The organism is Caballeronia sp. LZ035 (genome assembly GCF_031451175.1).
GTDB lineage: Bacteria > Pseudomonadota > Gammaproteobacteria > Burkholderiales > Burkholderiaceae > Caballeronia.
In genome coordinates this window covers 483,360-540,164 of record NZ_JARUXS010000004.1, presented here as the reverse complement: position 1 = coordinate 540,164, position 56,805 = coordinate 483,360, and the positions used below count along the sequence as shown (strand labels likewise).

At 65.0% G+C, this 56,805-nt stretch carries 56 protein-coding genes (2 of these 56 running past the window's edge); 16 read left to right on the top strand and 40 right to left on the bottom strand.

What is annotated here, in order from left to right:
- From QCE88_RS32845 to QCE88_RS32805, 9 genes are all read right to left on the bottom strand, one after another.
- Positions 1–133 carry the 5' end (the start) of an ABC transporter substrate-binding protein gene (locus QCE88_RS32845; RefSeq protein WP_309909504.1) on the bottom strand. The gene continues 890 nt to the left of window position 1, outside the view, so 133 of the gene's 1,023 nt are visible here — the first part of the coding sequence; the start codon lies at positions 131–133; the stop codon falls past the left edge of the window.
- 43 nt (positions 134–176) lie between these two features.
- Positions 177–1,082, bottom strand: coding sequence for a TauD/TfdA dioxygenase family protein (locus tag QCE88_RS32840; RefSeq protein ID WP_409018265.1), 906 nt, complete (start codon positions 1,080–1,082; stop codon positions 177–179).
- Between the two features lie 112 nt (positions 1,083–1,194).
- Positions 1,195–2,373 (bottom strand): DNA polymerase IV, encoded by a 1,179-nt coding sequence (gene dinB / locus QCE88_RS32835; protein WP_309909503.1) that lies wholly within the window; start codon positions 2,371–2,373, stop codon positions 1,195–1,197.
- A gap of 156 nt (positions 2,374–2,529) precedes the next feature.
- Positions 2,530–3,525, bottom strand: a complete 996-nt coding sequence (locus QCE88_RS32830; RefSeq protein WP_309909502.1) for a lysylphosphatidylglycerol synthase domain-containing protein — start codon at positions 3,523–3,525, stop codon at positions 2,530–2,532.
- The gene (gene hpnK / locus QCE88_RS32825) at positions 3,522–4,376 is read right to left on the bottom strand and encodes a hopanoid biosynthesis-associated protein HpnK (protein WP_309909500.1); all 855 of its coding nucleotides are present in this window, start codon (positions 4,374–4,376) and stop codon (positions 3,522–3,524) included. Before hpnK ends, QCE88_RS32830 begins: the two co-directional genes overlap by 4 nt.
- A 4-nt stretch (positions 4,377–4,380) precedes the next feature.
- The gene (gene hpnJ, locus QCE88_RS32820) at positions 4,381–5,802 is read right to left on the bottom strand and encodes a hopanoid biosynthesis associated radical SAM protein HpnJ (protein ID WP_309910988.1); all 1,422 of its coding nucleotides are present in this window, start codon (positions 5,800–5,802) and stop codon (positions 4,381–4,383) included.
- A gap of 37 nt (positions 5,803–5,839) precedes the next feature.
- Positions 5,840–7,105, bottom strand: coding sequence for a bacteriohopanetetrol glucosamine biosynthesis glycosyltransferase HpnI (gene hpnI, locus QCE88_RS32815; RefSeq protein WP_309909498.1), 1,266 nt, complete (start codon positions 7,103–7,105; stop codon positions 5,840–5,842).
- A 295-nt stretch (positions 7,106–7,400) separates the two neighbouring features.
- Positions 7,401–7,751 carry a hypothetical protein gene (locus QCE88_RS32810; protein WP_309909496.1) on the bottom strand — a complete coding sequence of 117 codons (351 nt, stop codon included), beginning with the start codon at positions 7,749–7,751 and terminating at the stop codon, positions 7,401–7,403.
- 89 nt (positions 7,752–7,840) lie between these two features.
- Positions 7,841–8,206, bottom strand: coding sequence for a hypothetical protein (locus QCE88_RS32805; protein WP_309909495.1), 366 nt, complete (start codon positions 8,204–8,206; stop codon positions 7,841–7,843).
- A gap of 281 nt (positions 8,207–8,487) precedes the next feature.
- Here QCE88_RS32805 and QCE88_RS32800 point away from each other — a divergent pair, with 281 nt between their 5' ends.
- Positions 8,488–8,667, top strand: a complete 180-nt coding sequence (locus QCE88_RS32800; protein ID WP_309909494.1) for a DUF3563 family protein — start codon at positions 8,488–8,490, stop codon at positions 8,665–8,667.
- Positions 8,668–8,698: 31 nt separating this feature from the next.
- Here the strand turns inward: QCE88_RS32800 and QCE88_RS32795 are convergent, their stop codons facing one another.
- Together QCE88_RS32795 and QCE88_RS32790 are read right to left on the bottom strand one after the other, a co-directional pair.
- Positions 8,699–9,382: a response regulator transcription factor gene (locus QCE88_RS32795; RefSeq protein WP_309909493.1), complete on the bottom strand. Its 684-nt coding sequence runs from the start codon at positions 9,380–9,382 to the stop codon at positions 8,699–8,701.
- A 155-nt stretch (positions 9,383–9,537) separates the two neighbouring features.
- Positions 9,538–10,893, bottom strand: coding sequence for an ATP-binding protein (locus QCE88_RS32790; protein WP_309909491.1), 1,356 nt, complete (start codon positions 10,891–10,893; stop codon positions 9,538–9,540).
- Between the two features lie 537 nt (positions 10,894–11,430).
- Here QCE88_RS32790 and QCE88_RS32785 point away from each other — a divergent pair.
- On the top strand, positions 11,431–12,948 hold the full coding sequence (locus QCE88_RS32785) for an MDR family MFS transporter (protein ID WP_309909489.1): 1,518 nt from the start codon (positions 11,431–11,433) through the stop codon (positions 12,946–12,948).
- Positions 12,949–12,958: 10 nt separating this feature from the next.
- Positions 12,959–13,732, top strand: coding sequence for an AAA family ATPase (locus QCE88_RS32780; protein WP_309909487.1), 774 nt, complete (start codon positions 12,959–12,961; stop codon positions 13,730–13,732).
- A 6-nt stretch (positions 13,733–13,738) separates the two neighbouring features.
- Here QCE88_RS32780 and QCE88_RS32775 read toward each other — a convergent pair whose 3' ends face one another.
- Together QCE88_RS32775 and QCE88_RS32770 are read right to left on the bottom strand one after the other, a co-directional pair.
- Positions 13,739–13,960, bottom strand: a complete 222-nt coding sequence (locus QCE88_RS32775) for a hypothetical protein (protein ID WP_309909485.1) — start codon at positions 13,958–13,960, stop codon at positions 13,739–13,741.
- A 152-nt stretch (positions 13,961–14,112) separates the two neighbouring features.
- Positions 14,113–15,909: an alkaline phosphatase D family protein gene (locus QCE88_RS32770; RefSeq protein WP_309909483.1), complete on the bottom strand. Its 1,797-nt coding sequence runs from the start codon at positions 15,907–15,909 to the stop codon at positions 14,113–14,115.
- 244 nt (positions 15,910–16,153) lie between these two features.
- Between QCE88_RS32770 and QCE88_RS32765 the strand changes: the two genes are divergently transcribed.
- Positions 16,154–16,765: a DarT ssDNA thymidine ADP-ribosyltransferase family protein gene (locus tag QCE88_RS32765; RefSeq protein WP_309909481.1), complete on the top strand. Its 612-nt coding sequence runs from the start codon at positions 16,154–16,156 to the stop codon at positions 16,763–16,765.
- Between the two features lie 143 nt (positions 16,766–16,908).
- On the top strand, positions 16,909–18,855 hold the full coding sequence (locus QCE88_RS32760; protein ID WP_309909480.1) for a PAS domain S-box protein: 1,947 nt from the start codon (positions 16,909–16,911) through the stop codon (positions 18,853–18,855).
- Positions 18,856–18,877: 22 nt separating this feature from the next.
- Here QCE88_RS32760 and QCE88_RS32755 read toward each other — a convergent pair whose 3' ends face one another.
- A complete protein-coding gene (locus QCE88_RS32755; protein WP_309909478.1) occupies positions 18,878–20,026 on the bottom strand; it encodes an FUSC family protein in 1,149 nt (382 codons plus the stop codon).
- Positions 20,027–20,075: 49 nt separating this feature from the next.
- The gene (locus QCE88_RS32750; RefSeq protein WP_309909476.1) at positions 20,076–21,005 is read right to left on the bottom strand and encodes a LysR family transcriptional regulator; all 930 of its coding nucleotides are present in this window, start codon (positions 21,003–21,005) and stop codon (positions 20,076–20,078) included.
- A gap of 120 nt (positions 21,006–21,125) precedes the next feature.
- Here QCE88_RS32750 and QCE88_RS32745 point away from each other — a divergent pair, with 120 nt between their 5' ends.
- Entirely contained in the window at positions 21,126–21,560 is a 435-nt protein-coding gene (locus tag QCE88_RS32745) for a VOC family protein (RefSeq protein WP_309909474.1), read from the top strand.
- 130 nt (positions 21,561–21,690) lie between these two features.
- Complete coding sequence (locus QCE88_RS32740) at positions 21,691–23,253, top strand: serine hydrolase (protein ID WP_309909472.1); 1,563 nt, start codon at positions 21,691–21,693, stop codon at positions 23,251–23,253.
- A 63-nt stretch (positions 23,254–23,316) separates the two neighbouring features.
- On the opposite strand, the gene QCE88_RS32735 is transcribed toward QCE88_RS32740, so the two are convergent.
- From QCE88_RS32735 to phnG, 9 genes are all read right to left on the bottom strand, one after another.
- Positions 23,317–23,604 (bottom strand): hypothetical protein, encoded by a 288-nt coding sequence (locus QCE88_RS32735; protein ID WP_309909471.1) that lies wholly within the window; start codon positions 23,602–23,604, stop codon positions 23,317–23,319.
- Between the two features lie 246 nt (positions 23,605–23,850).
- Positions 23,851–25,215: an MFS transporter gene (locus QCE88_RS32730; protein WP_309909469.1), complete on the bottom strand. Its 1,365-nt coding sequence runs from the start codon at positions 25,213–25,215 to the stop codon at positions 23,851–23,853.
- A 221-nt stretch (positions 25,216–25,436) separates the two neighbouring features.
- On the bottom strand, positions 25,437–26,570 hold the full coding sequence (locus QCE88_RS32725; protein ID WP_309909468.1) for an alpha-D-ribose 1-methylphosphonate 5-triphosphate diphosphatase: 1,134 nt from the start codon (positions 26,568–26,570) through the stop codon (positions 25,437–25,439).
- Positions 26,564–27,331 (bottom strand): phosphonate C-P lyase system protein PhnL, encoded by a 768-nt coding sequence (gene phnL / locus QCE88_RS32720; RefSeq protein ID WP_309909466.1) that lies wholly within the window; start codon positions 27,329–27,331, stop codon positions 26,564–26,566. Before phnL ends, QCE88_RS32725 begins: the two co-directional genes overlap by 7 nt.
- Before the next feature lie 10 nt (positions 27,332–27,341).
- Positions 27,342–28,112, bottom strand: a complete 771-nt coding sequence (gene phnK, locus QCE88_RS32715) for a phosphonate C-P lyase system protein PhnK (RefSeq protein WP_309909464.1) — start codon at positions 28,110–28,112, stop codon at positions 27,342–27,344.
- Entirely contained in the window at positions 28,109–28,984 is an 876-nt protein-coding gene (locus tag QCE88_RS32710) for an alpha-D-ribose 1-methylphosphonate 5-phosphate C-P-lyase PhnJ (protein ID WP_309909463.1), read from the bottom strand. Before QCE88_RS32710 ends, phnK begins: the two co-directional genes overlap by 4 nt.
- The gene (locus tag QCE88_RS32705) at positions 28,981–30,081 is read right to left on the bottom strand and encodes a carbon-phosphorus lyase complex subunit PhnI (RefSeq protein ID WP_309909462.1); all 1,101 of its coding nucleotides are present in this window, start codon (positions 30,079–30,081) and stop codon (positions 28,981–28,983) included. Before QCE88_RS32705 ends, QCE88_RS32710 begins: the two co-directional genes overlap by 4 nt.
- Entirely contained in the window at positions 30,081–30,704 is a 624-nt protein-coding gene (phnH, locus tag QCE88_RS32700; protein WP_309909461.1) for a phosphonate C-P lyase system protein PhnH, read from the bottom strand. The genes QCE88_RS32705 and phnH overlap by 1 nt, the downstream gene beginning before the upstream one ends.
- Positions 30,701–31,183 carry a phosphonate C-P lyase system protein PhnG gene (gene phnG / locus QCE88_RS32695; protein WP_409018263.1) on the bottom strand — a complete coding sequence of 161 codons (483 nt, stop codon included), beginning with the start codon at positions 31,181–31,183 and terminating at the stop codon, positions 30,701–30,703. The genes phnH and phnG overlap by 4 nt, the downstream gene beginning before the upstream one ends.
- A gap of 161 nt (positions 31,184–31,344) precedes the next feature.
- Here phnG and phnF point away from each other — a divergent pair, with 161 nt between their 5' ends.
- Genes phnF through phnN form a run of 3 tightly spaced genes read left to right on the top strand, consistent with a single transcriptional unit; the run spans position 31,345 to position 33,370 of the window.
- Entirely contained in the window at positions 31,345–32,112 is a 768-nt protein-coding gene (phnF, locus tag QCE88_RS32690; protein WP_309909458.1) for a phosphonate metabolism transcriptional regulator PhnF, read from the top strand.
- Positions 32,109–32,813 (top strand): DUF1045 domain-containing protein, encoded by a 705-nt coding sequence (locus tag QCE88_RS32685; protein ID WP_309909456.1) that lies wholly within the window; start codon positions 32,109–32,111, stop codon positions 32,811–32,813. Before phnF ends, QCE88_RS32685 begins: the two co-directional genes overlap by 4 nt.
- Entirely contained in the window at positions 32,810–33,370 is a 561-nt protein-coding gene (gene phnN / locus QCE88_RS32680; protein ID WP_309909454.1) for a phosphonate metabolism protein/1,5-bisphosphokinase (PRPP-forming) PhnN, read from the top strand. The genes QCE88_RS32685 and phnN overlap by 4 nt, the downstream gene beginning before the upstream one ends.
- Before the next feature lie 12 nt (positions 33,371–33,382).
- On the opposite strand, the gene QCE88_RS32675 is transcribed toward phnN, so the two are convergent.
- The 4 genes from QCE88_RS32675 to phnC form a co-directional block, all read right to left on the bottom strand.
- Positions 33,383–34,534: a Fic family protein gene (locus QCE88_RS32675; RefSeq protein ID WP_309909453.1), complete on the bottom strand. Its 1,152-nt coding sequence runs from the start codon at positions 34,532–34,534 to the stop codon at positions 33,383–33,385.
- Between the two features lie 135 nt (positions 34,535–34,669).
- Positions 34,670–35,410, bottom strand: a complete 741-nt coding sequence (gene phnE, locus QCE88_RS32670) for a phosphonate ABC transporter, permease protein PhnE (RefSeq protein ID WP_309910986.1) — start codon at positions 35,408–35,410, stop codon at positions 34,670–34,672.
- Between the two features lie 78 nt (positions 35,411–35,488).
- A complete protein-coding gene (phnD, locus tag QCE88_RS32665) occupies positions 35,489–36,457 on the bottom strand; it encodes a phosphonate ABC transporter substrate-binding protein (protein WP_309909452.1) in 969 nt (322 codons plus the stop codon).
- A 31-nt stretch (positions 36,458–36,488) separates the two neighbouring features.
- Positions 36,489–37,343 carry a phosphonate ABC transporter ATP-binding protein gene (gene phnC / locus QCE88_RS32660; RefSeq protein WP_309909451.1) on the bottom strand — a complete coding sequence of 285 codons (855 nt, stop codon included), beginning with the start codon at positions 37,341–37,343 and terminating at the stop codon, positions 36,489–36,491.
- Between the two features lie 234 nt (positions 37,344–37,577).
- Here phnC and QCE88_RS32655 point away from each other — a divergent pair, with 234 nt between their 5' ends.
- Both QCE88_RS32655 and QCE88_RS32650 read left to right on the top strand, forming a co-directional pair.
- Positions 37,578–38,975 carry a dihydrolipoyl dehydrogenase gene (locus QCE88_RS32655; RefSeq protein WP_309909449.1) on the top strand — a complete coding sequence of 466 codons (1,398 nt, stop codon included), beginning with the start codon at positions 37,578–37,580 and terminating at the stop codon, positions 38,973–38,975.
- 50 nt (positions 38,976–39,025) lie between these two features.
- Positions 39,026–39,763, top strand: a complete 738-nt coding sequence (locus tag QCE88_RS32650) for a Pr6Pr family membrane protein (protein WP_409018295.1) — start codon at positions 39,026–39,028, stop codon at positions 39,761–39,763.
- 1 nt (position 39,764) lies between these two features.
- On the opposite strand, the gene QCE88_RS32645 is transcribed toward QCE88_RS32650, so the two are convergent.
- From QCE88_RS32645 to QCE88_RS32590, 12 genes are all read right to left on the bottom strand, one after another.
- Positions 39,765–40,073, bottom strand: a complete 309-nt coding sequence (locus QCE88_RS32645) for an EthD family reductase (RefSeq protein WP_309909446.1) — start codon at positions 40,071–40,073, stop codon at positions 39,765–39,767.
- A gap of 47 nt (positions 40,074–40,120) precedes the next feature.
- The gene (locus QCE88_RS32640) at positions 40,121–41,068 is read right to left on the bottom strand and encodes an MBL fold metallo-hydrolase (protein WP_309909445.1); all 948 of its coding nucleotides are present in this window, start codon (positions 41,066–41,068) and stop codon (positions 40,121–40,123) included.
- Positions 41,065–41,943: a quinoprotein dehydrogenase-associated SoxYZ-like carrier gene (locus tag QCE88_RS32635; RefSeq protein WP_309909444.1), complete on the bottom strand. Its 879-nt coding sequence runs from the start codon at positions 41,941–41,943 to the stop codon at positions 41,065–41,067. Before QCE88_RS32635 ends, QCE88_RS32640 begins: the two co-directional genes overlap by 4 nt.
- 25 nt (positions 41,944–41,968) lie before the next feature.
- Positions 41,969–42,892, bottom strand: a complete 924-nt coding sequence (locus QCE88_RS32630; protein ID WP_309909441.1) for a quinoprotein relay system zinc metallohydrolase 2 — start codon at positions 42,890–42,892, stop codon at positions 41,969–41,971.
- A complete protein-coding gene (locus QCE88_RS32625) occupies positions 42,892–43,863 on the bottom strand; it encodes a LysR substrate-binding domain-containing protein (RefSeq protein ID WP_309819274.1) in 972 nt (323 codons plus the stop codon). The genes QCE88_RS32630 and QCE88_RS32625 overlap by 1 nt, the downstream gene beginning before the upstream one ends.
- Before the next feature lie 214 nt (positions 43,864–44,077).
- On the bottom strand, positions 44,078–46,750 hold the full coding sequence (locus QCE88_RS32620; RefSeq protein WP_309909440.1) for a GH92 family glycosyl hydrolase: 2,673 nt from the start codon (positions 46,748–46,750) through the stop codon (positions 44,078–44,080).
- A 120-nt stretch (positions 46,751–46,870) separates the two neighbouring features.
- Entirely contained in the window at positions 46,871–49,624 is a 2,754-nt protein-coding gene (locus QCE88_RS32615; RefSeq protein WP_309909438.1) for a GH92 family glycosyl hydrolase, read from the bottom strand.
- 484 nt (positions 49,625–50,108) lie between these two features.
- Positions 50,109–50,864, bottom strand: a complete 756-nt coding sequence (locus QCE88_RS32610) for a hypothetical protein (RefSeq protein ID WP_409018262.1) — start codon at positions 50,862–50,864, stop codon at positions 50,109–50,111.
- Positions 50,861–51,772, bottom strand: a complete 912-nt coding sequence (locus QCE88_RS32605) for a substrate-binding domain-containing protein (RefSeq protein WP_309909436.1) — start codon at positions 51,770–51,772, stop codon at positions 50,861–50,863. Before QCE88_RS32605 ends, QCE88_RS32610 begins: the two co-directional genes overlap by 4 nt.
- A 63-nt stretch (positions 51,773–51,835) precedes the next feature.
- Positions 51,836–52,258, bottom strand: a complete 423-nt coding sequence (locus tag QCE88_RS32600) for a c-type cytochrome (protein ID WP_309837462.1) — start codon at positions 52,256–52,258, stop codon at positions 51,836–51,838.
- A gap of 97 nt (positions 52,259–52,355) precedes the next feature.
- Positions 52,356–54,164, bottom strand: coding sequence for a methanol/ethanol family PQQ-dependent dehydrogenase (locus QCE88_RS32595; RefSeq protein WP_309909435.1), 1,809 nt, complete (start codon positions 54,162–54,164; stop codon positions 52,356–52,358).
- Between the two features lie 68 nt (positions 54,165–54,232).
- Positions 54,233–54,394 carry a hypothetical protein gene (locus QCE88_RS32590; RefSeq protein ID WP_309909433.1) on the bottom strand — a complete coding sequence of 54 codons (162 nt, stop codon included), beginning with the start codon at positions 54,392–54,394 and terminating at the stop codon, positions 54,233–54,235.
- Positions 54,395–54,575: 181 nt separating this feature from the next.
- Between QCE88_RS32590 and QCE88_RS32585 the strand changes: the two genes are divergently transcribed.
- The 4 genes from QCE88_RS32585 to QCE88_RS32570 all read left to right on the top strand — a co-directional run.
- Complete coding sequence (locus tag QCE88_RS32585) at positions 54,576–54,950, top strand: 4a-hydroxytetrahydrobiopterin dehydratase (protein ID WP_309909431.1); 375 nt, start codon at positions 54,576–54,578, stop codon at positions 54,948–54,950.
- Between the two features lie 133 nt (positions 54,951–55,083).
- Complete coding sequence (locus QCE88_RS32580) at positions 55,084–56,397, top strand: hypothetical protein (protein ID WP_309909430.1); 1,314 nt, start codon at positions 55,084–55,086, stop codon at positions 56,395–56,397.
- 29 nt (positions 56,398–56,426) lie between these two features.
- Positions 56,427–56,804 (top strand): hypothetical protein, encoded by a 378-nt coding sequence (locus QCE88_RS32575; protein WP_309909429.1) that lies wholly within the window; start codon positions 56,427–56,429, stop codon positions 56,802–56,804.
- On the top strand, positions 56,801–56,805 hold the 5' end (the start) of the coding sequence (locus QCE88_RS32570) for a hypothetical protein (protein WP_309909427.1). It continues 1,117 nt past the right edge of the window; the window shows 5 of its 1,122 coding nt (coding positions 1–5); its start codon is at positions 56,801–56,803; its stop codon lies off the right edge, out of view. Before QCE88_RS32575 ends, QCE88_RS32570 begins: the two co-directional genes overlap by 4 nt.

The following is a 56,805-nucleotide window of genomic DNA, read 5'->3' as shown; positions in this document are numbered from 1 at the left end:
GATAGACGACGCCGAACTGCTCGGCGACCCGCAGCGTGCCCTCGGCCCGTGCGCCCGCCGATGTCACGCCCAACGCGACCGCAAGCGCGGCACCGAGTGCGCGCGCCGCGCCCTTCCCTTTGCGAGACTGCATCGATGAAACCCCGTGATTGAATCGTTAGTGTGCGGCTGACGGATCAGAAAGGCGCATCGCCTTCGATGGTCGTGCGATACAGCTTGCGGCGCTGATCGTCGGGCGTGCCGGCCGCGAGGTGCATCACCGAGCGGTTGTCCCAGAAGACCATGTCGCGCGGCTGCCATTGATGGCGATAGATGAACTCCGGCTGCGTGCTGTGCGCGAAGAGCTCGGCGAGCAGGGACTGACTTTCGTCTTCCGGCAAGCCAATCACGCGCGTGGTGAAGTGCTCGCTCACGAACAGCGCGCGGCGCTTGGTTTCCGGATGCGTCCTCACGATGGGATGCGCCACCGGCTTGACCTGGGCAATCTGCTCCGCCGAGAGATTCGGCCGCCATGGGCTGCGCTTCTGCAATTCGGCGTACTTGGCCAGATAGGTATGCTCCGCGACGCGCCCTTCCACTGCTTTTTGCAGATGCGCGGGCAAGGTGTCCCATGCGAGATGCTGGTTGGCGAACAACGTGTCGCCGCCGACCGCCGGCAGTTCCTGCGCATGCAGCAGCGAGCCGAGGCTCGGCGTGTCCTTGTACGACAGGTCCGAATGCCAGAAATGACCGGCGTCGCCCAGGCCGATCGGCTTGCCGTTCTCGGTGATGTTCGAGACGATCAGCACTTCCGGATGGCCCGCGAGCCCGAACTGATGCAGCACGTGGATCTGCAGCGGCCCGAAGCGCTTGCTGAATGCCACCTGCTCGTCCGGCGTGATGCGCTGGTCGCGGAACACGAGTACATGATGATCCAGGTGCGCGCGATGGATCCGTGCGAAATCGGCTGCGGACAACGGCCGCGACAGATCGAGGCCAAGCACTTCGGCGCCGAGCGGAGCATCGAACGGACGAATCTCGATGGGTTGATCGGCAGCGGGTGCTTGAATGTCGGCGTCTTGGGAAGCGGTCAGGGTCGTCACAGTCGAATCGGTCACTTCAGGGAAGCGAATAATCTAGCGTGCCGAACGACGCCCTACAACGAAGCATCTGCGATGTGCTTATCTGCTCGCGTCATAAGCCTGAAGTGTTGACTCATTCGCCCGGGGCGTCGAACGGCAATTCCACCTGCGTGGGTTCAACGGGCGCGGTCTCGTCGTGGCCCGCCAGCGCGCTGACGCGCACGCCGAGCAGACGAATACGCCGCTCCAGCACGATGCGCTTCAGGCATTCGGTCGCGGCGCGGCGAATCTCGACGGGATCGGCCGTGGCGACCGGCACGGTCAGGTCGCGCGTGACGGTGCGAAAGTCGTCGAAACGCAGCTTGATGCCCACAGTACGGCCGACATAACCCTTGCGCTGGAGATCGTCGGCGACGCGCGTGCAAAGGGCGGTGAACTCGGCGGACAGCGTCGCGCGGTCCTGCTTCGGATGGAAATCGCGTTCGAAGGTGGTTTCGCGACTCATCGACTTCGGCGTGGAGCTGGTGACCACGGGCCGGTCGTCCTCGCCCTGCGCAATGCGGGCGAGCCACGCCGCGTAGGTGCCGCCGAAATGCGTTTGCAGCAAGCCCGGATCCGCGGCAGCGATGTCGCCCACCGTATGGATGCCGAGCGCCGCCAGACGCTCGTTCGCCTTCGGCCCGATGCCGTTCACCTTGCGCGCGGCGAGCGGCCAGATGCGGGTGGGCAGGTCGTCCATCGTCAGGATGGTGAGGCCGTCGGGCTTGTCGAGTTCGGAGCCGATCTTCGCGAGCAGCTTGTTCGGCGCGATGCAGATGGAGCACGTCAGCCCGGTGGCTTCGTGCACGGCATCCTTCATGCGACGGCCGATCTCGGCGGGCTCGCCGGGCAGGTCGCCAACATCGATATAGATTTCGTCGATGCCGCGATTCTCGATCTGCGACGTGAAAGTGGCGACGGCCGCCTTGAAGAGCCGCGAGTAATGGCGATACGACTCGAAATCGGTGGGCAGCAGGATGGCGTCGGGCGCGAGTTGCGCGGCCTTCATCATGCCCATCGCGGAAAACACGCCGAACTTGCGCGCTTCATACGTGGACGTGGTGACGACACCCCGCCCCGCGTAGTCGCGCAGCCGGCGAAAGCGGCGCGTGCCGTCGGGAAGCGTTTCCGGCGTGGCGCTGCGGCCGCCGCCCACCACGACCGCCATGCCGCGCAGTTCGGGATAGCGCAGCAACTCCACCGATGCAAAGAACGCATCCATGTCGAGATGCGCGATGCGGCGTGGCGCCGGATGCGGAGCTTGCGGGTTCATCGGCGCGGCCGGTGCGCCGCGTCCGATGCGCCAACGACAGGTTTCAACGCATGGAACATGGGAGTGCGCGTTGCGCGGCGCTGCGAGAACGAGGGATGGCGTTACTGTACATTCATACAGTGATTTGCGCTAGAGCGCTCGCCGTCGGAACTCCGCTCAGCGGCTCCGGGCGGCTGTCCGCGGCGCCGTCCGCGCGCCGGCGACCCGCAACAGCAACAACGCCAACCCGCCCCACGCGAACTCGCGCGCACGCCGCACCAGCGCGAGCGACAAGGCCGTCTCGCGATCGATGCCAAACAACGCGGACACAGCGACGATCGCCGCTTCCTGCACACCGAGCCCGGCGGGAAGAATGAACACCGCATTACGGACGCACTGCGTCAGCGCTTCGATGGCGATCGCGCCGGCTATCGGCACAGGATGTCCGAGCATGCCGAAGCCCGCATAAATCTCGGCGGCGCCCAGCACATAACCCGCAAGCTGCCATGCGAACGCTCTTGCGCACAGCGCGGGTTGGCCGAGCAGCGCACGCAGCTCGCCATCCAGACGCCGGCCGTCCAGCCTTGCAACGAGTTCATGCGAAGCGCCGATCCAGCGGCGCGCCATGCCTTCGAGCCGATGAAACGGCGCGCCGCGTTGCGCGACCGCGAAGGCGCACAGCACGATGGGCAGGCTCATCGCGAGTCCCCACGCCATCACGCGCGGCAGACTGCCTGCGCCGTCCAGATGCAGACACAGGATCACGAGGCCAAGCAAGGCAAGCATGACCTGCACGGCCATGGTGACCAGCGTTTCGACGATTACCGACGCGCTCACCACGCTGAGATCGTTCGTATGACGCATCGCGAGCCTGATGCCGATCAGTTCGCCGCCGATTCCCAGCACCGGCAGCAGACGTCCGACGGCTTCGCGCACCGTAGCGATCCGCCAGAGCGTGCCCAGGGACACGCGCTCGCGCAGCAGCAACTGCCACGCACGCGCATCGAGCAACAGCGGCAGCGCATGCAGCGGCAGGAGCCACAGCAGGATGGGCCCGGTGCGCTCGATCAGCGACAACGCCGCGAACACGCCTTCGTGCAGGGCAAGCGCGATCAGCAGCGCGATCGCGAGCGGCCAGCGCAGCCACGCCACGCGCCGGAGCAGGGCCATCATGCGCACTGACCGGATCGCCGGACACGTGCCTCGTGCCCGGTGTTTGCAAAAACGTCGGAGAAGCCGCCGCGCCTCGCGCCTGTCGCCGCCATTGCCCGGGCGACGCGTGGAGAACACAGCGCCGCCAGTTCGTCCGCGTGCCGATAGCCGTGCATCGTCGCCGTGACCGGTGCATCGTCGCCAGCGGCGGGGTGGCTGTAGATCTCCAGCACACCTTCCGGCGCGTGGTCGAGCAAGGCGAGGAGCGTCGCTTCGTCCATGCGCCCGGTTGCGCTGATCCCCGCTACCCAGTCGTTGTGCGCCACGCCTGCGCGCCGCAGACGCGCTTTCATCCACGCGGCCCACGGCGCCAGCAGGCGCGAGCCGTTCAGTTCGCGCGGCAGGCGCATCGCCCGCAGGCCAAATGCGCGGCCGATGTCGAGGATCAGCGACAACACCGTCGGATGCAGATGGAAGTGTTTGTGCGTGTTCACGTGATCGAGCGCGAGTCCCGTGGCGGCAAAGGCTTCGAATTGCGCGCGGATTTCGCGGGCCAGTTGCACACGCACATGCGGCAGCAGAAAAAAGCGGCAGCCATCGCGCACCATGCGATCGCCGAAGCGGCCATCGGCATCGACGAGTGCGGGGATCTCATGCGCAGGCAAGGTCGGCACGCCATCCGCCAGCACGATATGCAGGCCCACGCGCAAGCCCGGTAGCGCACGGGCGCGCTCGACGGCATCGCGCGCTGCGGGAGCGCCCGTCATCAGGCTGGCGCAATCGAGCACGCCATGCCGGTGCGCGCGCTCGACCGCTTCGTTCACCCGCTCGTGCAGGCCGAAATCATCGGCGGTGACGATGAGCGCCCGCACGGTGTCACGCCTCGTGCGCGCGCAGGAAACGGAAGAATTCGACGCCTTCGCGCAAGCGGCGTTTCATCATGTCCCAGCTCGTCAGCATCTCGCGCACGATTTCCCAGATCTTCGAGGGACGGAAATAGAAGCGCTTGTAGAAGCGCTCCAGCTCATGATAAATCTCGTCGCGCGACAGATGCGGGTAGCCGATCGCGGCAAGCTGCACGCCTTCCTTGCTGACGAGATGGATGACCTTGTTCTCTTCCAGCCAGCCGCGCTCCACGGCCTGCTTGTAGAGCGCGGTGCCCGGATAAGGCGCCGCGAGCGACACCTGGATCGTGTGCGGATTGATCTCCTTCGCGTACTCGATGGTCTTTTCGATCGTCTCGCGGGTCTCTCCCGGCAAACCGAGGATAAAGGTGCCATGCACCTTGATGCCGAGCGTCCTGCAATCCTCGGCGAAGCGCCGCGCCATGTCGGTGCGCAAGCCTTTCTTGATGTTCAGGAGGATCTGGTCGTCGCCCGACTCATAACCGACGAGCAGCAGGCGCAGGCCGTTCTCCTTCATGACCTTGAGCGTCGCATGGGGCACGTTTGCCTTGGCATTGCAGGACCACGTAACGCCGAGCTTGCCCAGCCCGCGCGCAATCTCTTCGACACGCGGCCTGAAGTCGGTGAAGGTATCGTCGTCGAACATGATCTCCTTCACCTCCGGCATGTTGTCGCGAATCCACTTCACTTCTTCGAGCACGTTCTCCACCGAACGCACCCGGTAACGATGCCCGCCCACCGTCTGCGGCCAGAGGCAGAACGTACAGCGGGACCGGCAGCCACGGCCCGTGTAGATCGACACATAGGGATAGTTCAGATAGCCGATGAAGTAGTTGCCGATCGTGAGATCGCGCTGGTACACCGGCGCGACGAACGGCAATTCATCCATGTTCTCCAGGATGGGCCGCGCTGCGTTGTGCTCCACCGATCCATCCGGCAGACACCAGCTCAAGCCCGCAATCTGCGCGAACGGCTTGCGCTCCGCGATCTCCTTGCAGGTGAAATCGAATTCCTCGCGGCACACGAAGTCGATCGCATCGCTGGCCACGAGCGAATTGTGCGGATCGACGGCCACTTTCGCGCCCACCATGCCGATGCAGACCGACGGCGCCCGCGCCTTCAGATGTTCGGCGAACAGCGCATCGCCCGGAAAGGACGGCGTGCTCGTGTGAATCACGACGAGTTCATAAGTCGCCGCAATCTCGAGCGCCTCGTCCACGGACAAGCCGTCGGCGGGCGCATCGACCACCCTGCTTCCGGGTATCAGCGCGGCAGGCTGCGCGAGCCAGGTCGGATACCAGAACGAGCGGATCTCGCGCCGGGCCTGATAGCGCGAACCCGCGCCGCCGTCGAAACCATCGAAGGACGGTGCTTGCAAGAACAGTGTTTTCATCATGGCGCGATGTCTCGTCAGTGAGCGGAGATCAGGATCAGTATTGGCCTTCGTCGGCGGGCTCGCTCGCGTCGCCTGCCGCGGCGGCATTCAGTTCGCCCGCGCGGCGCGTCGTGCGCGCGTCGTCCACGGGGATGCGCGCGTCGCGCCACATCACGCTCGCGCCGAAGCATGCGGCGCACCATTGCAGGCACATCAGCGCGTCGCGCAACGGAATGAGCAGCAGGTCGCGCCAGAATGCACGCATCGAACGCGCGGTGCGCCAGTGCAGCAGCAGACGCGCGCTGAGCCCGAAGGACGTGCTCAGATCGATGATGGTGTCCGCCGTGGACTGCGCGAGGTTCGCGCCGCTGGAATCGAACCCGTAGCTCAGCAGCGCGCCCGTAAGCAGCCACGGCGTCGTGAAGGTCAGCCACAGGAACGCGAAGCTCACGGGATTGAGCGAGCGGATCGTGCGCAGCCAGCGCGTCTCGCGCTGCCACAGTGCGGAGAGGTTGCGCTCGGTGACATCGGTGGCCACGAGCACGTCGGACAGCACCGTGCGCAGACCGAGCGCACGCACGCGTTCGGCCAGCCAGTAGTCGTCGGCGAGACAGTCGCGCAGTGCATCGAAACCGCCGCTGCGCATCAGTGCATCGCGGGTGACGGCGAGCGTCGCGCCAAAACCGAAACGCCGCACGCCGAGCCAGTTCGACAAGTAGACCGAAGGCGCGAACCACGTATCGATAAACAGGGTGCCCATGCGCGCCCAGAAGCCGCCCGCGCGTCTCGCGCGATACAGGCAGGTGACGACGCCGACATCGGGATCGGCAAGCGGTGCGGTGACGCGCATCAGGTAGTCGGCCTCGACCGCGATGTCGCTGTCCGCGATCACGAACACGTCGTCCGGCGCATGCTGCGCGAGGTTGATCAGATTGCCGACCTTGCGGTTGCATCCATGCGATGTCGGGTCGATCACGAGGCGGATATCGACGTGTGGATACGCGCGCTGCAGATTGCGCACGACGTTCACGGCCGGGTCCGCCGCAGTCGCCACGCCGAACAGCAGCCGATAGGACGGATGCGTTTGCGTGCAGAAGGTCTCGAGATTCTCATGAAGGCGCGGCTCCGCGCCGCACAGGGGCTTGAGGACGCTGATGCTGGCGCCCTCGGCCTCGGTGGCGGGGTCTTTCGTGTCACGCGCCGGCTTCCTCGACGGAGACCAGCCCGGATGCACGAGCGCGGCCAGCGTCGCATACGCTGCTGCCGCCACGCAAAGTCCGATCAGCAGCCACAGCGCAACGGAGACTGAATGAAAAATCATGCGGTTGCCTCCTGCCCGATCGCGCCTGCGGCACGGCGCACCCTTTCCCCCACCATTCGCATGCGGTCGTGCATGGAGAGTCCCGTTCAGGTTCTGAGGTTGAACTGCCCAAGGAAACATCAACGGCACCGGCAGACTGAGGCAGGCACACTTAAGAAATGCTTAAGCAGGAAGAAGGATCAGGCGTCGCGCGAGGTTGAAAGCGGGGCGAAATCGATCGGCAAGCAGGCGCTAAGAAAATCGAATGGGAATCGCCGGGTGACGGCTGGAAAGAGAGAGTAAAAAGCGGGCGTCTTCACATGCCGCCTGGCCACGGCTTCATGTTCAGTTCACGAAAGCGCTGGTCCACGGCCGCGCGTTGCTTCTCGGCGATGCTCGGGCTGCCGGCCGTGTGATTCAGCCGCACGAGTCCACGCAGACAATGCGCGTGCAACGGACGCATGCCGAGCCGCCCGGCGATGGCCAGCGCCGCGCGATAGTGATGACGCGCTTCCGCATGACCGGTTGCCGTGGTGCCGCCTGTCAAAGCGAGATCGCCCAACAGGCACCGTGCCCAGCCTTCATTGCCGCGTTCGCCGAAGCGTTGCGCCATGTCGATGGCGTGACGCGCATGATGCAAATCGAGCCGCGCAAGCCATGTCGACATGAACCCGTTGCGGGACGGGCAAGGCTTCCGTTGCACGCTTGTGCGCGGTCAGAACCATCCCCGATGAGCGCTCGGGTCGGGAGCGCGACTCACTCCGGCGTCCGCTTCTCCGCGAGCGCCCGGCGGCAATCGTCAAAAACCTGCCGCACGACATCCGACTGATAGTTGAGGTCTTCGCTGTCGAGAATTTCCTCGACGGCATCCCGCGCCCAGTCAGCTTCGAGCAGCGCGCAATGGTGGGTGGCAATGTCCCGCGCGATGGCCGCGAGTTTGGCGATGGTCAGCCAGTCGGCCAGCCGCTGATGCCGGTCCAGCCACTTGTGCGCCGCCTGCACGTGGAAGGAGGCGGCCGGCCAGGCGCCGTTCAGGTAGAACGCGCCGAGACTGCCGCACGTGAGCCAGCAGAGCAACTCGATGCGGTCGCGGGCACTGAGGGTACGGGGCACATCGGTCATGGCGGCCTTCACGAAGACGATCGACTGACGTGCAAAACGCGCGGCATGCCGATTCAAAAACCCGCTTTGAAACTCGCTTGAAACCGTATGAAAGACGATATCACGGGATGGTGCGGCGCGGCAGTGCGTTCACGCAGCACGTCCGCGCCGACAGTGCGCTGGCGAACGCTTCGGCATGCATGGGGAGCGCATCGCGCGTGCTCATTCTTCGCTAATGCACGCGGCCTAATCTGCTCTTGTCGGCCCGCGGTACAGGCCGTTAATCACGACGGGAGTCCATCATGTTCGAACGTTTCTCGAAGTCACTCGGCAGCTTTTTTTCCAGCCACGACGCGCAGGAAGACTATCTGTCCTCATCCACCGATCTCGCCGACCTCGAACGCCGCATGCGGCAGGTTGAAGAACAGGATCACTCATACAGCATGCACTTTTGCGGCGAGGTCGGGCATCACGGCCACTGACGCCGCAGCGCGCGGCGCGTGCCTCAATGCGCTATTTCGCGTCCTCGCGGCCGGCCTGTCCGAGCATCACGGTCCAGCCGAGCCCGCGCACGTTGCGAATCACGCTCGCGCCGAACTTTTTGCGCACGGAATGGATGAGCACGTCCACGGCGTTGCTCTCCACTTCCTTTCCCCAGCCATAGAGCCGGTCTTCCAGTTGATCACGCGAAAAGATGGTGCCGGGACGTTCGAGCAGCGCATGCATCAGCGCGAATTCCCGCGCCGACAGCACGCCCGACGTCTCGCCGCAGGTGAGCGTGCGCTGGTCGAGATTGAGGTTGATGGACTCGTCGCCGAGACGGGATACGGCATAACCCGCCTTGCGGCGCAGCACCGCGCGAATGCGCGCGAGCAGTTCCGGCATGTCGAAGGGCTTGAGCAGGTAGTCGTCGGCGCCGAGATCGAGGCCCTGCACGCGCGTATCGAGATCGTCGCGGGCGGTGAGGATCAGCACCGGCGTCGCGTTGCCGGCCGAGCGCGCCTGCCGCAGCAGTTCAATGCCGCTCATGCCCGGCAAGCCGAGATCGAGCAGCACCACGGTGTAGTCGGCGGCGCCCAGCGCCTCGCGGCCCGCCTGCCCGTCACGCACCCAGTCGACGGCATAGTCCGCGTCCTTCAAGGCCCGCATCAGGCTCGTGCCGATCTGGATATCGTCTTCGATGAGAAGAATGCGCATGCTCTAACCCCGCCCCCGTGAAACCCAACGGACCGCACGGCGCCGCCATGCGGACAGGAATGACGCGCCTCGCGCGCCGATAATGCAACGGGACGATCAACCCCGCGTGTCCCGCAGCGAATGCATTGTAATCGGCACGAATTGCGCCGTCTCGTTCAGACACAGACAGAATCGGGCGCGGCCACGCTTTCCGTGACGGACTCGGTCACGAAGCCGATCGACGCGACAATGCCCGATTGCCCGTCATCGCGGTTGCGCAGCGTGACGTCGCCGCCATAGCGCGCGGCAATCGCCTTGACGATGGACAACCCGAGCCCGCTGCCCTCGATATCCGGACAGGCCCGAAAGAAGCGGTCGAAGACGCGCGGCAGCAAGGCCTCGTCGATGCCCGGACCGGTATCGATCACGTCGATCCACACCCGTTCGCCGTCGCGCCGCATGCGCAGGTCGATGGTGCCGCCGTCCGGCGTATAACGCACCGCGTTCGATACGAGATTCTTCACCGCCATGCCGAGGTCCGTCTCGAGGGCCCGGACGTGCGCGCTCACCATCTCCTCGGCGCCGATATCGAGGCCGCGCGCGATGGCAATCGGCAAAACGTCGGCGACCGCACCCGTCACCACTTCCGACAGATCCACGCGCGCGAGCGGCGCGGCGCCGTTCACGGGCGCATCGGCGCGCGCGAGACGCAGCAGTTGCGCGATCAGCTTGCCGCTGCGCGCGATGCCCTTGCGCAACTCCTGGAAGCGCTCCTGATTGCCCGGCGCAATATGCGGCGCCAGATTGTCCGCCTGCAACTGCAACGCGGTGAGCGGCGTGCGCAGTTCGTGCGCGGCATCGGCGATGAACTTGCGCTCCTTGTCGATGGCGCTCGCGAGGCGCTCGATCATCGTGTTGATCGACTCGATGAAGGGCTTGATCTCGGTCGGCACGCCGACCAGCGAGAGCGGCTGGAGATGGCTCGTGTCGATGTCCTGCACTTCGCGGCCCAGCTCGTTCAGTTGCCGCAGCGAACGGCGCACGACCAGCGCGACCAGAATCCACACGAGCGGCAGCAGCACGACCGTGGGCCACAGCGCGAGGGTGGCGGTTTCTTCGGTCAGATCGTGGCGCACGGAGGAGCGCTGGGCGACCTGGATGGTCATGGTCGGCTCGCGGCGCGTGTAGATGCGCCATTGCTCGTCGTTGGCCGTCACGTTGGAGAAGCCGGGGGTGGCGTCGCGCGGAAAGCGCAGCGAAGGCTCGGTAGAGCGGAACGGCACCGTCTCGCCCGGCTTCCACACGACCACCACGACGTCACGGTCGTCCTGGCTGCCGCGCGACGGATTGGCCGGGATGCCCTCGGCGAAACCGTCGCGCATGCGGGTCGCCACCTGCACGAGGCGCGTGTCGAGCAGCGCGTTGGTGCCGGCCTGGCTCAGCTTGTAGGAACTCACGCCCTGGATCACGCCGATCACGGTCACGAGAATGCCGAGCGCGACGACCAGTTGGTTTTTCAGCGATTTGATCATGCGAGTCTGCCGCCTCCGGAAGGAACGGGGCGCGCCTGCGGGCGCAGCTTCTGCCGGTTCGATTTTAGGCGACATTCGCGGGGATTCCGGTAGGAAAGGCAACATGTGGAACATCGAGGCGCCAGGCGCCGCGGTAAAAAGTGCGCCAGCCCGTCGGGGCCGGCGCCAAGGCTGAGGAGTTACGAGAACGTGAACGGACTGGGGAAGTACTTGGGGGAAGCACCGTCCATCCACGTAATTCAGCGTAGCCGCGAAGAATTAGCGATTAATGAGGAGCGCGTTTGCGGTCTCATGCGGGCATCGCGCGGCACGGTCGATCCTCGCGGCCGGCGCAAGCAGCATCGGCGCGCTCGGGATAACATTGCACAGGTCGCCAGTTCACCGGCGACGCCGCTCCGAACGAAAGCAAATTGCAAGAATAATCACAGGCCGGAGCATCGCCGCTGTCTCTTCCATTCACGTTCCATTCACGTGCAGGGCCCGCACATGCGCAGCGGCATCGGTTGCGCGGCGGGCGGCGCGTCTTTCGACCACCGCATGCCACAGTCCCGTCAAACCGTTCGTCCTCTCGTCATTGCCGCCGTCATGGCCTCGATGGCCATGGTCGCGATCGAGGCCACCATCGTCTCGACCGCGATGCCGCAGATCGCCACACAACTCGGCGGCCTGAATCTCTACAGCTGGGTGTTCTCGTCGTTCCTGCTCACGCAGACCGCGCTCACCGTGGTATTCGGCAAACTCTCTGACATCTTCGGACGCAAGCCGGCCGTGCTCACGGGCATCGTGATCTTTCTGATCGGCTCGGTGCTGGCGGGCTTCGCGTGGTCGATGCCCGCGATGATCGTGTTCCGGCTGATCCAGGGCGTCGGCGCGGGCGCGATCCTGCCGGTTGCGCTGACGGTCGTCGGCGATCTCTATCCGGCGCGCGAACGCGGCAAGGTGCAGGGCTATCTGGCGAGCGTGTGGGCGGTGTCGGCGGTGCTCGGGCCGATGGTCGGCGGCCTCCTGATCCGCCAGTTCTCGTGGGCGTGGATCTTCTGGATCAATGTGCCGATCGGCATTCTGGCCGCCGCGTTGTTCGCGTTCTTCCTGCACGAGGAAAAGCGCCATGACCGTCCGGCGATCGACCTGGGCGGCGCGTTCCTGTTCACTGCCGCCGTCGCCTCGCTGATGATGGCGCTCACCGACGCGGGCCACGCCAGCAATATGCGCGTCGGCGTGGAGCTGGCCGTGCTGCTGCTGAGTTGCGTGCTGTTTGTCTGGCAGGAACGCCGTGCCGCCGATCCGATGATCTCCTTCAGCCTGTGGTCGCACCGTCCGATCGCGGCCAGCAACGCGGCGACCGTGCTCGCCGGCATGGCGATGATGGGCCTCACCACCTTCCTGCCCATGTACGTGCAGGGCGTGATGCACCGCACGCCGGTGGAAGCGGGGCTGGCGCTCACGATGATGATGATCGGCTGGCCGAGTGGCGCGACCTTCACGTCGCGCACCTTCACGCGCATCGGGCTGCGCCGTCTGCTGATGATCGGACCGGTGTTCATTCCGATCGGCGCGCTGCCGTTCGTGCTGCTGGGACCGTCATCGAGCCCGGTGTGGGCGGGCGTCGGCTCGGCGATCGTCGGGTTTGGCATGGGCATTACGAGCGTGTCGTGCCTGATCCTGATCCAGGAGATCGTGCAGCCGCTCGAACGCGGCAGCGCGACCGCGTCGAACCTGTTCTCGCGCAATCTCGGCAACACGCTCGGCGCGGCCGTCTTCGGCGCGGTGCAGAACTTCGGGCTCATGCACACGGACGGCCTGCCCCCCGTCCATGCCGATCAGCTCAAGCAGCTGCTGACCGCCGTATCGGGCGACTTTGCGGCCAACGAGGACATCCGCCTCGTGCTGCATCATTCGCTGCACCTGACCTTCACGGCGATGTTCGTGATCGCGCTGGGCGCCGTGGTGTCGATGCTGTTCATGCCGAAGATCGACCTCAGCCGGAAGCGCGAGACGGTCGGGACCGTTGGCGCGGCGGATGCAAAGAACGCGGCCAGCCAGGCGTTCCACTGACGCGACGCCGATGGTCATCTCGACCCGCTTCATCAGCCGCATCACGCTGCTGCGCGACAAGGCGCCGTCCTTCGATGCCTATCCGTTCTCGCTGCCCGCCGTGCGTGGGCTGGACACGCTGGAGCCGCATCCCAAGGTGACGTTCCTGGTCGGCGAGAACGGCTCGGGCAAGTCGACCTTGCTGGAAGCGATTGCCGTCGCGATGGGCTTCAATCCCGAAGGCGGCTCGAAGAACTTCCGCTTCGGCACGCGGGTTTCGCATTCGCCGCTGCACGAATACCTGCGCATCGCGAAAGGCGTGAAGCGGCCGCGCGACGGCTTCTTCCTGCGCGCGGAAAGCTTCTTCAACGTGGCCACGCAGATCGAGCAACTCGACGCCGAACCGGGTCTCGGCGCGCCCGTCATCTCGTCGTACGGCGGCCGGTCGCTGCACGAACAGTCGCACGGCGAGTCGTTTCTGACGCTGCTGATGGAGCGCTTCGGCGGGCAAGGACTCTATCTGCTCGACGAACCCGAAGCGGCGCTGTCTCCGCAGCGCCAGCTTGCCGCGCTGGCGCGCATCCACGACCTGACGGGCGATGCCTCGCAGTTCATCATCGCCACGCATTCGCCGATCCTGATGGCCTACCCCGACGCGTGGATCTACCAGTTCACGGCGGACGGCATCGAACGGGTCGCCTACGAAGACACCGAGCACTTCAAGGTGACGCGCGCGTTTCTCGCCAACCCGGAACGCATGCTGCGCACGCTGTTCGACAACCCGGGCGCGGACGGCGAAGACTGAACGCCTTCAGTCCTGCGACTCCAGCAGCGGACTGGCGTGCTTCACGGTGGCCACGCTCGTGCTGGCGGGTTCGCTGTCGGCGGCCAGCGCGCGCGAGTCGGAGAGATAGCGCGACAGCAGCGCGTTGTCGTCCATGTACAGGTTCTGCGGATCGTGGCCGCGGATGAGGGCATAGCAGCCGGCGACCAGCGCCACGGCCAGCATGGCGCCGATGAGTTTTCCGATCATGATCGTGCTCCTGAGGGTGTCCAAGGTTCACTTCATGGGCCTCGTCGCACTGCCTGCCACAGGCACGATCTCCCGAAATGTGCACGCAGTGTACGTGCGCTCCCTCACGATGAAATCCCCCCGGAAGCATGACTCCGAAACGGTGGCATCCGTCACACGTCGTCCTGAACCGTCACGGCCACCGCGCCCGCGTTGATCGTCAGTTGCGTGCGCTTTTGCAGCGGCGCAGCGGGGGCGCTGCCGTCGGCGTTCAGGAACTTCATCTTGTTGAAGATCGCGATGAACTGCGTCGGCGTGACGGTTGCGGTCGCGTAGCCGATGCCGTCGTGATCGGAATACAGCATGTCCGGATTGTTCTGACGGATGAACCCATCGAACAGCGCGGGGGCGCTGATCAGCGACGCCAGCGGCATGCCCGCCGAATAGGTCTTCACGTCCTCGAAGAACGGCTGGCTGCTGATGCCCGCCGACATCAGGTCGATCATCACCGGCGTGCCGTTCGCGGGGTCCGGCACGTCGCGCACGATGCCCGCCTGGAACGCATGCAGGTCGCCGGTGATGGCGACGAGGTTGCTGATGCCCTGCGCCTTTACGAACGCCAGCAGATCCGCCTTGTGCGACGGATAACCGTCCCACGCGTCGCAGTCGAGCACGAACACGACGTTGTCGGGCGCCGGGGCGAGCGCGCTCAGGTCGAGCCAGAGGCGGTTCATCATCACTTCGTTGCCCCAGACTTTCCAGATCGCCGTCGATGCCTTCAGCGTGTCCTTCCACCATTGCGTCTGCGTCGGACCGAGAATGGACGGCACGCGGCCGAGGCGCTGGGTGTCGGCTGACTCGAACTGCGCGAGCACTGGCTGCGGCACGAAATAGCGCGAGCCGACGAGGTCGTTGCCGTTCACCGGATCGTGCCCGAGCGCCTGCGCGATCGCCGCTTCCGGGACCACGTGATCGTCGCGATAGAGCCGCTCGTCCGTCATGACGAGATGAATCAGCGAGCCGAAGTGGAAGTCGCGGTAGATGCGGATGTTGTCGTAGGCGGCATTGTTCAGATCGAAAGACACGTCGCCCCAGTCGACCGGAAGGTATTCGGCCCATGCCTGATTCGCGTTGCGACGCCGCGCGGTCTGTTGCAGGTTGGCGTTGGTATAGGTCTGATGGTCTTGCCAGCAGTCGTCGGAGAACTCGTGATCGTCCCAGATCGCGATCACCGGAAAACGCGCATGCACGTTCTGCAACCGGGCGTCGCCACGGTAAGTGCGGTACAGCGTGCGGTAGTCGTCGAGCGTGTTGGCATACACGCCGCCGCTTGGCAGTGTGATTGTGGGATGCGCCGGTTCTACCGTGCCGGACGGCGCGACGAAATTGGCTTCGTAGATGTAGTCGCCCAGATGCACGACGAAATCGAGATCGGTTTCGGCGGCCAGCAGATTGAGCGCTTGCCAGTGGTTTGCGCTCCAGTTCTGGCACACGAACCACGCAAAGCGCACTTGCGGAACGGCATCGGTGGCCGTGGCGGCGGTGCGGGTCGTGCCGATTGCGCTGGCGTCGCTGCCCGCGATGAAGCGGTAGTAATACGTGGTCCGCGCAGCCAGCCCCGTCACTTTCGCACGCACGGTGAAATCGTAGTCGGGCACCGCGCTCAAGGGCACGCTGGCGACGAGCTGCGCGAAGTTTTGTTGGGCTGAGACCTGCAAGGTCAGCGCGACCGGCGTCTGTGAAGCGCTCCCGTTCGCGATGCAGCGCGTCCAGAACACCGTCGAAACGTCGCGCGGGTCGCCGCTGGCGACGCCCTGCGGGAAGGCAAAGGCACCGGCTGCGGGCGGCGGGGCGGTGCCTCCGCCGGGATTGCTGTCGTCGTCGTGACTGGAGTGACAGGCAGCGAGCGTGCCGGACGCGGCCGCCACCGTGTAGAACGTGGACAGGGAAAGAAAACGTCGACGGTCCATGAGAGCCTCCGTGAGCGGACTTCAGGGCGATGCGCAAGAAGCGGGAGGTCGCTGGATGCGTCGGGCCTGCCGACGGATAAGCGCGGCTCGGTTCCATACCGAACCCTTACACGCTATGAAGGGCGGCGGGGAGTGTCAAGGGGCGTTTGCGTGACACGGGGGAGCGCGGGTGCCGGACCATGCTTCGGATACAGTACCGCGTTGCGATACGTTCAAAGACGAAGACCGAAGCAGAGAATGGCTAATGGAAAACTATCAAAGGAAAATTCAACACGAAGCCATTGCCCGCGGCGTGAAGCACCTCTACCACTTCACCCCGCTCGATAACCTGCCGGGGATTGTCGCTCATGGCCTGCTCTGTCGCCGCACATTGCATGAACCTGCTTACCAGGCCTACGCCATCGACGAAAATCGATGGGATGGACGAGACGATGTCGTTTCAGTGTCCATCGGTGGGTTTGATGAGCGATTGCTGAAGAAGAGGCTATACAAAAGTCACCACAACGAATGGGTGCTGCTTGTCCTGTCGCCCCGCATCCTGTGGGAGCTTCCCTGCGAATTCTGCTGGATCAACGCCTCGAAAAAGGACATAAAGGACTATCGGGGTTTTCGAGGCGGCCCTTGGGCCTTCAATGAGATGTTCGCCGGAAGTGACGAACAGAGAGAGGGGCTTGCGCCATGCCAGCCTACCGATCCGGAAGCAGAGGTTCATGTGCGCGCAGTTATCCCGGCCGACTATATCGACAGGCTCATCCTGCATGGCCCGACGCTTGCTGCCCGTTTGCAAAGCATGTTCCCCGGGCTGGATATGAGCCAGGTGACAATCAATGAAAACTGGTGTTCGCTGGGGCGTTGAGATTCCCAAAGCTTCCCCGGCCGCGCCGTCGGCGACCGATTAAACTGTGTTATCAATAGGCCTTGTCGATCGAACGTCCGCTTCTTTTCAACCGGTCGTTCGAAAATGCAAGGCAGGCTCTCGCCGTACTGAAACACAGAAACATGACCCGATCGAAAGCAGCCGCCACGCCCCACCCAGCCCCGGAACTCGCCCTTCCCGGCCACGCGATGAGCGACGCGCACTATCACGCGCTCGTCAACGCCATCGAGGACTGCGCGATCTTCATGCTCGACCTGCACGGCCGCATCACGAGCTGGAACACCGGCGCGCGCAAGATCAAGGGCTATGAGGCGCACGAGATCATCGGCGAGCATCTGTCGCGCTTCTACACCGCCGAATCCGTGGCGCGCGGCTGGCCCGAATACGAGTTGAAGCAGGCCTATGCCACCGGCCGTTTCGAGGACGAGGGCTGGCGCGTGCGCAAGGACGGCTCGCTGTTCTGGGCCAACGTCGTGATCACGGCGGCGCGCGATACGCACGGCACGATCATCGGCTACGCCAAGTACACGCGCGACCTCACCGCCAAGCGCGCCGAGGAAGAAAAGCTGCGCCTGTCGGAAGAACGCTTTCGACTGCTCGTGGAAAGCGTCAGCGACTACGCCATCTTCATGCTCGATCCCGACGGCTGTATCGCGAGCTGGAACACCGGCGCGATGCGCATCAAGGGTTATCGGCCGCAGGAGATCCTCGGCAAACATTTCTCGACCTTCTATTGCCCCGAGGACCTCGTCGCGAACGTCCCCGAAACCCAGTTGCAGACGGCCATCCGCACCGGACGCGTCGAAACCGAAGGCTGGCGCGTGCGCAAGGACGGCTCGTTGTTCTGGGCGAACGTGGTGATCACCGCGGTGTATGACGAACATCGCGTGCTGCGCGGCTTTGCCAAGGTCACGCGCGACATGAGCGAACGCAAGCGCCTGGAGCAGCTCGAGGCCTCATCGCGGCGCATCAGCGAATTTCTCGCGACCCTCGCGCACGAACTGCGCAATCCGCTCGCGCCGGTACGCAACGCCGTCGGCGTGATGCAGATGGAAGCCGACATCACCCCGCGCGTGGCCGCGTGCCGCGACATCATCGACCGGCAGACCTCGCATCTCGGGCGGCTCGTCGACGACCTGCTCGACATGGGCCGCATCACCACTGGCAAGATCGACCTGCGCCTCGCGCGTGCGGACATCAGCGATATCGTCGCGCGCGGCATCGAACTGGTGCGGCCGTTCACCGACGAACGCACGCAGCAGATCGCCACCCGGCTGCCCGACCAGCCGGTGCTCCTGATGGGCGACAGCACCCGGCTCGTGCAGGTCGTGCAGAACCTGCTCAACAACGCCTCGAAATTCTCGCCGCACGGCAGCACCATCACGGTGACGGTCGAGTGCGAGTCCAGCGCCATGCTGATCCGCGTGAGCGACACCGGGCGCGGCATCTCGCAGAAAGGCCTCACGTCCATTTTCGACCTGTTCGTGCAGGAAGATCATTACCTCGACCCGGGCGAAGCGGGGCTCGGCATCGGCCTCACGCTGTGCCGCTCGATCGTCGAACTGCACGGCGGCTCCATCAGCGCAGCGAGCCCCGGCGCGCACCAGGGCAGCACGTTCACGGTGCGCCTGCCCTACGCCTCCGTCGACGACGCCCCGCGTCCGCATCGCGTGCTCGCGCAGGACGCGACGACCGGCACCGGCCTGCGCGTGGTGGTCATCGACGACAACCGCGATTCCGCCGATAGCCTCGCGATGCTGCTGCAACTGAAAGGCCATGACGTGCGCATCGCATATCACGGCAAGGAAGGCATCGACGTGGTGCGGCACTTTCCGCCCGACCTGATCCTGCTCGATCTCGCGCTGCCGGATATCGACGGCTTCGCGGTCCTGCGTTCGCTGCGCTCGTTGCGGCTGCTGGGCGGCGCGATGATCGTCGCAATGACGGGCTTCGGACAGGAGAGCGACAAGGACCGCTCCGCGCAGGCCGGCTTCGAGGGGCATCTCGTGAAACCGGTGAATTTCGCGGAGCTCGATGCGCTGCTCGACGCGCTGGCGCAGCGCCAGTGAGGCGCGCCGTATTCGTCGATCGTCAGTTGCGCAGCAGCCGCAACGGAAAGATGACCCGCGACGCCGCCCATCCGAGCGCGCCGCCGAGCAGCGTCTCCCAGGCGCGCGCGGCGAGCAGCGGGATCGAATGAATGCCGCTGGCCGCGAGCGTGACGATCAGCGCAAAGCCGAAGGCGCCGCAGGCAATGTCATAGCGTTCCGGCAGGGCCATCGCATACGCGATCATCGCGAACGCGGCCAGCGCCCAGATCACCACCGGCCAGTGCTCGGCAAGCGGCAGGCACACGAGGCCGAGCGGCACGCCGACGAGCGTTCCATAGATGCGCCGGCGAACGCGCTCCGTCGTGCCCACCGCGGAGGTCGCGACCACGTAGACGCAGGCCGTGATCGCCCAGGCCGATTCCCGCAGCGAGAACGCGCGATTGAGCAGCACCACGACCAGCGACGCGCACGCGGCCTGCAAGCCCATCGCCAGCGCGGGTGACACGGTGCCGCGTCCGTAGGCCGGCTCGGAGCGCAGCGCCGGCAGCACCACCGGATGTTCGGCCGGCCCGGAAAGCACGCGCGGCACGAGCGCCGCCAGCATGCCGATCATGAGCGCGAGCAGGATCGCGCGGGTGTCGCCGGGCGTGAGGTTCAGGCCATAGGCGAGCACCTGGCCGATGTAGAACTGCGAACCCATGCCCGCACCAGTCGTCCCGAAACGCTTCAGATAGCCCGCGAAGAACGCGCCGCTCACGAGAATCAGCTCCGCGCCGCCCCGGCCGAGATGGCGAAACAGCGGCTCGAACCAGGCGAACAGCAGCGCGCCGAACGCAGCGGAAAGACACAGGATGACAAGATCGCGGCTCGATTCCCAACGCGTCGAGCGCGCTTCGGAGACGCTCGCCCACAACGCGAAGCCGCCCGCGAGCGCACCCACCGACGTGCCCGCCGGCAAGCCTTGCGTGACGTCCTGCAACGCGCCGAGCGCCGCCGCGAGACCGTAGGCGGTCACGAGCCGCAACCCCTTGATGCGGCGATGCGTTCCGGGATCGACCCGGTCCAGCCAGTCCAGCGCTGCCTGGGCGCGCAGTGTTGCTTGGCGCGTGATGGAGCGCGCGGTATCGGAAGGACGCGCGTTCGACGTATTCGACGTGTCCGGACCGGCGGCAGGCTGTTCGTCGTCCATTGGCAACCCCGCGAGATGACGCGGCCGGCAGCCGCGCCTGCCACGCATTCTAGGTGACGCCGCCGCGCTTGCGCATGGAAACGCTCGCCTTGGCGCGCTTCGGTGCGTGCGCCGCCGTCACGATGCAGTCCGCCAGCCGCGCGGCTGCGTCGGGTTCGGCGGTACGCGAGCGCCGCGTCCGTTCGACAAGACCAATCTCGCGATAAAACGTGTCCTCGCCCAGTGAAAGCGCGGTGACGCCGCGCGGCCATGGCCGCAGCGCACGCGAGTCCGGCAGCAGCGCGACGCCCAGCCCGCGCGCGACGAGTTCGACGATACCCGGCAGTTCGTCCGCCTCGATCGATTCGCGCACCGCGATGCGATGCTCGCGCAGGAACAGATCCACCTGACGCCCGCCGAACGAGCGCCGGTCGTACCGGATGAACGGCTCCGTTTCGAGCAACTCGCGCCAGTGTGCCTGCCGCCGCGCGCCCGGCGTCAGCAACACGTACGGCTCCGCGCTCAGCGTGCGCCATTGCAGTTCCGCCGGCAGCGAGAACGGCGGACGGATCATGACGGCCAGGTCCATTTCCCCGGCATCGACCTGGGCGAGCAGATTCAGCGACACTCCCGGCACCAGACGGATGCGCCACGCCGGCAGCGTTCGCCCGAACGCGGCGATGGCATCCGGCAGCAGCGCCGCATGCGCCGAGGCAATCGCGCCCACCGACAGCGAACCGCCTCGCCCGCCCTCGCCTTCCGGTTCCGCGAGACGCGCATAGAGCGCGATGAGTTCGTCGGCGAGTTCCAGCGTCCGCTTGCCGGCCTTGTTGAGCGTCGCCGAGCGGCCGGTGCGGTCGAACAGCGCGAAGCCCAGATGCGCTTCCAGACGCTGCATCTGCGCGCTGACGGCCGATTGCGTCAGCCCGATGCGCGCGCCCGCGCCCGCGAAAGTGCCGTGACGCGCCACGGCGATGAAGGTCTGGAGTTCGCGCAACATGATCGATTCATCGAAATAAGTGGGGCTCAGACCAGCAATATATCGTTTTCAAACAGAAATATTCATGAATACACTGTCGGCTCGTTCCCCGCCGTACCCGTACAGAAAAGGATCCTCATCATGAGCACCACCCAGCACGCCATGCCGCCGTTCCATCTGGCCTTCCCCGTTCATAGCCTTGCCGCCGCCCGCGCGTTCTACGGCGACTTGCTCGGCTGCCCCGAGGGACGCAGTTCCGAAGCCTGGGTCGATTTCGATTTCTACGGTCATCAGATCGTCGCGCATCTCGCGCCGGAGGAAATCGGTCATCGCTCGACCAGCGCCGTCGACGGCGATGCCGTGCCGGTCCGTCACTTCGGTGTCGTGCTTTCCATTCCCCAATGGGAAGCACTCGCGGACAAGCTGCGCGCCGCGCAGACGCGCTTCATCATCGAGCCGCATGTGCGCTTCAAGGGCGAAGTCGGCGAGCAGGCGACGATGTTCTTCCTCGATCCGTCGGGCAACGCAGTCGAGATCAAGGCCTTCGCCGACATGTCCTCGCTGTTCGCGAAGTAAGGCATCCCGAGCGAGCGCCGCGTCTCCCCGCTTTCAAGCTTGCTGCATGTGCCTGACGGATTGTTTCCAATATAGAATCCGCCGAGCGCACTATGCGCGATAGCGGTAACGATAACGAGGAGACGCGTGTATGAGACCTTCGCAAGGACGCCGCCGCTTTCTCGGCGCGGCACTGTGCAGCACGATCGCCGCATGCGGCGGTTCGGATTCCGACGATTCCGGCGCAGCCACTTCTTCCGGCAGTAACTCAACCGGCCCCGTGCCGGATGCGCAGGTCAACGCCGCGCTCGCGCAACTCGATACCCTCGCCAACAACCTGATGACCGCCACCGGCATTCCCGGCATGGCGGTCGCGGTCGTGCGCGGCACGCAGACGGTCTACGCCAAGGGCTTCGGCACGCGGCTCGTGGGCTCGGGCCAGGCAGTCGATGCGGACACCGTGTTCCAGCTCGCGTCGGTATCCAAGTCCGTGGGCGCCGCCGTCGTGGCGCGTCAGGTCGGGACCGGCTCGATTGCATGGAATACGCCGGTGCGCGCGCAATTGCCGTGGTTCACGTTGTCGGACGCGGAGGTCAGCGCGGCTGTGACCATCGGCGATCTTTACTCGCACCAGTCCGGCTTGCCCGATCACGCAGGCGATACGCTGGAAGACATGGGCTATGGGCGCATTGACGTGCTGCAACGGCTGCGCTATTTGCCGCTGCATCCGTTCCGTCATTCGTACTTCTATACCAACTTCGGGCTGACGGCGGCGGCGCAGGCCGTTGCGACAGCGGCGGGCATCGACTGGGAAACGCTCTCCGACAACGTGCTGTATCAACCGCTCGGCATGAGCAGCACCAGTTCCCGTTACGCCGATTTCATCGCGCGTCCGAACCGCGCGCTCGGGCACGTCAAGGTGGGCAACGCGTGGGTGCAGGGCACGGGCACGATGCCCGATCCGCAATCGCCGGCGGGCGGCGTGAGTTCGTCGGTCAACGACATGGCGAAGTGGCTCGCGATGATGCTCGGCGTGGGCGTCTTCAACGGCAAACGCATCGTCGATGCCGCAGCGCTCGCTGCCGCCACCACCGCGCAGGTGCAAAGTTCTCCGCCGGGCGGCGGCGATCCGGCTGGGTACTACGGCTATGGCTTCAATGTAGGAACGACAAGCGCGGGTCGGCCGTCGTACAGTCACTCGGGCGCATTCGCGCTGGGGGCGGCGACCAACTTCATGGTCGTGCCATCGACGAATCTGGCCATTGTCACGTTGACGAATGCGTTTCCGATCGGCGTGGCAGAAGCGCTCAACCAGCAGTTCTTCGACATCGTGCAGACCGGCTCGATCCAGCGCGACTGGTTCAAGCTCTACAACGATGCGCTGGCGTCCCTCGCCAAGCCGAGCGGCTCGCTCGTGGGCGCGACGCCGCCCGCTGCGCCGCTGCCGGCGCGGGCACTGTCGACCTACACCGGCACTTACCAGAACGACTACTTCGGGCCGATCCAGGTCAGCGAGCAGAATGGCGCGCTCGTCATCGTCATCGGGCCGCGTCCGTTGACGCTCACGCTCTCGCACTGGGACGGCGACGTCTTCACGTTCACGCTCGTCAATGAAAACGCCAATCCGGGTTCGATCTCGAAGGCTTCGTTTGCGAGCGACCGCGTGACGCTCGAGTACTACGATGCGGACGGACTGGGCACGTTCATCCGCTGAGTGTCGCGCGCCATGAAACGCAACGGGACGCCACGCGGCGTCCCGTTGTGCATTCAGCGCGGATTACTTGCCGGAGCCGCTGGCAGTCACCGGCGCACCCGGACCGCTCGGCGTGGCGGTGCCGCCCGGCTCGGTGGACGGGCCTGCGGCCATCGGGCTCTTTTGCATCTTCTTCGAGTGCGTGGACGACTTGTGCGAATGCGACATCGCATGAGCCGGCTGCGTGGTCGTCTGCGCGTTGTCGCCGGCTTGCAGGCCCGTGCTCGAGCTCGGCGGATTGTCCTGCGCGAAAGCGGATGCGCACACGAGAGCGAAAGCACCGGCAGCGGTAGAAAGGGCAAAACGTTTCATATCGAAAGCTCCTGTTGACGATGGTCGGAATGCGATTCTTGCGGCGTGTCATGCCTGCTGGCCGTCGGAACGCTGCACGCGACGGCCGGTCGCATCTCAGGAGTCAGCACACGGTATGCCACGGTCTGACGATTCGCACACGGCGACGGCGCGTAGAAGGCGGATTGCAACGCGCGTTGCCCAAACAAAACGCCCCGCATGACTCGCATCACGCGGGGCGTTATCTCATGCACAACCCGCATCCGGTCAATGCCCGGCGGGCTCCGTCGAGTCCAGCTCATTCGCCATGGCCGTCTGCGGATGCGCGGCCTGCTTGATGAACAGCGCGACGGCAGCGATCAGCCCGGCCACGGCGATGGTCGCGAAAATGCCGCCGAAGCTGAAATGCTGGCGCGTCAGTTCGGCGACGAGAAATGACCCTGCGATGCCGCCAAAACGCCCGATGCCCAGCATCCAGGCCACGCCGGTGCCGCGACCCTGAGTCGGATAGAAAGCGGCGGCGAGCGCGGGCATAGACGATTGCGCGGTGTTCATCAGCACGCCCGCAACGAACACGACGAGCACGAGCAGTCCCACATTGCCCACCGCCTGGCCGATCAGATACACGCTCACGGCGGTCAGCACATAGCACACGGCGATGATGCGGTTCGCGTTGAACTTGTCCATCAGCACGCCGCACAGCACCGCGCCGACGCCGCCGAGCGGGAACAGCGCGGAGATGAGCGTCGCGGTTTGCGGCGCAAGGCCGGACTCCTTGAGCAGGATCGGCATCCAGTTGATGGACGCATAGAAGATCACAAGGCCCATGAAATACGTGACCCACAGCATCACCGAGCCGACGATGTACGCGCGCGACAGCACCACGCTCATGCCGCTCTGCCCGGCGACGGCGGGCGCCTTCTCGGTCATGAAGAACGAACCGGCCTGCATCGCGTCCGCCGAGATGCGCGCGAGCGTCGCGCGAATCTTCTCGACGGGCCGCGCCTTCGCCACCATGTAACGCACCGACTCAGGCAGCGTCGCGATCAACAACACCGAGAGCACCAGCGGCGCGATGCCGCCGAGCAGCAGCACGCTGCGCCAGCCGAAGTGCGGGATCATCCACGCCGCGAGAAACCCGCCGAATGCCGCGCCGAGCGGAAAGCCGCAGAACATCAGGTTGATCAGTGTGGCGCGGCGGTTGTCGGGGCAGAACTCGCTCATCATCGTGACGGCGTTCGGCATGGCCGCGCCGAGGCCCAGGCCAGTGACGAAACGCAAGGCCGTGAGTTGCGTCAGGTCCGCCGCGAACGACGAAGCCAGACACGCGACACCGAAGATCAGCACGGACGAGAGCAACAGCGCGCGGCGGCCCAGCTTGTCGGAGAGCGGCCCCGACAGGAGCGCGCCCGCCGCGAGGCCGAACAGCGCCGCGCTCAGGACCGGCGCCAATGCCGGACGGCTGATATGCCATTCGGCCACCAGCGAGGGCGCGATGAAACCGATCGCCGCAGTATCGAAACCGTCCAGCAGCACGATCACGAAGCACATCCCGAAGATGAGCCACTGAAACGGCGAGAACGGATGGTCGTTGATGAACGTCTGGACGTTCACGGCAGGACTTCTGCTCACTTCATTCCCTTTGTCAGATTGGGCCCGGGCGACCCACGACATAGCCCGGCGCCGATTACGCTTCTGCTATCAGATAACGCCCAAATGTTCGTCAGGCGAACACTGATTCTTATAGCGAACTCGCCAGCGAGGGTACTGAAGAAGCGCGCACGCCGTCAACGCGGGCTTACCCGCGTATGACGGCGTGCTGACGTGAGGCTGTCAGGAACGAAGCGCCGAGCTCAGGCCACGCGCCGACCGGCACGCCAGGTTTCACGCGGCACCTGCACGCTGTCAACCGAGGCCACACGCACGAAATCCGCGCGCGCACCAAGAGCGATCGCGCCGCGGTCCGTGAGACCCGCTGCATGCGCAGGCGTCCACGAGACCGTCGCGACCGCGCGCGGCAGCGACCAGCCCGCCTTCGCGACCAGATCGAACACGGCGATCAGCAAGCTCGACGGCACATAGTCCGACGACAGGATATCCAGCAGCCCCTCGCGCGCCAGATCGAGCGCGGAGACGTTGCCCGAGTGCGAACCGCCACGCACCACGTTCGGCGCACCCATGATCGTCGCGATGCCGTGCTCGCGGGCCGCACGCGCGGCGTCGAGCGTGGTCGGGAATTCAGCGAGCGCGATGCCGTCGCGGGCGGCTTCCTCGACGTGTTCCACGAGCGTGTCATCGTGGCTCGCGAGCGAGATGCCGAGCGTCTTGCAGCGCTCGACAATTTCCCCGCGATGCTTCGCCGCATAGCGCGCCTGATGCTCGGCCAGCTCGGCCAGGATCTTGTTCGTGTGCTCGTCGCTCCACTTGCCGTGGCGCTCCTGATACTTGCGCCACTTCTCGTGATCCTGCCATTGCCGCTGCCCGGGCGTGTGATCCATGACCGAAGCGAGCCGGAAAAGCGGATGCGCGCTCAGCGAATCGAATACCTCGACCACATCCGTCGTGCCCACTTCGCAGCGCAGATGCAGGAAGTGATCGGCCCGCAGCACGCCGCGCTCGACGAACTTGCCGATCGACTGTGCGCACTGCACCTGCAATTCGCGACCGCGCACGCCGTCTTCCGGCCGCGAGCCGACGCCCAGCGCATCGAACACGGTCGTGATGCCCGCCGAGGCCACTTGCGCGTCATGCACGATGATCGCGGCTTCGGGATTCCACAGCACGCCCGGACGCGGCGCGAGATGCTTCTCGATGTTGTCCGTATGCAGTTCGACAAAACCCGGCAGCAGATAGTCGCCGTCCCAGTCCTCGGCTTCACGCGCGGCTGTATTGCCCGGCGCGATCTCCGCGATCAGCCCGTCCGCGATCCGCACGGTGCCGGTGAAGTCCTCGTCGCGCGTCACGATGCGCGCATTCTTGATCAGCATGTCTGCAACACTCCGGAATCGGTTTGAACGGATGCGGCGGCGGCGCTCTCGAGCCGCACGATGCGGGTCGCGACGCGCGCACGCGTGTCCTCGTCGTGAAAGATGCCGACGATCGCGGCGCCCTGCTCGCGCGCCTCGACGATCAGGTCCGCGACCACGTCGCGGTTTTCGGCATCGAGCGACGCGGTGGGTTCATCGAGCAACAGCAGCGGATGCGCCGCGATCAGCCCGCGCGCGATGTTCACGCGCTGCTGCTCGCCGCCCGAAAACGTCGGGGGCGCGAGCGTCCACAGACGGCGCGGCACGTTGAGGCGTTCGAGCAGGCCGCGCGCCCGCACACGCGCCGCTTCTTCCTCGATGCCGCGCGACACCAGCGGCTCCGCGACGAGATCGAGCGCGCTCACACGCGGGATCGCGCGCAGGAACTGGCTCACGTAGCCCATGGTCGTCTTGCGCAGACGGAGGATCTCGTGCGGCTCGGCGTCGGTAAGCATCACGTGGCGCGCAGGATGGCTGTCGTCGCGAATGGCGATGGTGCCGCGCGTCGCGAGATAGTTGCCGTACATGCAGCGCAGGAAGGTGCTCTTGCCCGCGCCGGACGCGCCCGCAAGCACGACGCACTCGCCGCGCGCGACATCCAGCGACACGCCCGCCAGCGCGGCGATGCGCGCCCCGCCTTGTTGATGCAGCGTAAAGGTCTTCTCGATGCCGCGTGCCTGGAGCATCAGCCGGTCGTGAGTGACGAAGTCATTCGTGGTCATCTGTCGTACCTCAAACGGGCAGCACGGACGCAACGAGCGTCTGCGTATAGGGATGTTGCGGATCGTCGAGCACCTGGTCCGTCAGGCCGCTCTCCACCACGCGTCCGTCCTTCATCACCATCAGGCGATGCGCGAGCAAGCGTGCCACGCCGATATCGTGCGTGACGATCACCGCCGCCAGATGCAGCTTGCTGGTGAGCGTGCGCAGCAGGTCGAGCAGACGGGCCTGCACGGAGACATCGAGGCCGGCGGTGGGTTCGTCCATGAACACGAGACGCGGGCCTGTCACCAGATTACGCGCGATCTGCAGGCGTTGCTGCATGCCGCCGGAGAACGCAGAAGGCAGTTCGTCGATGCGCGCGGCATCCAGTTCGACACGCTGCATCCAGTCCGCCGAGGTCTCGCGCAGGCGCCCGTAATGACGTGCGCCGATGGCCATCAGCGGTTCGCCGATATTGGCCCCCGCCGACACGTTGCGACGCAGTCCGTCGCGCGCGTTCTGGTGCACGAAGCCCCATTCGGTGCGCGACAAGAGACGGCGGCGCGGTTCGGCGAGCGTCAGCAAGTCGAGCGTTTCGCCTTCGCGCGTGACGTATTCCAGCGTGCCGTCATCGAGTCCGCTGCGCAACGCGAGTGCGTTCAGCAAGGTGGACTTGCCCGAGCCCGACTCGCCGACGATACACAGCACTTCGCCCGCACGGACTTCGAGATCGACATCGACGCAGCCGCCGCGTCCGTCATAGCGCTTCGTGAGGCGCGTGGCTTTCAGCAATGCGTTCACTGGCTCGCCTCCTCGCTGTCCGATGCGTTGTCGGATTCGTCGCGCCGGCTGTGGCAGAAGTCACTGTCGGAACAGACGAACATGCGCGCGCCCTGATCGTCGACGATCATCTCGTCGAGGAAGCTCTCGCGCGAACCGCACAGCGCGCAGGCATGTTCCCACTTCTGCACGCTGAACGGATGGTCTTCGAAGTCGAGGCTCTTCACCTTCGTGTACGGCGGAATGGCGTAGATGCGCCGCTCGCGGCCCGCGCCGAACAATTGCAGCGCGGGGTTCATGTGCATCTTCGGGTTGTCGAACTTCGGAATCGGCGAGGGCGACGTGAGATAGCGGTCGTTCACCATCACCGGATAGTCGTAGGTCGTCGCGATGCTGCCATGCTGCACGATGTCCTCGTAGTATTTCACGTTGATGAGGCCGTAGTCCGCGAGCGCGTGCAGCTTCCTGCACTCGGTCACGCGCGGTTCCAAACGGTACAGCGGTTCGGGCATCGGCACCTGATACACCAGGATCTGCTGCTCCGTCAGCGGCGTCTCGGGAATGCGGTGACGCGTCTGTACGATGCTGGCGTCGGCGGTGCGCGTCGTGGTCGCCACGCCCGCCGTGCGCGCGAAGAAGCGGCGGATGTTCACCGCGTTGGTGGTTTCGTCCGAGCCCTGGTCGATCACCTTGAGCGTATCGCGCGCGCCGATAATCGCCGAAGTCACCTGCAGGCCGCCCGTGCCCCAGCCGTACGGCAACGGCATTTCGCGCGACGCGAACGGCACCTGATAGCCCGGCACGGCCACGGCCTTGAGTATCGCGCGGCGGATCATGCGCTTGGTCTGCTCGTCGAGATAGGCGAAGTTATAGCCTTCGGTCAGCGCGTTCATGCCGCATGCTCCTGATGGTCGTCCTTGCCGTGCGCCGCGCGCAAGCGGCGCAGCAGTTCGAGCTCGGACTGGAAGTCGACGTAATGCGGCAGCTTCAAGTGCTGCACGAAGCCGGACGCTTCCACGTTGTCGCTGTGATACAGCACGAACTCGGGATCCTGGGTCGGCGAGCCGACGGTTTCGCCGAGTTCCTGCGCGCGCAGTGCGCGGTCGACCAGCGCCATGGCCATTGCCTTGCGCTCCGAGTGGCCGAACGCGAGTCCATAGCCTTGCGTGAAGGCCGGCGGCACCTCGCCGCTGCCCGCGAACTGGTTGATCATCTGGCACTCGGTGATATCGATGTCGCCGATCTCCACCGCGAAGCCCAGTTCGTCGATGTGCATCTCCACCGCGACTTCGCCATGGCGGATTTCGCCCGCGAACGGATGGCTGTGCGCATAGCCGCGCTGCGTCGCATAGCCGACCGCCAGCAGGAAGCCTTCGTCGCCGCGTGCGAGATTCTGCAGGCGCGTCGGGCGATCGGCGGGAAACGACAGCGGCTCGCGCGACAGGTCGCCCGGTTCCGGCGCGTTCTCCCGCATGCGTTCTTGCTCGATCAGCCCTTCCTTGTCGAGTATCGACAGCACGCGCGGCATCGCGTCCGTGGACGGCGCCTTCGCCCGAATAGTTGTATCGCTAACCGGTTCACCTTCGGCAAGCAAGGTGAAGTCGAGCAGACGTTGCGTGTAATCGTAGGTGCCGCCCAGCATCTGGCCGCCCGGAATATCCTTGAACGCCGCCGAGATGCGGCGCTCGACGCACATCGCCTCGGTATTCACCGGCAGCGTATAGCCGAAGCGCGGCAGCGTCGTGCGATAGGCGCGCAACAGGAAGATAGCCTCGACCAGATCGCCGGCGGCTTGCTTGATGGCCAGCGCCGCCAGGTCTTCGTCGTAGACCGAGCCTTCGGTCATCACGCGCGCCACGGCCAGCCGCATCTGCTCGCGTATCTGTGCAACGGACAGCTCGGGAACCGCGAGGTCGCCGCGGCGCTGCTTCGCGAGCACGTCCCAGGAACGTTCGATGGCGCGCTCGCCACCCTTGACCGCGACGTACATCAGTTCACCTCCACGTGAGTCGTGCGCGGCAGGCCGACCAGCGAGCCGCCCGCGACGAAGCAGCAGTCGATGCCGCAGGAAAACAACGTGGCCAGCGCCGCGCGTTCATGCCAGAAGCGACGCGGCAGGCCAGCAATACCGACCGTGCGCGTCTGCGCGATGCCCGGACCGCTCCATACGAGCGGCTCGCCGTCCGTCAGCGACGGCACGCGGACGAACAGCGTCGCCGATGCTTCGGGCGATTCAGGGTCGCCGTGCGAGAACGCATCGAGCGAAGGCATGTTGCGCGCGTCGTCGATATAGGCGAACGCAGCCGCGCGGCGGTCGCGGGTGAGCGGCGCACTCGCATGAAAGCGCAGCGCGTCGCCGAGCACGGCATCCTCGCGCTCGATGAAGACAGGCGTCGAATAATCCGCCAGTGCCAGCAATGCGGCGAACGCCGCGAGCGGCACGCGGCCGGCAAGTCCGTCGCGCATCGCGTGATTGTCTGGCAGCGCGGCATCGATCGCGAGAAGGCTGCCGGGACGCGACAGCGCATCCAGCAACGCGCGGAACACGCGTTGCGCATCGTGTACCGGATCGTTGAAACCGGGCACGAGCGTGGTCATGTCGATCTGCATCATTCGCCTCTCACCATCGTGAAGAATTCGACCTTGGTCGCCGCTGCTTCCGCTTCCTTGCGGCGCCGTTCGTCGGCTATGCGCGCGGCCAGCGGTTCGATCAAACGTGTCTGCAAGCGCGCCGCATGAGAAGGCGTCTGCAGCAGCGCATCCGCGAGCGCCGCAAGCGTCGCCCGCTCCTTGTCGCGGCCCATGTGCACGGCCACGCCCACCGGCGCATGCCCGTCGGCGCTGCGCAGACGCAGCGTGGCGCGCGTGACGGTGGCTTCACCGAGATTGAACGCGTCGCCCGTGCCGCCGATGCGCCCGCGCACCATCGCCAGGCCGATGTCCGGCGCGCGCAGCCATTCATAGTCCGGCAGCGGCGCGCCGTCGAGCGCCGCTGCCAGCGCCTGCTTCAGCGCGTCGCGCGGCGTGCGCGCCAGCACCGCCATCCATTCGCGGCGGTTGCCTGCGTCGTGCGGCTCCATTGAAGGTCTCATTGCGTTCCTCATGTCAGGAAGGATTCGGCCGTCGCATGCTACTCGTGGTCTGATCTAGTCGTCTAGACGTTTGGTCATGTAGTGGGGGTTTCACATTTCCATCACGAGTTGCGCACTACAATCCAGAGAACGATATTCAAACGTACCGGAATGACAGCGACATGACATCGAACGCAATCCACGACAGCAACGCGCCCGGACATGCGGTCGAACGCGGCGCGGGGGTCTCGGTGTGGCGGCAGATCGAACAGATCCTCGCCGCGGAGATCGCGGCCAAGAGCTTCGGCGAGGAAGGCCGCCTGCCGAGCGAAGCAGAACTCGCCCGGCGCTTCGACGTGAATCGTCATACCGTGCGCCGCGCCATGCTCAGGCTCGCGGCCACCGGTCTCGTCAGCGTCGAACAAGGGCGCGGCACCTTCGTGCAACCGGGCGCCATCGACTATCAGATTGGCCGGCGCACGCGTTTCACCGAGAACCTGCGCAGCCAGAAGCACACCTCGGCCGGCGTGGTGCTGACGTCAGACCGCGTGAAGGCGGACCCGACCGTCGCCAAGGCGCTCTGCGTGCGCGCCGGCACGCTGGTCTATCAGATCGAAACGCGCCACGACTCCGACGGCATTCCGATGACCTACGCGCGCAACTGGTATCCGGCGGCGCGCTTCAACGGCTTGCCGGACGCCATCGATGCGGCGGGCGGCGTGAGCGCGGCCCTCGAACAGTTCGGCGTGAAGGATTACATGCGCAAGTGGAGCCGGATCGGCAGTGTGTTGCCTTCTTCGGAAGTGGCGCGGCGTTTGCAGATCAATCGCCAGCAGCCGGTGTTGTGGGTCGAGAACGTCGATGTCGACGAGGACGGCGTGCCGATCAAGTACGGCTTCACGCACTTCGCGGCGGACCGCGTGCAACTGATGGTCGAGCACGGCTCATGATCGTTGCGCAGGTGCATGCCCGCCACCCCCGCGTGGCGCTGTATTACGCGCCGCCCGCCTCGTCCGCATGGTGGCGCGAAGGCTGCGAATGGCTCGGGCGCGATCCCGAAAGCGGCCGCGAGAGCGCGACGTCCGTGCACGACGTCACGCACGCGCCGCGCCGCTACGGCTGGCACGCGACCCTCGTGGCGCCCTTTCACATGGCGCCGGGCGTCGAACTCGCGGACGTGCTCGCCTCGGCGCGGGCCTGGGCCGGCACGGTGCCGCGCTTCGAGATGGCGCTGCGGGCAGAGGCGCTCGGCCGCTTCGCCGCGCTTCGTCCGGCTGCCGCGCACGACGACGCCACGCTGCGCGCACTCGCCGGCGACGCGCTCATCGCGCTGGCCCCGCTGCGCAAGCGGCCTTCGCACGAGAGCATCGAGCGGCGCATCACGGAAGGCATGAGCGGCCGGCAGATCGAACTGCTGCGCGAATGGGGCTACCCGTACGTGTTCGACGAATATCGCTTTCACATGACGCTGTCCGACTCACTCGACGATGCGAACCAGCGTGAATCGATCGTGTCGGACTGGACGCGGCGCATCGACACGCTGGGCCCGCTGCCGGTGCATGGTGCAGCGCTGTTCGTCGAACCGGAGCCTGGCGCGCCGTTCATGCTGTGGCAGCGCCTGCCGTTCAACAACGTACAGGATGGAGCATGAGCGGAGTGGACAGCACGAAACTGATCTACGTAATGGGACCGTCGGGCGCGGGCAAGGACTCGCTGCTCGGCTTTGCGCGCGAACGCGTCGGTACGCGGGTGATGTTCGCGCATCGCTACATCACGCGCGCTGTCGCAGACGGGGAAAATCACATCGCGCTCACGCACGAAGAATTCGCTTCGCGGCTTTCGTATGGCTTGTTCGCGATGCACTGGGAGAGCCTCGGCCTGCTTTACGGCATCGGCATTGAACTCGATGCGTGGCTCGCGCGCGGCATGCCGGTGGTGGTGAATGGCTCGCGTCAGCATGCGGGGCTGGCGCTGGAACGCTATCCGCACGCACAGTTCGTGCATATCGATGCAACGCCCGCCGTGCTCGCCGCGCGCCTCGCACGGCGTGGCCGTGAAGATGCACGGCAGATCGAGGCGCGTCTTGCGCGGCGTCCGGCGTTTGCGTTGCCGCCACAGGCGAACCTCGTCACGATCGACAACTCGGGCATGCTCGCGGATGCCGGCGCGCAGTTTCTCGACGTGCTGACGCTTGGCAGTCACGTTTGAACCATCGCGCGTCTATGCGACGGCCGTGTCTTCCGGGCGCCAGCCTGGAATGTTCAGGTAGTAGCGCGTCGAGCGACCTGCGCCGACTCGGCGCACCAGGCCCATGTCCTCGAGTTCGATGAGTTCACGCGACGCCGTGGCCCGCGAGGTGCCGCCGATGCTCTCGTACTTTCTGGTGCTCATGCCTCCCTCGAAACCCTCAGGACCGGCGTCGAACAACAGATTGACGACGTTGCGCTGCCGGGTCGTGAGTACCTTGTCCTGATGATTCATCCAGAACATGGCTTTCTGGAGCGCGGCGTCCACGGCGTCGGACGCTTCCTCGCAGGACACCCGCAGTTGTTCCACGAACCACAAGACCCACTCGGTCACGTCGAGTTCGCCATGCTGGGCACGTTCGAGCTGCTCGTAGTAGTCGCGTCGCTTGTCGAGCAAGCGCTGTGAAGTCCGGATCAGGCGGCTGACCTCGCCGCTGTCGTGCGCCAGCACCAGGTCGATAAGGACCCGGCCGATGCGGCCGTTCCCCTCCTCGAAGGGATGAATCGTTTCGAACCACAGGTGAGCGAGCGCAGCCTTGACCAGCGTGTCGTGCTCGGTCTTTGCGTTGAACCACTCCAGGAACGTTTGCATTTCCGCCGGAACGCGGGCCGATGAGGGCGCTTCGTAGCGGACCCGCTCTCGTCCGACTTGCCCGCTGACGATCTGCATCGGCTCGGCATGTTCGCGGTATGCCCCGACCAGAATCTTGACCATGCCCGAGTAACCGGTAGGAAAAAGAGCCGCCTGCCACGCACATAAACGTTCACGCGTAAGCGGAGCATTTCTTTGCAGAACGGCATCATCCATGATGTCGAGCAGGCCTTCGACATTTCGAGGCGCGTTGGGGCCATCCTGCTTCCCGACGCCCAGTCGCCGGGCCACGGACGAGCGCACGGCGGCGAGATCGATGCGCTCGCCCTCGATGGCTGCCGTCGCGACAGCATCCTGGCTCCAGGCCTCAGCGGCGAGTTCGAGGCGCTGGTCGAAGCGGAGACCCGCCAGCTTGCCTTCAACGATGCCCTGAACCCGGTGCGCGCGAGCCAGCTCGCCGCCTACGCGCACGGCGTCGTAATGCATGCCGGGCCACGTGGGGGCTTGCCAGATGAGCGATGGAGGCGATGGCATGGCGCTGGATGGGCTTTGAGGCGATTAACCGTACTATTCGACTCGCATTTTGAGTCGAATCAGTATAGCCCATGAGGCGATTGAACGCTTAATCGACTCAAATCATGAGCCGATTATTCTGACCAGTAACGTACCTCAGATCACCCGCTCCCGCACCCACCCCGACACGAGATCGATCAGCGATACGATAACGATCACGATCAGCATCACCGCCGCCGTCTGCGCATAGTTGAACGAGCGGATCGCCTCGTAGAGCACGACGCCGATCCCGCCCGCGCCCACCATGCCGACCACCATCGCCGAGCGCACGTTCGACTCGAAGCGATACAACGCGAACGAGATCCACAGCGGCAACACCTGCGGCAGCACGCCATAGATGATTTCATCGAGACTGCTCGCGCCAGTCGCGCGCACGCCTTCCGCGGGGCGCGCATCGACGGCTTCGACCGCTTCCGCGAACAGCTTGGCGAGCACGCCTGTCGTGTGCACCCACAACGCGAGCACGCCCGCGAACGGCCCGAGCCCCACCGCGACGATGAACAGCATCGCGAAGACCATTTCGTTGATCGCGCGGCACGCGTCCATCAAACGGCGCACCGGCTGCGAGATCCACACGGGCGCGATGTTCTGCGCCGACAGCAGACCGCACGGCACGGCACAGACCAGCGCGAGCGCCGTGCCCCACACCGCGACCGCCAGCGTCACGATCATCTCCTGCACATACGTGCGCCATTCGGTGAAGTCGGGCGGGAAGAAGTCACGCGCGAACTGGCTCATGTTGCCCGATGCGCCGAGCAGATCCAGCGGACGCATGTCCGCGCTGTGCCAGGACAGACCGAGCACGGCCATGACGGCGATCCAGCCCAACAACGACATCCAGCTGCGCTTTCCCGCCAGCGGATGCGCGGCGCGCGCGATGCCGGCCTCGAACGTTGTGACGTCGAGCGGCTTCATTTACTTCGCCGCCGGGTTGTCGAGGGCCGCGATCTTCTGGTCGAGCACGGCGACCTGGGCCTTCTTGTCGGCTTCGTCGAGATGGGCGTTGTTCTGGACCTGCTGCTTCTTCTGGAACAGCGCCATCTGGCGAATCGGCAGGAGCTGCGCATCCGAAGAATCCGCAAAGCCCGAATAGCCGGAGATGGCGTTGATCACCTGCTGCTCGTGCGGATCTTTCTGCGCGTAGTGATCGAAGAAGGTACGCAGCTTGTCCTTCGTTGCTTGCGGCAAGTCACGGCGCCACACCAGCGGGTCCGACGCAATCAGCGGCGACTTCCAGAGCACCCGCACCTTCGGATACAGCTCGGGATGCTGGGTCTTGATGGTATCGAGCATGTCGGTGTTGTTGGTCGCGACGTCCACCCTGTCGTTGACCACTGCGAGCATGTTCGCTTCATGACTCGACGGCAGCACGCTCTTGAAGGCCGTCTTCGCGTTGATGCCGTTCTTCGCGAACAGATAGTACGACGGCACCAGCGTGCCCGAAGTCGAATTCGGATCGCCAAAACCGAGGTTGATGTCCTTCGTGTTCTTCAGCACCTGGTCGAGCGACTTCCACTTGCTGTTCACATTCGTGATGAGCAGCGAGTAATAGCCCGCCTCGCCGTTCTTGTACTTCACCTTCGCGAAGACTTCGCCGTTCGAACGGTCCACGGCCTCGATCGCCGACGCATTGCCGAAGAAGCCGATCTGCACCTTGTTGAAGCGCATGGCTTCGATGATGCCGGCATAGTCGGTCGCGAAGTAGGCCTTCACGTCGAGCCCGGTCTGCTTGTTGAGATCGTCGATGAGCGGCTGCCAGCGCTGCTTGAGCGCGGCGGACGAGTCCGTCGAGATGATGCCGAAGTTGATCGTATCGGCCAGAACGGGCTGCGTCAGGAGGCAGGCCAGCGCCGCGCCAGCCAGGATGAAACGGGCTGCTTTCATGGTGCGATCCAGAGAGGGGTTAGTTCGAAATTCAGGAGCCGGCCGCCGATGCGAATGCCGGCGCTGCATGCGTACGTCCTTCGGTCACTTCAGGCGGCTGTGTGTCGGTACGGTGCGTCAGCAGTTCATCCGCCGACGCGCCGTACAGTTCGCGCAGCACGGGCGGCGTCAGGCGCTCGGAGGCGCCGTCGAACACGACGCGGCCGTCGCGCAGCGCGATGGTGCGCGGACAGTACTTCATGGCGACGTCGATCTGATGCAGCGACACCACGACCGTCAACCCGTGTTCGCGATTGAGCGACTGCATCAGGTCCATGACGCGACGCGCTGATTCGGGATCGAGCGATGCGATCGGCTCGTCCGCGAGCACGATGCGCGCACGCTGCACCAGCGCGCGGGCCAGCGCGGCACGCTGCTGCTGGCCGCCGGAGAGGTTGCTTGCGCGTTCCAGCGCGTGCTCGCCGATGCCCATCGCGGATAGCGATTCCAAAGCGAAACTGCGCTCGCCGCGCGGAAAGCGGCCCGTCAGACGACGCCACAGCGAGACGCGCGAGAGCGCGCCGATCAGCACATTGGTCAGCACCGTCAGGCGTCCGACCAGGTTGAACTGCTGAAACACGAAGGCGACGTCGCGGCGAATCGAACGCACTTCACGCACGATCCGGCCGTTCTGCTGGATCGGCCGGCCGAGCAAGGTGACGTGCGACGGCGCGGGGTCGGATGCCGTGAAGCCGGCGATATGCCGCAGCAGCGTGGATTTCCCCGATCCCGACGCGCCGATCAGCGCGACCATCTCGCCCTCTTCCACGCGCAGATCCACGGAGTCCAGCGCCTTGCGGCCACTTCTGAACGTCTTGGTGAGACGCTCGATACGAATTGCGTCCATAGCTTCCCTCGATGGCGCGCGCCGAACAGGCGCGCTGAAACGTTCGGGAGATTCTAGGAAGCCGATGTGACGTCCCGGTGACGCGCATGAGACGTCTAGATGAATACATCACCTGGGCGCGCATCGCATTGAGACGATCGAGTCGATATGCGATCCGCACGAGCATTCACCTTTCAGCGCGTGCGCGCCATGATGGAGTCCATAGATGCAGGACACATTACTCGGGACACCATCATGAACACGATCCATACGGATGTCGCCATCATCGGCGCGGGCAGCGCGGGACTTTCCGCGTACCGCGCGGCGAAGGCGGCGGGTGCAACGGCGCTGCTCATCGAAGGCGGCGCGCATGGGACGACCTGTGCGCGCGTGGGGTGTATGCCGTCGAAGCTGCTGATCGCAGCCGCCGATGCCGCGCATCATGCACGTCACGGCGATGCGTTCGGCGTGCGCGTGGACGGCGCGGTGCGCATCGATGGCCATGCGGTGATGGCGCGCGTGAAGCGCGAGCGGGATCGCTTCGTGGGCTTCGTTGTCGAGGGTGTCGATGCACTGCCCGCCGAAGACAAGCTGACCCGCTATGCGCGCTTCATCGACGACCGCTGGTTGATGGTCGGCGAGCATACGAAGGTTCACGCTAAGGCGATCGTGATCGCGACGGGATCGAGCCCGGTCATGCCCGCGATGTATCGCGCGCTCGGCGACCGTGCGGTGATCAACGACGACGTGTTCTCCTGGGATGACCTGCCGAAGCGCGTTGCCGTGGTCGGCGCGGGCGTGATCGGGCTGGAACTCGGGCAGGCGCTGGCACGGCTCGATGTGCGAGTGACGGTGCTGGGCGCGCGCGGCCGTGTCGGTCCGTTGACCGATCCCGCCATTCGCGCCTATGCGGAACGGACTTTCAGTGAGGCGTTGCGCTTCGAACCGCGCGCGAATGTGCAAGCGGCCGTGCGCGAAGGCGATGAAGTGCGGCTGCGCTACGTTGCGGACACGGGCGAAGTGCTCGAAGACACGTCCGATTACGTGCTGGTCGCGGCCGGCCGCAAGCCGAACGTCGGCGGATTGGGGCTGCGGGATACGTCGCTGGAACTCGATGCCGACGGCATGCCCGTCTACGACGCGCATACGCTTCAGGCAGGGTCGCATGGCGTGTTCGTCGCCGGCGATGCCAATGGCGTGCTGCCCTTGCTGCACGAAGCCGCCGACGAAGGCCGTGCGGCGGGCGCCAATGCGGCGCGTCTTGCACGGGGTGAGCAAGTCGAGCCGCTCGAACGGCGCGCGCCGCTGGCAATCGCCTTCACCGATCCCGGCATCGCGATGGTCGGGGCACGTCATGCCGACCTGACGCCCGGATCGTTTGTCACCGGCGAAGTGAGCTTCGAGGATCAGGGACGCAGCCGGGTCATGCTGAGGAACCGCGGGCTCATGCATGTGTATGCAGAGCGCGCGACCGGCCGATTCGTCGGCGCGGAATGGATCGGGCCGGACGCGGAGCATATCGCGCATCTGCTGGCGTGGGCGTTGCAAATGAAGCTGACCATCGATGACATGCTGCGCATGCCGTTCTACCATCCGGTGGTCGAAGAAGGTTTGCGCACCGCGCTGCGCGACGCGGCGCTCAAGCTGGCGTAAGGCTCGCGGCTGCGAGGGCATCGGCGCCCACGTAAAATAACTTCATGCCGATGCCTCCCGACACTCCTCAACCGCACAAGCCCGACCTGCCGCTCGACACGCCCAGCACCGCATCGCTTGCGGTCGCCGCCACCATCGCGATGATCGCGTGGCTGGCGTTCGCGGCACAGACGGACATCACCATCGCGCGGTTCGCCGGCCGCGGCCTCTCCGTCCTGGAAGGCGTCGCGCGCATGAGCAGCTACCTGACGAACCTGACCGTGTTGCTGACGGCGTTCTGCTTCACCTGCGTCGCCACGCGCGCGCGTTCTCCGGTCGCGCGCTTCTTTCGCCGGCCGACTGTCGTGACGGCAGTCGTCGTGTATATCGTCTTCGTGGGGATCGCGTATAACGCGCTGCTGCGCTATCTGTGGACGCCTTCGGGCTATCGCGCGTTCGTCAACGAATCGCTGCACACCGTGGTGCCGGCGCTCGCCGCGTTGTACTGGTTCCTGTTCGTGCCGCGCTTTCACCTGTCGCTCAGGCGCTGCGCGGTGTGGCTCGTCTATCCGCTGTCCTATCTCGTCATCACGCTATGGCGCGGCAGTCTGTCCGACTTCTATCCGTACCCGTTCATCAACGTCTCGGAACTGGGCTACGAGCGCGTGCTCGTCAACGCGACGATGCTGGTCGCTGCCTTTCTCGTTCTGATGGGCGTGTTCCTGGCGATCAATCATCGTCGCGAGGATTTGAGCGTCGCGGACCCGGAGGCCGAATCGGGCGATTCGTCCGCCGGGCGCATCGAATAGCCTAGGCTGGCTTCGTGTCGAACATCAGCAGGTCGACGCCCGCTTGTGCGAAGTTGGCGAGATCGCCGGCCGTCTTCTGCCCTTCCGGCGAGCCAAGCGCGCTTTGAATGGCGTCGAGCGAATCGAAGTCGAGCAGCGCCACGAGGTGATAAGGCGAATCGCCCGACGCCACCTCCACCGGTCCGGTACTCACCTCATACTTGCGCAGGCCCGGCAGCGTCTTCGCGAGCGGCGCGTGAGTCGAGACGTAGTAATCGTCGAATGCCTTCGTGTCGGTCGGTTTCTTGTAGAGCGCTACGAGCTGGGCCATCGTCATGTCTCCTGTGAGTGGTACGGCATGGGAACAAGCGGAAGGTGCTACTGCTTCTCGAGTTGCAGGTAGATGCGCTGCACATTCTGCGGCTGGGCGATTGCGTAGAGCTTGTAGGTGCGGAAGGCGGGGACCTGCACCGTGTGCATCGCCTCGGTCAGCCCGACGCCGTTCTTGTAAGCCTGTTTCACCGCCGCAGCGAGTTCGCGCAGATAGACGCCCGTCTGCATGATGTCGTCGTCGGGCAGCGGCGGTCCGAAGCCGGGCACGACCGTATGCAAGTCGAGTGCATGCAGGTTTTCCAGCGCCGCGAGCCAGCCGGGAATCTGCTCGTTGCGCAGTTCGGGAATGCGTCCGTTCGAGACGAGCCCGCCCGCAAAGAGCACGCCGGTCTGCGTATCGAGCACAGCGAGATCGCCGGGCGTACTCGCGGGTCCGAAATGCAGCAGTTGCAACTTGCGCCCGCCGCTGTCGATCTCCGTCGTGCCGTTGACGGTTTCATCGGGCACCGTCACGCGCGAACCCGCCATTTCGTCTTCGCCGAGCGTCTTGCGCAGGTTCGCCAGGCAGATCGAGCAGCGCTCGCGAATCAGCTGCGCCGCGCGGGCATGCGCGAGGATCGGCACGCCCTGATCGCGGAACGCCGCCGCGCCGAACACGAACTCGGGCGCCTGATGCGTGATGATTACGCGCTTCACAGGCAGCGGCGTGACCTTGCGAATCGCCTCGATCATCGCGCGGCCATAGCGGTAGGAGGAGCCGGTGTCGATCACCGTCACGCCGTCCGTCCCCACCACGAAGCCATTGTTCGCGACGATGCCATGATTCGCGGGCGCCACGGCACCGTTGTCGCCGATGAACGCATACACGCCCGGCGCGATGGCAACCGGCGCGGGCATGCCGTTCAGCGCGGCCTGCGCGAGTGCGCTTGCCACGAGCAGCCAGTGCCCGACGAATAACGCACGAAGACGCGCAAGCGAGCCGAGCCGCGTCATTTCATCGCCGAGGTCTGCGCGCTGCCGGGCTGGGCATCGACCGCCACGGCGCCATCCCAGGTCTTGCTCTTCGTGTCCTCGATATGCGCCTGCAATTCGCCCGCACCGCTCGGCACGAAGTAGAAGCGGAAGTTCGGATTCTCGCTGATCGAGAAGTTGACGTTGGCGGTCATCACGGGCTTGCCGGCATACGTGACCGCCACCTTGCGGATGAAATACGCCGACGCGTAGTTGCGTGTGATCTGGTTCATCGCCATGCCGGTGCGGTTCGGATGACGCACCATCAGCTGCGCGAGTTCGGGCTTGCCGCTCACCGGCGCGCCTTCGGTACGCAGCCTGACCTGGCCGGCAGCGCGTTCGGCGGCGTCTTCGTCCCTGTCGGCAGGCGCGGAACAGCCGCCGGACGCCTTCACGAAACGCACCGCGCTGTAGAGCTTGCCGTCGTTCGTCTCGGCGATGACGCGCATGAACGTATAGTCCTCGACCCGCACGCGCGTTTCGATCGTCGCGATGCCCGATTCCGGCGTGAACTCGAACGAGCCCGCATACGGCTCCGGATTCTCGTCGATGAAGAGATACACCGCCTTGATGTAATGCGTCGGCGTTTGCGGAAACTGCGCGTTGATCGCGATGGGCACGACGGAAGCGTCGGCGGCGCGTGCGGGTGCATCGAGCTTGATGACCGCGTCGCCGTGAGGGTCGATCGACCGGTCCTTGAACGTGCCTTGCCTGAAGTCCTGCCAGCGCGCGTTCTTGTCGGGGTTATCGTCGGGCTGCGCAGCCTGTGTCGATATTGAAACAAGCAATGGAACCAGCACGGCGGAAGCGAAGCTCGCTGCAGAAACGAAGCGAACGCCACAACTTGCGGTCTTCATGATGTCCCTCCAGTGCGCCTGAGCGCTACTGTTCCCACTCCAGTTCAGCGTAAGCGGCGGTCACGTTGCGGCGGTGATATTCGTCGTACAGGAGCCACTTGCCACGTTCGTTCAGACCAACACTGTCCACCGCCTGCTGCATCGTCTCGCCCTTTTTGATGGCTGCACGCACATCGCGCGCCAGGCGGGCGAGATAGTCCGCTTCGGCATCCAGCGCCTGCGGCCAGGGCGGATTCAGTGGACCGTGTCCGGGCACGACATGACGCGGTTTCATCTGCCGAATCCGGGCGATGTCGTCCAGCCAGCCCATCACGTTGCCGTCCACCACCGGAATGCATCGGACAAACAGCAGGTCGCCGGTCCACAGCGTGCCGCTCTTCTCATCGTATACCGTCATGTCGTTGTTGGTATGCGCGGTTTTCCAGGTGCGCAAGGTCAAGGTGCGACCGCCCAGATCGAGCGTGCCTACGTCGCGGATGCTCTCAGTCGGCGGGACGATCTCGCTGCCCTCCGCCGCCGCGCCGAGTTCGCGATGCAGCGCGCGCAGGTAGTTGTCGGCGCGCGCGGCTTCGGCCTGCGCCAGCCGCGCGCTGCCGACGAACTGCGGATGATCGTCCTTGAACGCCGCATTCCCGAAGATGTGATCCGGATGCATGTGCGTGTTGATCACATAGCAGACCGGCTGCGGCGTCACCTGGCGGATCGCGGCGCGCAACGCGCGGCCTTCCGCGAGCGTCCCGCCGGTGTCGATCACGGCGACGCAGCGCGTCCCGACGACAAAGCCCACGTTCGCGATGTCGCCGCCGTTCGCGGGCGTCGCGAGCGCGTCATGGCCGCGATGCGCGTAATTGCCTGGTGCGATCTGCGTGACCGACAAGGGCGTCTGCGCGCGCGCGATGCCTGCGCATGCAAGCAGCACGAACAGCGCGCCGCGCCATGCTGTTCCCATCACGCGCCGCCCGCTTGTGCGAGGCGCTTCGGGCGACGCACGCCGAACGGCGCATATTCCTGTTCGAGGAACGGTTCGGCGTGTTCGAGCAGAAAGCGGCGAAACGCGAGACAGGTCGGCGAAAGCTGCTTCGAACGCGAATGCACGAGTTGCCAGGTGCGTTCCACCGGTGTGCCGTTCACGTCGAGGATGCAGATTTCGCCGGTACGCAGTTCGAGCGACAGCGTGTGCAGGGAGATGAGGCTCACGCCCATGCCGGCCATCACGGCCTGCTTGATGGTTTCATTGCTGCCCAGCGTGACGCTGCGCGCGGGCACGAAGAGATTCTGGCGAAACACGTGTTCCGCGACCGCGCGCGTGCCCGAACCGGGCTCGCGCAACAGGAAGGTGTCGTGCGCGAGTTCCTGCAAGTCGAAGCCGCGTGCGTGCCGCAGCGGATGCGACAGCGGCGCGACGATCACGTGCGGATGATAGGCAAGCGGTTCGGCGGTGGTGCCGAGCTCGGGCGGCGGACGGCCCATGATGGCGAGATCGGTGGCGTTGTCCTGCAAGAGACGCAGCAGCGTTTCGCGATTGCCGACCGAAAAATGCACGTCAACCTTCGGATATTGCTGCGAATACAGCGCCAAGAGCTTGGGCGCGAAGTACGTGGCCGAGCTGACGATGCTCACTGCAATCGAGCCGCTGTCCGCTTGCGTGAGCGACATCATCGCGTCTTCGGCGTCCTTGATTTCACCGAGGATGCGGCTCGCATGATGCGACAGGCGCTCACCGGCTTCGGTCAGCGCGAGGCGCCGCGCCACGCGTTCGAAGAGCGGCAGGCCGATGGCGTCTTCGAGCTGGCGAATCTGCATGGATACAGCGGGCTGCGTCAGATGCAGTTCCTCGGCTGCGCGCGCGAAGCTGGGGCAACGGGCTGCGATGACGAAGATCTGCAATTGCCGGAGGGTAAGGGAGCGGATGAAGTTCACGAACGCGCGCCCTCTGGCTGGAGCGCCAGTGGCGTCGCGATGGGGGAAGCCTTGCGCATGGTGATCGACTTCGCCATCGTGCTTCTCCGTGCCGAGGTCCGTTGCTGAGGTCGGTTCCTGTCGGGCCGATTCTACTCCAGCACATCGGCCCGACAAACCCGGTACAAGCACGGTACCAGCACGGTCCTGCTTTCATTCGCGCAGAGCCGCTACCTCACAGTGCGCTCCCTGGCGAAGGCGGCACGGGCGTCGCGGACGGATACGCGCCCCAGACCGGCGACGGCGCGCTCGACCCCAACGTAAAGTCGAGCGTCGCGCCGTTCTTCAGCGTGGCGAGCGGCAGCCACGTGCTGTTGTAGGCCGCGCCATTGACCTTCATCGACTGGATGTAGGTCTGCACCGAGTTGGCCGTGAGGGTCAGCGCCTGGCCGTTGCCCAGATGGATCACGGCGCTGGTGAAGCGCGGACTGGCGACCGTCAGGCCAGGCTCGCCCGGAATCAGCGGATACAGTCCGAGCGCTGCCCACACGAACCAGCCCGAGGTCGCGCCTTCGTCATCGTTGCCCGGAATGCCCGACGGCGTCGCCAGATACTGGGTCTTGGCAATGTTGGCAACGGCTGCCTGCGTGAGATCCGGCCGGCTCGTCCAGTTGAAGAGCCAGGGCGTCGCGAACATCGGCTCGTTGGTCATGATCAGTTGCGGCTCGAAGGCCGTGAGACGGGCAATCACCGCCTGATCGCCGCCCAGCAGCCTGAACAATCCGCCGATGTCGTGCGGCACCATCCACGTGTATTCCTCGGCGTTGCCCTCGACGGGATCCTTCGTCGTATAGGCCGGCCACGTGCCGTCCTGGTTGCGCGGCTGGAGCTGCGTGACCGATACGCCGTTCAGCGTGGTGGCGTTCGGCTTCATGACATTGGCCCAGTTTCCGGAGCGTGCCAGCAGCTTCGTGGCGTTCGCCGAATCGCCCATGGCCTGCGCGAACTGCGAGACGGCGAAGTCGGTGCTCGCATATTCCAGGGTCGTCGATGACGTTCCGTTGGCATGACTGGAATCAATCACGATCCCCGCGTCGTCCGGCAGCCAGCCGAGCGCACTGTACTTGCTCAGTCCGGGCAGCACAGCGTGCCCGGTGCAGCTCGCCGACGGGCTGGTCTCGTCGTTGAGCATGATCTTCAGGGCGGACGCGGTATCGAAGTCGGTCGCGCCGTACAGATAGCTTTCGGCGACGATGGTGGACACCGTATCGGCCGGCATCACGTTGCTGTTGGTCGTGCCTTCGATCCACTGGGGAAACGCGTTCCCGCACGCAAGACCGTCGTTGACCAGCGACTGCATCATGTCACTGGTCTGCTGCGGCGCAGTCAGGGCCATCAGCGGCATCAGCGAGCGATAGGTGTCCCAGCTCGAGAACGTGGTGTATTGCGCGCGCGACTGGCCCGCGCTGTTGGTGCCCGCGTTGGCGCTGGGCGTGGACAGCGGGTAGCCGTTGCTGTCGTACTTCGGCTGAGAATTGAAGACTGGATAGTCGCCATTGGCGTCGCTGATCAACGAAGGCGCAAGCGACGCGTGATACAGCGCCGTATAGAAGGCTGTCGTGTCGCCTGCGCTGCCGCCGCTCACCTGAATCGTGTTCAGACGCGTGTTCCAGGCGGTGTCCGCATTCGCACTGGCGGTGTCGAAGGGGACGAGCGTATTGGCGGCGCCGGCCTGTTCCTGTTGCAGGTTGGCCTGCGCATTCGCAATGCTGACGTATGAAAGACCCACCCGCATGGTCACGACGAGCGGCGCCGCCTTGGACGGCGTAAAGGTCAGCGTGGCCGTCGAGCTCTGCACGCTGGACGTGAAGGGTTGATCGAAAGTCGCGTAGAAGTACACGGGATAGGACTGATTGTCGCCGCAGAAATTGCCGCCCTTCCACGATCCCTGCACGCTCAGAGGCGCCCCGGCGCCGCCCGGCGCTATGGTGCCGCCCCACGGATAGTCATGCGATGCCGCCGTCATCGTCAGTTGCGCGGCTTGCCCGGCGGTCCAGGTGAAACGGCCAAGGCCGGTGCGTTGCGTGGCAGTGAGTTCCGCCAGGATGCCGTTGTTCAGCTTGACGCTGTAGTAGCCGGGCCTGGTCGTCTCGTTCGCGGGCGAGAACGCGCCGGCTGTTCCGCCGGACGTGCCGGACGTACCGGACGTGCCGGGCATGACCGGCAGGCCGCCGCCGCCGTCGCCGCATCCCGTGCCGCTCAGGTGCGTCAGGCTGAAGTCCTGGATGCTCGTGGCGCCGTTGAAATAGCCGGTCGTGGTCCATCTGTTGATGCCGCCGGGATTCAGCGTGTCCGGCCCCCACTGCACCATCCCGAACGGCAGCCCGGCGAGCAGCGAGGTCGCGCCGCCGTTGTCCGTGCCGATCCGTTCATTGACGTTCGGCGTCAGCCGCATGACGACAGGGGCCGGCGCAGCGGACGCGGCCGGCTTCGCGGGCGTGCCTGACGTGCCCGGAGTAACCGGTGTGCCCGGCGTAACTGACGTGCTCGGCGTACCCGGCGTGCTCGGCGTGATTGAAGTGCCATTGCCCGCACCTTGCATCGTGTTGCTCACGGCCGGAGCGTTCGCAGTCGGGCTGCTGGCGCGCAGGTTTGCCGTGGCGCCCGCCGTGGGCGACGCTGTCGTCATTCCGCCCGCAACCGGCGCGGACACGGATGTGTCATTGGCGCCCGTCAAGAAAGACCGGGGCGGCGGAGCGGCGGCGGGACCGATCGTCGTCGCCGGTGCCGCCGCCTGCGCCGCGCCGCCGCTCGAACCCGCGCCGCCGCTTGCATCCGAATCGCCGCCGCAGCCGCTCAACAGGCCCGCCACGGCCAGCACAACAAGCCATTCTCTCAGTCTCTTCAAGGTCGTCTCCTGGTGGTCTGCGCCCGGCCCCTGCCGCGAAACGCTTGCGCGCGCCGCGTTGGAGCAGGGCATGTCGAGGCCCCCGGAAGCGCCCGCCCATCGGACGCCACAGGGTTGCCCTCACGGTGTTTTTTGTGCGTAAGGCTGCGTGTAATCCGCTGCCGGCCCGGACGGCGGTGTAAGCGCGGTACCGCCTGCCCACGTGGTGTAGGTCGATGAAAGCGTGTAGGTCAGCGTGCCGCCATTGGCGATCGCCGCGAGCGGCAGCCACGACCCCTTCCAGTCCTGGCCGTTCAACTTGACGGATGAGATGTACGGCTTGTTGTTCAGCAACGCCGTGTCGTCGGTCTGGATACGCAGCCGCTTCGTGCCATCGCCCAGCCAGAGGGTGGCGCCCCCGAACTGCGGCGTCGACATCGCCAGACCCGGCGCGGACGGAATGACGGGATACAGTCCGAGCGATGCCCACACGTACCATCCCGACAGCGCTCCCATGCCGTCATTGCCGGGCAGCCCGCCCGCGTCGTTGCGGAAGGTCTGCTGCATGATCATCGGGATCACCCGCTGGGAGACGGTCGGAAGGACTGCCCAGTTGTAGGCCCAGGGCGCCTGCATGGAAGCCTTGCCGCCGATGTAGAACGTGCTGCCGCCCGCGCCGCTGTTGAGCGTCTGGGCACTGGACATCGCGCCGTCGAACGGATAGTCCGGGCTGAGACCGAACAGCGTATCGAGCCGCTCCATGGCCAGCACATCGCCGCCGAGCTTCGAGATCAGGGCGCTGTAGTCATGCTGCGCGGTCCACAGGTAGTTCGGTTCCGTGGCCTGCAGGAAGCCGCCGTTGTTGGTTCCGGAGAAGTCCCACTGGCCCGTCGAGTTCTTGGGCACCAGCCCCGAGGTCACACCGAAGTACTGCTGACTCGCCGGAATGCTCGCGTTGAAGAGGTTGGCCCAACTGCTTGCGCGGCTATGCAGCGTCGCGATGCTGGCCGAATCCTGCGGGTTCCCCAGCAGCGAGAGAAAGTTGCCGACGGACTCGTCGGTCGTCTGGAACTCCAGCGTCAGTGATCCCGCATGGGCATTGGGAACCGTGTCGGTCGGGACGTAGCCGTTCTGCGCATAGAAACGGCCTGCGGCCTGCGCATAGGACGTGTTGGCGCCCTCCGGCACGCTGGTGACGTTGTTGCATCGCCCCGCGGTGAACGCGCCGCCCGGCGTCGTGCCGAAGGCGGACTGCAACATGTAGGTGCGGGCCGTGGCGGTGTCGAAGCCGCGCGCACCGAACATGTAGGCGCCGGCGATCGCATTCGGTGCGGGGTCGCCCTCCGTTGCCGCGGTATCGTCACTGCCATCCACCGAGTGCGGGAACGCGCCGCACTGCACGGCATCCGCGACCAGTGACTGCATCATGTCGCTGACTTCGGACGGGAACAGCAAGGCCTGGAACTGCGTCAGCGAACGATAGCTGTCCCACAGCGAAAAGCCCGAGTAGTGCGTCTTGTACGCAGCCGGCGCGCCGGGCACCGCATACTGCCCGACGTTCACGGTCTTGCGGACCGGCACCGTGTTGGCCTGCGCGGTCAGATCCGTCTGCTGCATGCTGCGGTAATCGCCGTTGACGTCGCTGTAGACCGTGGGGCCCATCATCGTGTGATAGAGCGCCGTGTAGAACTGCGTGACGTAGCTGGTCGCGAGCTGTCTCTGGCTCGCGCTGAGCGCGCCGATTGCGCCCGGGGCGGCAATATCCAGCTGCACCGTGTTGAGCCGGCGATTCCAGATCGCGTCCTGATTCCTGCGCACGGCGTCGAACGACCAGTCGGTGTTCTCGGTCGTCAGATTGAGCTTCGCGTTGTCCGTGCTCACCGAAGAAATGCCGGCCTTCAGCTGAATCACGGTGGGACCCGTTGCGTTCTGCTTGAACGCAAGCTCCACCATGCCGGAGTAGGTCTTGGTGGCCGTTGCATCGATCGGCGTATCGAAGACCATATAGAACGACACCGGCTTGTACCATCTGCCGTTGCAATAGGCGCCGACCACCGTGTGCCCGGACACCGCGTTCGCCTGCGTGTCCAGCGAGAGATCCACCTGGTCCGTCGGCGCGCCGGTCTTCAGCGAACCGGCGCCGCGCGTGTCCACGATCACCATGGGGGCCGTGCCGGCCGGGAACGTCAGCCGGGCCATGCCGGTGCGCGTCGTGGCCGTGAGCTCGCTCAGGATTCCGCTGTCGGCCTTGACGCTGTAATAGCCTGGCTGCGCGGACTCGTTCGCATGCGAAAACGTGATCTCGGCGGTGCCAGGGCGCATCACCACCCCGCCCTGGCCTCGGCAGCCGACGCCGTTCAGATGCGTGAGGCTGAAGAAGTCGATGCTCGAATCCGAGTACAGGTAACCCGCCGAACCCGGACCACTGGTCACAGCGTTGGCAGGCGTATCCGGCCCGAAGTTCACCATGCCGAAGGGCGCTTGCGCACCGGGGTTGACGTTGCCGCCCGCGCCGCTGAGTCCCGTGTCCGTTGCGCCGGTGCCGATGAATACGTTGACGAAGTTCGTCAGACCTGCCATGTCCACGCGCGCGACGTTGGGCGCTGCGGCGGCGGTACTCGCGACGGGAGTGGCCGCAGTGGCAGCGGCCGGGGGCGCGCTGACCGGAGGGCTCACGACATTGGCCGGACTAGTGTTCGGCGTGCTCGCAACGGGGGCTGGATTAACGGCCGGGGTGCTTTGAGCCTGCGCTGCCGGCACCGCCGGGGCCGCCGGGGCCAGCGTCGCCGCGCCGGAAGACGCGGCTGGAGGGTTGGAACTGGAACTGCCTCCGCCGCAGCCGCCAAGCGCGACGACGCCGGCCAGGGCAATGGCCAGCCTGAAAAGTGTGTTCATGATTTCCGCTGTTCTTCTGGTTTGGTTCAGGTCTCGACGCACTCGTTGAAGCGGGACGGGCAAGACAGCGGAATGGGTTCTGACGTTGCCGCCATCGTGCGCGACGGATGTTCGTTCGACGATCAGGAACACGAACATCCACGGGACCGAACGTCGATCGTCCGATCTCCCGCTTCACGCGTTTGTTCAGGGTTGGATTCGGGCGTACGTCGATGACTCCGCGCAGCCGGGCATCCGGCTGGTCATCGGCGAACTCCACGGCATGAAGGTAACGTGGGCGCCGTGGTAACCGGCTTATTGCCGTTGCTTAGCGCGCGCGTCTTTTGCTGCGGGAAATTGGCATATTGCCCGCCGATGACAGCCGGTTCTTTCCCGCAGTGGGGGACTCGAGGTCGCCAGGGATGGCGTGGAAGGTCTGAAGGGGGATGCTCGTCAGGCGGATCGTGATCCGCCTGACGTCCGCATGAAACTTTCGCTCAGGCTTTCAATTGCTGGCGCGAGGTGCGTTGGACGGCTTGACCGGTCCTCCGCCCGGCGTGTTCATGTTCTTGAGCGAGCCTTGATAAGCGAGCGTTTCCTTCGCAAGCGGATGCGCGAAGTCGCCGCCGTCGCCAGGGATTTCCGTGCGGATCATCAGCAGGTGTCCAGGCACGTCATCGGCCATGACGAACGTGTAGCGCTTGGCGAGATACTGCTTGAAGCGGTCCGCGTTGGGATCGTTCAGGTAAGGCTGGATGACGATCTGCTGTGCCTTCGCATGCTTGCCGAGGCCGAGCGATTCGCTCGACACTGGCGTGATGGCCGGACCCGCCGCCAGCGCCATCCGCACGCGCTGCTGGAAGTAACGCCGCTGCCCGCCCGTCAGTTGCTCCATCTCCGCGATGTCATGTTCCAGAAAGTAGATAATCATCGGATTGCAGGGCAGCCCGCCCGGCACGTTGACATTGCCCGTGCGGTCGGTCACGCGCGCGTCGTTGTGACTGTTGCCGGGACTCATCACGAGCACGCGCACCGTGTCTTTCACTTTCGCGGGCGGGCCTGAGAACTCCACTGCGTAGTCCAGTTCGGTCTGCGGGTCGACGCCGCTCAGGTGCGGCTGCATGAAGAGCATGCGCTCGGCCGGCGCAATCTCCGCAACCGGCGCGGACGCGGCGGGCGCATCGGCCGCTCGCGCCGTGGTGAGCGCCGGCGGCATCAGCGCGGCGCACGCGAGAACCGTACCGCTCAGTGCCCGCTTCATTGCGTGGAGGCCGGTTGCAACGGCAGCAAGGGAACCTGATAGCTCGTCAGGATTTCGTCGATCTTCGGCTGATTCGAAGCGATCCAGTTGTCCACCTTGTCGCGCCACGCCTTTTCGCCATAGCGCACGCCCATCGAGATCTCGTAGTCGAAGCGGATGGGCTGGCCGGCGGGAAACGGCACCAGCCGCACCTTGTTGTCCGAGCGGTTGACGAAATAACCCGCAATGGGCCCCCAGACGAAGGCCGCATCGACGTCGCCCTTGGCCAGGTCGCGTTCGATCAGCTCGCCCGGAAAGGCGTCGGGATCGCCGCTTTGCCCCTGATACGACACAGCCTGGTTCAGCAGGTTATGCGTCAGCAGCCAGTCGGTCGCGGGACTCTTCACGAAGATGCCGAGCTTCATCTTCTTCAACTGGTCCGGCGGCAGGCTCATGAGATCCGTCGGCGACTTGATGCTCGCGTATTCGGGCTTGTTCGGGAACACCATCGCATAGGTGGAATGCAGCCACGGCCGCGTGGTTGCCGTGAGTTCATAACCCTTCGGCACGCCGATGATCAGGTCGCACTTGAAGCGCTCGCTCTGAGGCACCTTCTCGCGCAGCGTATTGCGCACGAAGCCCATGCGCTGCGGCCAATAGGTGTATTCGAGCTTGTAGCCGAAGTCGCTTGCCATCTGGCTTGCGATCTTGTTCTCATAGCCCTCGCCCTTCTTGTTCGAGAGCGGCATGTTGTTGGGATCGGCGCATACGCGCAGCACACCGTCCGCGCCGTCGTTATCCGGCAGATTGGGCGGCGGTCCGCCCGCGCCCTGCGCGAACGCGGATTGCGCCGGGAACGTCGCGCACACCGCGCAGAGCACGGCGAGGAATCGAAACGAAGCGGCGCGGCTTGCATGACGATTGGACATCGAAGCACCTCCGGGTTGAAAGCAATCATCGGACGTCAGCCGCAGGGCGTGCGGCGCGCGTCCTTATTTTGCATCGATCGCCTGCAAGTCGCCGGGATTGATCTTGCCGTCGGAGCGTCCCTTCAGATACGCGTACAGGTTCTCCCAGTTCTTCTGCATCATCTGGCTGGTGCTGAAGTCCGGCATACCCTTCTCCACGCGCCCGCCGAACACGGTGCGGTGGAACTCCGTCTTGTCCAGCGTCTTGAAAGCATCGATCAACGAAGGGCCGACCATGCCTTCCTGTTTCGCCCCGTGACAGCGTTCGCATGCAAGTGCGCGCCAGGTCTTCCAGCCTTGCAGCGTATCGCTATCGACCTTGTTGCCCTCGACGACCTTGTACGCGACCGGCTTCACTTGCGCAGGCATCGGAGGAGGCGTCTGCGCGAAGGAAGCGGAAGACGCAGCGAGCGTCATCGCCAGCATCAAGAGTGATCGGCCATTCATACGTCTGACTCCTTGAACATGTCTTTGTAATGGGGGGAAGCGCGGCGCGGCGGCCGTTGCAACCGCCGCGCTCTTGCTACGGTCAAAGAAACGCGCATCAGCTCGGGATGGCGAAGATGAACAGCGTGCCGCCGAGGGCCGTGTACTTCGCGAGGTCCTTGTAGCCGCCGACCGCGCCCAGGCCTTCCGTCGACTTCTCGAGACCCGCTGCCATGCCGATGCCGGCCCAGCCGCCGATGCCCGAATACACGCCGATGAACTGCTTGCCCTGGTACTGGTACGTGAAGACGTTGCCGATGATCCCCGACGGCGTCTTGAACTTCCACAGTTCCTTGCCGTCCTTGATGCGCACCGCCTTGATGTAGCCTTCGAGCGTGCCGTAGAAGACAACGCCGCCGGCCGTCGCGAGCGCGCCGGACCACACCGAGAACTTCTCCGGCTTGGACCACACGATCTTGCCCTTGGCTGCGTCCCACGCGATGAAGTTGCCCATTGCGCCCTTCTCGTTCGGGCCCGGGAACATCGACAAGGTAGCGCCGACGAACGGCTGACCCGACACGTAGTCGACCTGGAACGGCTCGTAGTCCATGCAGACGTGATTCGTCGGCACGAGGAACAGGCTCGAACCCGGATCGAATGCGGCCGGCTGCTGGTCCTTCGAGCCGAGCGCCGCGGGGCAGATGTTCTTCACGTTGTGATCGGGACCGGCCTTCTGCGTCGAGTAGCTTGCGTTGCGGATCGGCAGGCCGCTCTTCAGGTCGACGCTGTCGGCCCAGTTGACCGCCGGGTCGTACTTCTGCGCGACGAGCAGTTCGCCCGTCTGACGGTTCAGCGTGTAGCCGAAGCCATTGCGGTCGAAGTGGACGATGGCCGGAACCTTCTTGCCGCCGATGTTCAGGTCGGAGAGGATCATCTCGTTGACGCCGTCGTAGTCCCATTCGTCATGCGGCGTCATCTGATAGACCCACTTGGCCTGTCCCGTGTTCAGGTCGCGGGCGAAGATGGTCATCGACCACTTGTTGTCGCCGGGACGCTGCGTCGGGTTCCACGTGCCCGGATTGCCCGAGCCGTAGTACACAAGATTCAGCTTCGGATCCCATGCATACCAGCCCCACGTGGTGCCGCCGCCGTATTTCCACTGATCGCCCTGCCAGCTCTTCAGCGACGAGTCCGCGCCGACCGGCACCATCTTGCCGTCGGTCCAGGTCATGGTGGCCTGCGGGTCCATCAGCATTTCGTTGTCGGGGCCGACGCTGTAGGCCTTCCAGACTTCCTTGCCGTCCTTGATGTTGTACGCGATGAGCCGTCCGCGCACGCCGAATTCGCCGCCGGAAATGCCGGTCAGCACCTTGTCGCCGAAGACATGCGGCGCATTGGTATTGGTCTCGCCCTTCTTGGGATCGCCGTTCTGCGCGGTCCAGACGACGTCGCCGGTCTTGGCGTCGAGCGCGACGAGCTTGGTATCGGCTTGCTGGAGGAAGATCTTGCCGTCGCCATAAGCCAGACCACGGTTGACCGTATCGCAGCACATCACCGAGATGACCTGATTGTCCTGCTTCGGCTGGTATTGCCAGATGAAGGTCTGGTCCTTCAGGTTGATGGCAATGACCTTGTTGGGGAATGGCGAGTGGATGTACATCGTATCGCCGATGACGAGCGGCGATCCTTCGTGGCCGCGCAGCACACCGGTCGACATGGTCCAGGCGACCTGTAGCTTGCCGACGTTGTTTTCGTTGATCTGCTTGAGCGTGCTATAGCGGTGATTCGAATAATCGCCCGCTTGCGCTGCCCAGTTCGAGGGATTCTTGATCAGGCTGTCCAGTTGCGAGTCGGCCTGAGCGACATAGGAATTCAGGCCTGCCGTCGCGACCACCGCCAGTCCAAGAACCAGGGTGCGTAAGTTCATGTCTCCTCCAGAATGGTGATGCTTCCGACCCAGGATGAACACGCTACCGGGTTGCATCGTGCGCGCCTTCAAATGCAGGTAACGAGTTGCGCCTCGTCCGGTTCATTGCCGGACGTTTGCGTAGAGAGGCGAATTGCATAATCCATGCCGGTTTTAAACGAGCGCCTGAAATCGGGAATCTGACGCACCTTGCTGTCGCGTGCGGTGAGATTGATGTCGGATGGCGACACATACTGTGTCAAATACGCGAAACATCAGGCGTGACGGGACAGGGTAGAAGCCACGCGTGCCATGACGCTGCGCAGCAAGCGTGCTTGCGAACCCGCTTTCAGGGTTTTCTATAGGATGAGATGGGGCGCGCCACACGCGGCGCATACTCGACCGGCATGTTCATCTCATGGAGGCCTCGCGATGGCTCAAAGCGAAAAGGTGTATTCCGACGACGAAGTGAAGCAGCGGCTCACGGGTCCGCTCGCGCACTGGTATCTGGAAGACGGCTGGCTGCGGCGCAAGTACAAGACCGAGGGCTGGAAAGGAACGTTGATGGTGGTCAATACGGTGGGGCATCTTGCGGAAGCGGCCTGGCATCATCCCGACCTGACCGTGTCCTATGCGTTCGTCATCGTGAAGCTGAAGACGCATTCGGCGAAGGGCATCACGGACAAGGATCTGACGCTCGCCACGAAGATCGAGGACGTCGTTCACTGGCAACCTGGCAAGGAAGACGGTCCGCTCGACGGCACGCCTTCGGATGATCAGCGGTTCCGCTACATCAAGTACGACTAGGCGCGAACGCGCAGCATCGCCCTCAATGGCTCCGGCCGCACTAAGCGCATATCACCTTCCACTCCTGTTGCGTCGCTAGAGTTGCTTTCCGCATCGCCGGGCGCCCCGCGCCCGGCGATGCGGAGGAGGCCGCGTGGTCGGCCGTTCGCCATTCAATCCAGGAAAAATTGTGAGTACATCAATTCCTCGTGTCACAGGACATGAACCCTACTGGGGCACTGTCGCGCTCGATGAAGACGCCATCGACATGATCAACAAGAGTCCCACGCTCCAGCGCGATCTCGAGGACTACGGAGCCGCGGTGAGCAGCGGCGCGACCCAACCCATGCGTGTTGGTCCGATCGTTGAATACGAGACCGGCAAGAACGGCGGCATTACGCTCTTCGATCCCCTCACGGCCTATCCGACACATGCGATCGTCGGCAATCTCGCTCATGAGCTGGGCCACTTCGAAAACCGTGAGGCCGACCGCGCATTCGACCGCTCCCACTCGGTCAACGATCATGATCCCAATGCCTTCGCGATGGCCGGCATGCGCCTCACCCACCAGGAAGGCGAAGCCATCTTCGAAAACTGGAAGGTAAACAACGAGATCAAGGCCGCGAAAGATGCCCCACAAACCTGGTTGGCCGGGTCCATGGCTGCGGTTCCGGGTTCCCACACGCCGAGGGACACTGGCATGCAGAAAGCACTCGACGACCAGCACGCGGCCGACGTTGCGGGCCACCTGACGGACGGGGAAGACAGGCAGCTGATGATCGCGGCCGCGATGGGTCCGGTCTCCACCCTGCCAAGCATGGGCCACCAGGACGGGACATTCGAAAACTACGCAAGCGAGGCCGGACTGAAAAACCCCGAAACCGGACCCTTGACGAAATTTTCCCCGCAGTTCGACAAGAACGGAGAGATTCAATCGATGTCCGAAACCTGGGCGTCGGGGCGTACCGTCACACAAGCGTTCGAGCACGGCAAGCTGGCATCATCGTCGACCGTGGACAAGGACGGGAGCGTGGTCTCGAACACCCGTTATCAATATGGCGAGAACGGCGCCTACCAGACCGACACCACGGATGCCGCCGGCAAGCGCATCGGACATGGCGACTACGCCGCCGACGGGTCCGCGGAAGTCAGCCAGACCGGCACCGACGGGATTACCACGTCAACGAACTATCCCCCGGCCCCGAGCAATCCGGATTTTCCAGTCGGAGCGCCCGGGTACGTTCCTGCACGTGATGCAACCGCCGTCGGACATGGCGACTACGCTGCTGACCGGTCCGCGCAAGTCAGCCAGACCGGCACCGACGGGGCTGCCAGGTCAATGAACTATCAGCCGGGGCAGACCCATTCGGATACTGAAGCCGCAGCGTCTCCGTCCGTTCCTGCACGCGATACAACCGCCGTCGCGATAGAGAGCGACGACGCCGCGGATGCCGGCCTGGATCAGTAAGCGCCATCCGGAACGGCATTGAAGGATGCGTGCATGCCACGCATCCTCATCCTCGCCAACGTGATTCTCTCATTCTGGTACGGCACTTGCCTGTTTGCGGTCCCCCTGACAAGGACCTGACGCTCGCCACCAGGATCGAGGGACGTCGTTCACTGGCAAGCCGGGGGGAAGACGGTCCGCTCGACGGCACGCCTTCGGACGATCAGCGGTTCCGCTACATCAAGTACGACCAGGCGCGAATGCGCAGCATCACCGTCAACGGCTCCCGCCGCGTTAAGCGCATATCACCTTCCATTCCTGTTGCGTCGCTAGAGTTGCTTTCCGCCTCGCCGGGCGTCTCCACGCCCGGCGAGGCGGAGGAGGCCGCGTGGTCGGCCGTTCGCCATCCAATCCAGGAAAAATTGTGAG

Bases quoted from the DNA above. Each gene is read 5' to 3' on its own strand.
- dinB (WP_309909503.1), bottom strand. From the start codon at position 2,373: ATGAACCCGCAAGCTCCGCATCCGGCGCCACGCCGCATCGCGCATCTC.
- QCE88_RS32830 (WP_309909502.1), bottom strand. From the start codon at position 3,525: ATGATGGCCCTGCTCCGGCGCGTGGCGTGGCTGCGCTGGCCGCTCGCG.
- hpnJ (WP_309910988.1), bottom strand. From the start codon at position 5,802: ATGAAAACACTGTTCTTGCAAGCACCGTCCTTCGATGGTTTCGACGGC.
- hpnI (WP_309909498.1), bottom strand. From the start codon at position 7,105: ATGATTTTTCATTCAGTCTCCGTTGCGCTGTGGCTGCTGATCGGACTT.
- QCE88_RS32810 (WP_309909496.1), bottom strand. From the start codon at position 7,751: ATGTCGACATGGCTTGCGCGGCTCGATTTGCATCATGCGCGTCACGCC.
- QCE88_RS32805 (WP_309909495.1), bottom strand. From the start codon at position 8,206: ATGACCGATGTGCCCCGTACCCTCAGTGCCCGCGACCGCATCGAGTTG.
- QCE88_RS32800 (WP_309909494.1), top strand. From the start codon at position 8,488: ATGTTCGAACGTTTCTCGAAGTCACTCGGCAGCTTTTTTTCCAGCCAC.
- QCE88_RS32795 (WP_309909493.1), bottom strand. From the start codon at position 9,382: ATGCGCATTCTTCTCATCGAAGACGATATCCAGATCGGCACGAGCCTG.
- QCE88_RS32790 (WP_309909491.1), bottom strand. From the start codon at position 10,893: ATGATCAAATCGCTGAAAAACCAACTGGTCGTCGCGCTCGGCATTCTC.
- QCE88_RS32785 (WP_309909489.1), top strand. From the start codon at position 11,431: ATGCCACAGTCCCGTCAAACCGTTCGTCCTCTCGTCATTGCCGCCGTC.
- QCE88_RS32780 (WP_309909487.1), top strand. From the start codon at position 12,959: ATGGTCATCTCGACCCGCTTCATCAGCCGCATCACGCTGCTGCGCGAC.
- QCE88_RS32775 (WP_309909485.1), bottom strand. From the start codon at position 13,960: ATGATCGGAAAACTCATCGGCGCCATGCTGGCCGTGGCGCTGGTCGCC.
- QCE88_RS32770 (WP_309909483.1), bottom strand. From the start codon at position 15,909: ATGGACCGTCGACGTTTTCTTTCCCTGTCCACGTTCTACACGGTGGCG.
- QCE88_RS32765 (WP_309909481.1), top strand. From the start codon at position 16,154: ATGGAAAACTATCAAAGGAAAATTCAACACGAAGCCATTGCCCGCGGC.
- QCE88_RS32760 (WP_309909480.1), top strand. From the start codon at position 16,909: ATGACCCGATCGAAAGCAGCCGCCACGCCCCACCCAGCCCCGGAACTC.
- QCE88_RS32755 (WP_309909478.1), bottom strand. From the start codon at position 20,026: ATGGACGACGAACAGCCTGCCGCCGGTCCGGACACGTCGAATACGTCG.
- QCE88_RS32750 (WP_309909476.1), bottom strand. From the start codon at position 21,005: ATGTTGCGCGAACTCCAGACCTTCATCGCCGTGGCGCGTCACGGCACT.
- QCE88_RS32745 (WP_309909474.1), top strand. From the start codon at position 21,126: ATGAGCACCACCCAGCACGCCATGCCGCCGTTCCATCTGGCCTTCCCC.
- QCE88_RS32740 (WP_309909472.1), top strand. From the start codon at position 21,691: ATGAGACCTTCGCAAGGACGCCGCCGCTTTCTCGGCGCGGCACTGTGC.
- QCE88_RS32735 (WP_309909471.1), bottom strand. From the start codon at position 23,604: ATGAAACGTTTTGCCCTTTCTACCGCTGCCGGTGCTTTCGCTCTCGTG.
- QCE88_RS32725 (WP_309909468.1), bottom strand. From the start codon at position 26,570: ATGCTGATCAAGAATGCGCGCATCGTGACGCGCGACGAGGACTTCACC.
- phnL (WP_309909466.1), bottom strand. From the start codon at position 27,331: ATGACCACGAATGACTTCGTCACTCACGACCGGCTGATGCTCCAGGCA.
- QCE88_RS32710 (WP_309909463.1), bottom strand. From the start codon at position 28,984: ATGAACGCGCTGACCGAAGGCTATAACTTCGCCTATCTCGACGAGCAG.
- QCE88_RS32705 (WP_309909462.1), bottom strand. From the start codon at position 30,081: ATGTACGTCGCGGTCAAGGGTGGCGAGCGCGCCATCGAACGTTCCTGG.
- phnH (WP_309909461.1), bottom strand. From the start codon at position 30,704: ATGATGCAGATCGACATGACCACGCTCGTGCCCGGTTTCAACGATCCG.
- phnG (WP_409018263.1), bottom strand. From the start codon at position 31,183: ATGAGACCTTCAATGGAGCCGCACGACGCAGGCAACCGCCGCGAATGG.
- phnF (WP_309909458.1), top strand. From the start codon at position 31,345: ATGACATCGAACGCAATCCACGACAGCAACGCGCCCGGACATGCGGTC.
- QCE88_RS32685 (WP_309909456.1), top strand. From the start codon at position 32,109: ATGATCGTTGCGCAGGTGCATGCCCGCCACCCCCGCGTGGCGCTGTAT.
- phnN (WP_309909454.1), top strand. From the start codon at position 32,810: ATGAGCGGAGTGGACAGCACGAAACTGATCTACGTAATGGGACCGTCG.
- QCE88_RS32675 (WP_309909453.1), bottom strand. From the start codon at position 34,534: ATGCCATCGCCTCCATCGCTCATCTGGCAAGCCCCCACGTGGCCCGGC.
- phnE (WP_309910986.1), bottom strand. From the start codon at position 35,410: ATGTCGTTGTTGGGCTGGATCGCCGTCATGGCCGTGCTCGGTCTGTCC.
- phnD (WP_309909452.1), bottom strand. From the start codon at position 36,457: ATGAAAGCAGCCCGTTTCATCCTGGCTGGCGCGGCGCTGGCCTGCCTC.
- phnC (WP_309909451.1), bottom strand. From the start codon at position 37,343: ATGGACGCAATTCGTATCGAGCGTCTCACCAAGACGTTCAGAAGTGGC.
- QCE88_RS32655 (WP_309909449.1), top strand. From the start codon at position 37,578: ATGAACACGATCCATACGGATGTCGCCATCATCGGCGCGGGCAGCGCG.
- QCE88_RS32650 (WP_409018295.1), top strand. From the start codon at position 39,026: ATGCCTCCCGACACTCCTCAACCGCACAAGCCCGACCTGCCGCTCGAC.
- QCE88_RS32645 (WP_309909446.1), bottom strand. From the start codon at position 40,073: ATGGCCCAGCTCGTAGCGCTCTACAAGAAACCGACCGACACGAAGGCA.
- QCE88_RS32640 (WP_309909445.1), bottom strand. From the start codon at position 41,068: ATGACGCGGCTCGGCTCGCTTGCGCGTCTTCGTGCGTTATTCGTCGGG.
- QCE88_RS32635 (WP_309909444.1), bottom strand. From the start codon at position 41,943: ATGAAGACCGCAAGTTGTGGCGTTCGCTTCGTTTCTGCAGCGAGCTTC.
- QCE88_RS32630 (WP_309909441.1), bottom strand. From the start codon at position 42,892: ATGGGAACAGCATGGCGCGGCGCGCTGTTCGTGCTGCTTGCATGCGCA.
- QCE88_RS32615 (WP_309909438.1), bottom strand. From the start codon at position 49,624: ATGAACACACTTTTCAGGCTGGCCATTGCCCTGGCCGGCGTCGTCGCG.
- QCE88_RS32610 (WP_409018262.1), bottom strand. From the start codon at position 50,864: ATGAAGCGGGCACTGAGCGGTACGGTTCTCGCGTGCGCCGCGCTGATG.
- QCE88_RS32605 (WP_309909436.1), bottom strand. From the start codon at position 51,772: ATGTCCAATCGTCATGCAAGCCGCGCCGCTTCGTTTCGATTCCTCGCC.
- QCE88_RS32600 (WP_309837462.1), bottom strand. From the start codon at position 52,258: ATGAATGGCCGATCACTCTTGATGCTGGCGATGACGCTCGCTGCGTCT.
- QCE88_RS32595 (WP_309909435.1), bottom strand. From the start codon at position 54,164: ATGAACTTACGCACCCTGGTTCTTGGACTGGCGGTGGTCGCGACGGCA.
- QCE88_RS32585 (WP_309909431.1), top strand. From the start codon at position 54,576: ATGGCTCAAAGCGAAAAGGTGTATTCCGACGACGAAGTGAAGCAGCGG.